At 39.2% G+C, this 57,671-nt stretch carries 34 protein-coding genes and 1 tRNA gene (2 of these 35 cut by a window edge); 23 read left to right on the top strand and 12 right to left on the bottom strand.

Features of this window, described 5'->3' with window-relative positions; genetic code table 11:
- The 7 genes from xpt to QK890_RS04230 form a co-directional block, all read right to left on the bottom strand.
- Positions 1–543: the 5' portion of a xanthine phosphoribosyltransferase gene (gene xpt / locus QK890_RS04260; protein WP_005776479.1), read on the bottom strand. 27 nt of this gene lie to the left of the window's left edge; only the first 543 of its 570 coding nucleotides appear in the window; it begins with the start codon at positions 541–543; its stop codon lies off the left edge, out of view.
- Between the two features lie 86 nt (positions 544–629).
- The gene (locus QK890_RS04255; protein ID WP_032539457.1) at positions 630–1,937 is read right to left on the bottom strand and encodes a phenylacetate--CoA ligase; all 1,308 of its coding nucleotides are present in this window, start codon (positions 1,935–1,937) and stop codon (positions 630–632) included.
- Between the two features lie 101 nt (positions 1,938–2,038).
- Complete coding sequence (locus QK890_RS04250; RefSeq protein ID WP_005776481.1) at positions 2,039–2,623, bottom strand: indolepyruvate oxidoreductase subunit beta; 585 nt, start codon at positions 2,621–2,623, stop codon at positions 2,039–2,041.
- 3 nt (positions 2,624–2,626) lie between these two features.
- Positions 2,627–4,219 (bottom strand): thiamine pyrophosphate-dependent enzyme, encoded by a 1,593-nt coding sequence (locus tag QK890_RS04245; RefSeq protein ID WP_032539456.1) that lies wholly within the window; start codon positions 4,217–4,219, stop codon positions 2,627–2,629.
- An 83-nt stretch (positions 4,220–4,302) separates the two neighbouring features.
- Positions 4,303–5,340, bottom strand: a complete 1,038-nt coding sequence (gene mltG / locus QK890_RS04240; RefSeq protein WP_032544005.1) for an endolytic transglycosylase MltG — start codon at positions 5,338–5,340, stop codon at positions 4,303–4,305.
- 160 nt (positions 5,341–5,500) lie between these two features.
- Positions 5,501–6,376 carry a DNA/RNA non-specific endonuclease gene (locus QK890_RS04235; RefSeq protein WP_005776486.1) on the bottom strand — a complete coding sequence of 292 codons (876 nt, stop codon included), beginning with the start codon at positions 6,374–6,376 and terminating at the stop codon, positions 5,501–5,503.
- A 152-nt stretch (positions 6,377–6,528) separates the two neighbouring features.
- Positions 6,529–6,601 (bottom strand) — tRNA-Thr (locus tag QK890_RS04230).
- 198 nt (positions 6,602–6,799) lie between these two features.
- Here QK890_RS04230 and QK890_RS04225 point away from each other — a divergent pair.
- From QK890_RS04225 to QK890_RS04205, 5 genes are all read left to right on the top strand, one after another.
- A complete protein-coding gene (locus QK890_RS04225; protein WP_005776487.1) occupies positions 6,800–8,704 on the top strand; it encodes a nucleoside-diphosphate sugar epimerase/dehydratase in 1,905 nt (634 codons plus the stop codon).
- Between the two features lie 114 nt (positions 8,705–8,818).
- Positions 8,819–11,368 (top strand): SLBB domain-containing protein, encoded by a 2,550-nt coding sequence (locus tag QK890_RS04220; RefSeq protein WP_005809019.1) that lies wholly within the window; start codon positions 8,819–8,821, stop codon positions 11,366–11,368.
- A gap of 5 nt (positions 11,369–11,373) precedes the next feature.
- A complete protein-coding gene (locus QK890_RS04215) occupies positions 11,374–12,486 on the top strand; it encodes a Wzz/FepE/Etk N-terminal domain-containing protein (RefSeq protein WP_032530691.1) in 1,113 nt (370 codons plus the stop codon).
- The gene (locus QK890_RS04210; RefSeq protein ID WP_032530692.1) at positions 12,462–12,995 is read left to right on the top strand and encodes a UpxY family transcription antiterminator; all 534 of its coding nucleotides are present in this window, start codon (positions 12,462–12,464) and stop codon (positions 12,993–12,995) included. The genes QK890_RS04215 and QK890_RS04210 overlap by 25 nt, the downstream gene beginning before the upstream one ends.
- Positions 12,992–13,456 (top strand): WbuC family cupin fold metalloprotein, encoded by a 465-nt coding sequence (locus tag QK890_RS04205; protein WP_005776491.1) that lies wholly within the window; start codon positions 12,992–12,994, stop codon positions 13,454–13,456. Before QK890_RS04210 ends, QK890_RS04205 begins: the two co-directional genes overlap by 4 nt.
- Here the strand turns inward: QK890_RS04205 and QK890_RS04200 are convergent.
- Positions 13,453–14,661, bottom strand: a complete 1,209-nt coding sequence (locus tag QK890_RS04200) for an ROK family transcriptional regulator (protein WP_367627213.1) — start codon at positions 14,659–14,661, stop codon at positions 13,453–13,455. The genes QK890_RS04205 and QK890_RS04200 overlap by 4 nt on opposite strands.
- Positions 14,662–14,959: 298 nt before the next feature.
- Between QK890_RS04200 and QK890_RS04195 the strand changes: the two genes are divergently transcribed.
- The 6 genes from QK890_RS04195 (at position 14,960) to QK890_RS04170 (ending at position 24,209) form a co-directional block, all read left to right on the top strand.
- Positions 14,960–15,877: a dihydrodipicolinate synthase family protein gene (locus QK890_RS04195; protein WP_005776494.1), complete on the top strand. Its 918-nt coding sequence runs from the start codon at positions 14,960–14,962 to the stop codon at positions 15,875–15,877.
- 23 nt (positions 15,878–15,900) lie between these two features.
- Positions 15,901–17,085, top strand: coding sequence for an AGE family epimerase/isomerase (locus tag QK890_RS04190; protein ID WP_005776495.1), 1,185 nt, complete (start codon positions 15,901–15,903; stop codon positions 17,083–17,085).
- Between the two features lie 15 nt (positions 17,086–17,100).
- Complete coding sequence (locus QK890_RS04185) at positions 17,101–18,339, top strand: MFS transporter (RefSeq protein ID WP_005776496.1); 1,239 nt, start codon at positions 17,101–17,103, stop codon at positions 18,337–18,339.
- 12 nt (positions 18,340–18,351) lie between these two features.
- Positions 18,352–18,798, top strand: coding sequence for a YhcH/YjgK/YiaL family protein (locus QK890_RS04180; protein WP_005776497.1), 447 nt, complete (start codon positions 18,352–18,354; stop codon positions 18,796–18,798).
- A 459-nt stretch (positions 18,799–19,257) separates the two neighbouring features.
- Entirely contained in the window at positions 19,258–22,545 is a 3,288-nt protein-coding gene (locus QK890_RS04175) for a TonB-dependent receptor (protein ID WP_032536314.1), read from the top strand.
- A 26-nt stretch (positions 22,546–22,571) separates the two neighbouring features.
- Positions 22,572–24,209 carry a RagB/SusD family nutrient uptake outer membrane protein gene (locus tag QK890_RS04170; RefSeq protein WP_186993827.1) on the top strand — a complete coding sequence of 546 codons (1,638 nt, stop codon included), beginning with the start codon at positions 22,572–22,574 and terminating at the stop codon, positions 24,207–24,209.
- Between the two features lie 355 nt (positions 24,210–24,564).
- On the opposite strand, the gene QK890_RS04165 is transcribed toward QK890_RS04170, so the two are convergent.
- A complete protein-coding gene (locus QK890_RS04165; RefSeq protein WP_186993828.1) occupies positions 24,565–25,815 on the bottom strand; it encodes an alpha/beta hydrolase family protein in 1,251 nt (416 codons plus the stop codon).
- 742 nt (positions 25,816–26,557) lie between these two features.
- Positions 26,558–27,880, bottom strand: coding sequence for an ATP-binding protein (locus QK890_RS04160; RefSeq protein WP_367627212.1), 1,323 nt, complete (start codon positions 27,878–27,880; stop codon positions 26,558–26,560).
- A 478-nt stretch (positions 27,881–28,358) separates the two neighbouring features.
- On the opposite strand from QK890_RS04160, the gene QK890_RS04155 reads away from it, so the two are divergent.
- Complete coding sequence (locus tag QK890_RS04155; RefSeq protein ID WP_367627211.1) at positions 28,359–31,682, top strand: SusC/RagA family TonB-linked outer membrane protein; 3,324 nt, start codon at positions 28,359–28,361, stop codon at positions 31,680–31,682.
- 17 nt (positions 31,683–31,699) lie between these two features.
- Positions 31,700–33,262, top strand: a complete 1,563-nt coding sequence (locus tag QK890_RS04150; RefSeq protein WP_122142355.1) for a RagB/SusD family nutrient uptake outer membrane protein — start codon at positions 31,700–31,702, stop codon at positions 33,260–33,262.
- A gap of 208 nt (positions 33,263–33,470) precedes the next feature.
- Here QK890_RS04150 and nanU read toward each other — a convergent pair whose 3' ends face one another.
- Positions 33,471–35,042 carry a SusD family outer membrane lipoprotein NanU gene (nanU, locus tag QK890_RS04145; RefSeq protein WP_122142354.1) on the bottom strand — a complete coding sequence of 524 codons (1,572 nt, stop codon included), beginning with the start codon at positions 35,040–35,042 and terminating at the stop codon, positions 33,471–33,473.
- Positions 35,043–35,070: 28 nt separating this feature from the next.
- The gene (locus tag QK890_RS04140) at positions 35,071–38,340 is read right to left on the bottom strand and encodes a SusC/RagA family TonB-linked outer membrane protein (protein WP_367627210.1); all 3,270 of its coding nucleotides are present in this window, start codon (positions 38,338–38,340) and stop codon (positions 35,071–35,073) included.
- Between the two features lie 750 nt (positions 38,341–39,090).
- Here QK890_RS04140 and QK890_RS04135 point away from each other — a divergent pair.
- From QK890_RS04135 to QK890_RS04090, 10 genes are all read left to right on the top strand, one after another.
- The gene (locus QK890_RS04135; RefSeq protein WP_032579703.1) at positions 39,091–42,261 is read left to right on the top strand and encodes a TonB-dependent receptor; all 3,171 of its coding nucleotides are present in this window, start codon (positions 39,091–39,093) and stop codon (positions 42,259–42,261) included.
- A gap of 11 nt (positions 42,262–42,272) precedes the next feature.
- Positions 42,273–44,288: a RagB/SusD family nutrient uptake outer membrane protein gene (locus tag QK890_RS04130; RefSeq protein ID WP_367627209.1), complete on the top strand. Its 2,016-nt coding sequence runs from the start codon at positions 42,273–42,275 to the stop codon at positions 44,286–44,288.
- 511 nt (positions 44,289–44,799) lie between these two features.
- Entirely contained in the window at positions 44,800–46,434 is a 1,635-nt protein-coding gene (locus QK890_RS04125) for a sialidase family protein (RefSeq protein WP_005776517.1), read from the top strand.
- Between the two features lie 32 nt (positions 46,435–46,466).
- Positions 46,467–48,479: a family 20 glycosylhydrolase gene (locus tag QK890_RS04120; RefSeq protein WP_005819541.1), complete on the top strand. Its 2,013-nt coding sequence runs from the start codon at positions 46,467–46,469 to the stop codon at positions 48,477–48,479.
- Positions 48,480–48,499: 20 nt separating this feature from the next.
- The gene (locus QK890_RS04115; protein WP_022012119.1) at positions 48,500–49,162 is read left to right on the top strand and encodes an SGNH/GDSL hydrolase family protein; all 663 of its coding nucleotides are present in this window, start codon (positions 48,500–48,502) and stop codon (positions 49,160–49,162) included.
- The gene (locus QK890_RS04110) at positions 49,159–51,231 is read left to right on the top strand and encodes a GDSL-type esterase/lipase family protein (protein WP_032539446.1); all 2,073 of its coding nucleotides are present in this window, start codon (positions 49,159–49,161) and stop codon (positions 51,229–51,231) included. Before QK890_RS04115 ends, QK890_RS04110 begins: the two co-directional genes overlap by 4 nt.
- 21 nt (positions 51,232–51,252) lie before the next feature.
- Entirely contained in the window at positions 51,253–53,823 is a 2,571-nt protein-coding gene (locus QK890_RS04105; RefSeq protein WP_367627208.1) for a glycoside hydrolase family 2 protein, read from the top strand.
- A gap of 19 nt (positions 53,824–53,842) precedes the next feature.
- Entirely contained in the window at positions 53,843–56,167 is a 2,325-nt protein-coding gene (locus tag QK890_RS04100; protein ID WP_044299624.1) for a family 20 glycosylhydrolase, read from the top strand.
- Between the two features lie 10 nt (positions 56,168–56,177).
- On the top strand, positions 56,178–57,392 hold the full coding sequence (locus QK890_RS04095; RefSeq protein WP_032536301.1) for a cyclically-permuted mutarotase family protein: 1,215 nt from the start codon (positions 56,178–56,180) through the stop codon (positions 57,390–57,392).
- 67 nt (positions 57,393–57,459) lie between these two features.
- On the top strand, positions 57,460–57,671 hold the 5' end (the start) of the coding sequence (locus QK890_RS04090; protein WP_044299626.1) for a family 20 glycosylhydrolase. It continues 1,861 nt past the right edge of the window; 212 of the gene's 2,073 nt are visible here — the first part of the coding sequence; the start codon lies at positions 57,460–57,462; its stop codon lies off the right edge, out of view.

Here is a 57,671-nt window from a genome sequence, read left to right as displayed (position 1 = left end):
GGATAAATCCTCAATAATGGCAAGAGACTCTACTCTTACTCCTCTTTCTTCAAGTGTTTTACGTCCGTTTTGAAATGCTTTCTCAATGATGAATCCCATTCCTACCAGATTGGCACCAGACTGTTTGATGAGGTCGATAACACCTAAAGCAGCGTTTCCATAGGCCAAGAAGTCATCGACAAATAATATATTGTCTTTTGGGGTAAGGAAGTCAGAGCTGATGACTACTTCATAATCACGGTCTTTAGTGAATGAATGTACTGTAGTGCTCAAGGCATTTTGTATGGTTCTTGGCGACTTTTTCTTGGCAAAAACGACGGGTAAGTCCATTAAATAGCCCGTCATGATGGCCGGAGCAATTCCGCTGGCTTCTATGGTCATGATCTTATTGACGTTTGTTCCGGCAAAAAGGCGCACAAACTCTACGCCAATTGACTTCATTAGTACCGGGTCCATCTGGTGGTTGATAAAACTATCTACTTTGAGAATTCCCCCTTCATAGCATTTTCCGTCTTGCAGGATTCTTTTTTTAAGTAATTGCATGATTATAATAATAAGTTAATGTGCCCAATATGCCAATGCGCCGATGTATTCGGATGGTACATCGGCATATTGGGTTCATTGGATGATTATTTATTGTTTCTCAGGTCCTTCACTCTGACAGCTTTGCCTTCACTTTGTGGTAGAGAGCCTTTCTTTACCAATTTGAGTTTGGGCGTGACAAGTATTTCGTCTTTTAGCTGGCGGGTAATGTCCTTACGTATCTTTTCAAGTTCAATGTAATTGTCTGTAGAAAGATCGCTCAATTCTACTTCTACAATCATTTCATCTTGGTTGTTAACAGTCTCAAGTGTGATAAGGTAATTGCTTCCCAATTCGGGGAATTGTACCAATATCTTTTCTACTTGCATGGGGAAGATGTTGACTCCTTTGATGATAAACATATCGTCACTACGGCCTTTGATGCGGTCAATTCGGATATGGGTACGTCCACAGGGACATTCTCCCGGTAAAATACGAGTGAGGTCACGTGTACGATAACGTATGAGCGGCATCATTTCCCGATCAAGGGTAGTGAGTACGAGTTCTCCGATTTTTCCTTCTGGGACAGGTTCTCCGGTTTCGGGATTAATGATTTCTACATAATAGCAATCTTCCCAAAAGTGCATGCCATTCTGCTCTGTACACTCAAACGCGACACCGGGGCCGTTCATTTCGGTCATTCCAAAACTATTGTATGCTTTAACACCTAACATGCGTTCTATTTTTTTTCGCTGTTCGTCTGTGTGTGGTTCTGCACCGATTACGAGAGTTTTGAGAGTGGTACTGCATGGATCGATCCCTTCTTCCTGAAAGACCTCAGCTAAGCGGATGGCATAACTGGGGATGGCGTGGAGGGCAGTTGTTTTAAAGTCGGTAATAAACTTGATCTGGCGTTTACTGTTACCGGCAGCGGCAGGTACAGTTAAAGCTCCCAGCCGTTCAGCTCCATATTGGAATCCGAGTCCTCCTGTGAACATACCGTAACCGGAACTGTTTTGAAAAACATCTGTATTACGTATGCCTACACAATATAAGCATCGTGCAACCAGATTGGCCCATGAATCTAAGTCATGCTGTGAATGGACAATAACCGTTGGTGTTCCTGTTGTTCCGCTTGAAGAGTGAATACGTACTCCGTCTTCTTTCATATTTCCGGCGACAAGTCCGAAAGGGTAATTGGCTCGCATATCTGCTTTTGTGGTAAAGGGCAGTTTACGGATGTCGTTCAGTGATTGGATACTTTCCGAAGTGATGCCATGCTCTCGAAATACTTTCTTGTAATAAGGGGCATTGGCTGCTATATTAATTGTTTTCTTGAGTCGCTCGAGTTGTAGTTCCTGCAGTTTTTTACGACTCATGGTCTCTATCTCTTCTTCCCAATATTTTGTATTCATGGCTTATAAATTATTTAAGTAGGGGGGATAATGTATCAAGGTGATAATGCAACGGTTGTCCCGATCACATTATCACCTTTTCTATATTCAATTGTTCCTGGTCATTTCATCGTTTTTTCTGCGATCTCTTTTCCGGCAGCCAAGGCTTTTAAATTGAGTTCGACTATTGTATCACCTTTTTTCTGGAATATTTCACGAATACTATCCTGTATCTTTTCATAATCGATGCCTAAGAATGGGATAGTGGCACCTAATAAAACAATATTGGCAACTCGTGTAGAGCCTATTTCTTTGGCTACTTTATCTACATTCAGAACAACCTTATGCGGCAGTTTATTGATTTCTGCCATAACATCTGCCTCAGCGGGATAATTGGGGATATTAACAAATGGAGTTTCGTTTGTTACCAACCAACCTTCATGGCTGAGGTAGGGGAGGTATCTAAGCCCTTCCATGGGTTCAAGGGAGATGATCAAATCACATTTACCTGAGGGAATCAGATCTGATGCAATGGGCTGGTCACTGATTCGGAGATTCGACTGTACATCTCCGCCACGCTGGCTCATGCCGTGCACTTCTGCCTGTTTCATGTACAGACCGTCTTTGAGGGCGGCCTTTCCGATTACTGTAGCGATGGACAGGATACCTTGTCCACCTACACCTGATAATATGATATCTTTTTTCATGGCTTATTTACTTCTTTTTTTACGTGCTAATGTTTGTATACACTCTCTGCGTGGGATGATAACGGATACTCCTCTATAATCTATTTCCTCACGGATGATCTGTTTCATCTCTTCATAGTTTTTCTTTAAAGGAACAACTATACGGATGTGAGCCGGATCTACGCCTAATCCGGCGCAAATAGCTTCAAGTCGGCCTGTGCCGGCAGAATCTTGTCCACCGGTCATTGCTGTCGTTTCATTATCGGATATGACAATGGTGACATTGGCATTCTCGTTGACACAGTCCAAAAGTCCGGTCATTCCGGAGTGAGTAAAAGTAGAGTCTCCGATTACAGCGACAGCCGGATGTAGCCCGCCATCGGATGCACCTTTAGCCATAGTGATAGATGCCCCCATGTCTACACAAGAATTGATTGCGTTAAATGGTGCATTTGCTCCCAGCGTATAACAACCAATGTCGCTGAATACTTTGTGAGTGGGATATTCTTCTTTCAATACTTGAGTTAATGTTATATACATATCTCTATGCCCGCAGCCTTCGCACAAAGCCGGAGGGCGCATTTCTACAAGATTCGGAACACTGAATTCAGAACGATTCTCTTTGCCGACAGCGCGTGCCACGGTGTCCGGATTTAATTCTCCGTCTTGTGACAATGTACCGTCGAGACGACCTTTTACTTTTAATCCTATGCCCAGATATCCCTTCAGTTGCTTTTCAACAAATGGTTGTCCATCCTCTAATACGAGGATTTCGTCACAATCATTGATTAATTGCATCAATTGCTTTTTGGGAAGTGGATACTGCCCAATTTTTAAAACGGGATATTCGCAACCGTCAGGATAATTTTCCATCAAGTAATTATAGCCGATTCCACAGGCTACGATTCCCATTTTTTTATTGGGACCATCTACGTATCTATTATAAGGTGATTCTTCGGATGCTTTGATAAATTCATCCTGACGTGTAAGTAATGCTTTATAACGCTTGCGTGCGTTGCCCGGTAGCAGGATAAACTGGCGTGGATCTTCACTGAATGAGATTTCGTTTTGTGCTTTTTGTGCTTTGTTTTCTACACCTGAACGAGAGTGAGCCAAACGTGTTACCATGCGCATTAGTATCGGTTCACCGGTTTTCTCGGAAAATTCGAAACCATTGTATACCATGTCATAAGCTTCTTGTTGGTTGCTCGGTTCGTACATGGGTATTAATGAGAAGTCGCCATAGAAACGGCTATCTTGTTCGTTCTGTGAAGAGTGCATACTGGGATCGTCTGCCGCAACTACAATCAGTCCCCCTTTTACGCCTGTGATGGCTGAATTGATAAAACAGTCAGCAGCTACGTTCATTCCCACATGTTTCATGCAGACTAATGCACGCTTGCCGACAAAAGACATACCCAAGGCAGCTTCCATAGCCGTTTTTTCATTGGCACACCAGCGGTTGTGTATGTTACGTTCGCTCGTGATAGGAGCCATCTGGATGTATTCGGTAATTTCAGTGGATGGAGTGCCGGGATAAGCGTAAACGCCTGAAAGTCCGGCATCCAGTGCTGCTTGTGCAATGGCTTCGTCGCCAAGTAAGAGTTGTTTGCTCATATCTTATTTTCTTTTGGTGTTAATCACGTATTTTGTTATAATATCGGGCAAAGATACGTTTTTAAGATCATTTTATCACGGGATTACTTAAAAATCTTTCTTTCATTCAGCGCTTTCCAGTATTTTCTTGCATTGACCATGTGGTCTGCATAGTTGGAAGCAAAATTATGAGTACCCGAAAAATCTTCTTTGGCACACATATAAATATAGTTATGTTTTACATAATTCAATACACTATCAAGCCCTTTGGGAGAAGGTATCCGGATAGGGCCCGGAGGAAGACCCGTATTCAGGTAAGTGTTATATGGAGACTGTATGCTTAAATGCTGGTTGGTAATTCTGCGCAGACTAAAATCTTGTAAGGCGAATTTGATTGTTGGATCAGCTTGCAGAGGCATACCTGTATGTAAACGGTTTATATATAATCCCGCAACCATCGGCTTTTCATCGTTGTTGTTAGTTTCTTCTTCTACAATGGAGGCTAATGTACAAACTTCTTCAGGTGTCATTCCGATTGTTTTAGCTTTTAAACGTCGGTCCTCGTTCCAGAATTTATTATGTTCTTTTTTCATCCGGGCGAAAAAGTCTTCTATGCTGATGTCCCAATATACTTGGTAGGTTTCAGGGATAAAAAGGCAAGGCATGGTAGCTTTCGTATATCCCATTTTCTCTTGGAAAGCGGGATCGTATAACGCTGTAGCAATTTCAGTGGAGTCAATCATTAACTGTTTTCCTATGCTGCAGGCTAATCTGTCCAGAGTTCGTACACTTCCGATGGTCAAATTGACAGGTGTTTGGTATCCTCTTGATAACCTACTATATAGGTGGTATGCATTATCACCCGGTTTGATAGCGTAACGTCCGGTGTGGATGTTTTTACTAAATTCACGGAAATGGGCCATCCATTTAAAACCATCAAAGTTATGAGGATTTCCTTGCTTTTTTATTTTGTTGAAAATAGAATCTGTAGTGTCATCACGATCTATATAAATATAAGTGGTTTTACTTGGATGAAATTGAGGATAGAACAAATAGTAATAAACTATTCCGGAACCAGCAATGCCAATGAAGAGAATAATAGCCAGTATGCTGAAAAATATATTTTTTCTTTTCTTATTCATATAGAATATTCACTATTTATAAAGTTGTGCCAAAGTTAAGAAGATTTCAAAGATGTTTGTTCTTGGATAATAAATGTTTTCTGTCTGTTTAGTTATTATTTACTTTTTAGGGGTATTTACTTTTTCATTTTTAGTTTTTGATATACGCTTTTGTTCCCGTTCATATTTTCCACAAAGCGATATTTGTTTGGCTCTCTAGTTTATTTTCTAAAGAATCGGGAAGAGGAGAAAAGAAATCTAAGCCGGTGAGTTGTTCAACGCTGTCAACTGAGACTGCATAATTTCGTAGTGGTTTTGTTGCAGGTTCGTTGTTGAAAACAAATCCAATAGCTTTGGGGGGAGAACCGTAAAGAGAAAGGATGACCTTGAAAAATCTTGTTGGTACGGTTACCTGGTTCTTGCCGATTGTATGGGATTCTTTATTCATTATCGGACCGCAGACAATGAAGATGGAACTGTCGGCTACTGCCCACTCACGTACTTTATCTTCCAAGTCTTTCCATTTTCGCCGGTTTAATTCGGGGTGTTGCGGGCATATATTGCTGAAATAGAAAGACTCTTTCATAGCTTCGTTACTCCACTTCATGTCGGCAGCGGGGGCCATATGCCCCTTGTCGAATCCGGAATGTGAATAATCAGAATTAGTTGCCATATTGCCTTTGATAGAAGGATCGGCGAGGAATTGATTGTTTCTTTGGGCATTTCCCTTTGTTTCTTGTCGGGTGAGTTCATAAGCTACCCAGTTTGGAATCTTTTGGATTGTATTATAAGATACAGTGTATCCCTTGTGACAAACCAGCTGTCCGTTTAGCGAGTGTTGAGAAATTGGAATCTCCAGATTCTCATAACGTAAACAGTTAGGTACAGCTTTCTCTTTTGATTCCTTTATTGTCTGAAAGAGGGTAGTCTGAATCTCCGGTATGCAAAGATAGATTCCATAAATTAAAGGTAAGATTGCAAATAGAGCTATTCCGAAAATACTCTTAAACGAATTTCTATGATATTTTTTAGACGACTTTTTTCGCTTGTTTTTCATGATATTGAAAATTTAAAGCTTGAAATTTCGAGTAATATGTGGGTACGTAGGCATTATTGTATTCCAATGATTATTGTTAGCAGCTATTGTATGGATAAAATTAAGGTGTAACAGGTATTTATATACAAGTTACACCTTTGGGATAATAAAAGAGCCGCTAGCCAGACTTGAACTGGCGACCTACGCGTTACGAATGCGTTGCTCTACCAACTGAGCTATAGCGGCGTTGCATTTTATCGTTTACGGCGTGCAAAATTACATCTTTATTTTTAAAAACAAAATGAATCTATACTTTTTTCGTGATATTTTCTCTGAAATGTTTATAAAATAAAAAGGTTGAGGATTAAATTAGAAAATAGTTGTAGATTCAAATATTAAAACTCATCTTTGCATATTTACTGATAAATCTACTTTTATATTACTATGAATATACGATTTTATTATAAGTATCTTTCATCACGAGTTGCTTCAAAATGGCTGATACTTGCTGTCGATGTTCTTTTAGTGATTTTTTCAATGTTTTTGGCGAGCCTTTTGCAAATAGGTTTGTCTGTGTTAGTTTTTGAATTCTCACTATGGGTGTGGACAACTCTATTCTGCGTAATATGTAATGTGTGTTTCTTTCATCTGAATCGTACTTATGTAGGAGTAATTCGCTATTCTTCCTTTATTGACATTTCTCGTATTTTTATTTCTTTAACTCTGGGCTATTTTGTTGTTTGTATCGGCAATTTGCTTTGGATAGGGTGGAGTGGAGGAGAAGTTCTGCCGATTAGTGTTATTCTTACAGCTTATATAGTTAATTTTTCCTTGATGGTTTGTTTGCGAATCTTGGTGAAAATGATACATGAGTTGATGACTTTTGATCGTAGGCACAGTATTCGCGTTTTTGTCTATGGTTCAAAAGGGTCTGGTATTAATATTGCCAAATCGCTACGGGTTAGTAGAAGTAATCATTTTAGATTGAAAGGGTTTATTTCTGATGATACGGGATTTATTGGGAAGCAAACAATGGGTTGCCGGGTATACGCGAATAATGAGTCTTTGTTTGATATATTAGAAGAAGAAAGAGTCGAGGCTATTATTGTTTCTTCCGAGAAAGTACATCGCCTTGAAACTTCCGGCATGATTGATCGGTTGATAGCTGAAGATATCCGTATTCTTACAGTACCTCCTATCAATGATCTTGGAAGGCAAGGCGTGCAAATAAAAGATATACAGATTGAAGATTTGTTACAACGGGATCCAATACATGTTGATATCCGGAAAATATCTTCACACATTGAAGGGAAGCGGATTATGATCACGGGAGCTGCTGGGTCTATAGGACGTGAGATGGTTAGGCAGATAGCGGGGCTGAACCCATATAAGTTGATTTTGGTTGACCAGGCGGAGTCTCCGTTACATAATGTGCAATTAGAATTACTGGATAATTGGCGGGATATTGATGCTAAAATGTTGGTGGCTGATGTAACTAATCGAACGAGGATGGAGTATATTTATAAGGAGTATCGGCCGCAATATGTTTTTCATGCTGCTGCTTATAAGCATGTGCCAATGATGGAGGATAATGTGTCTGAAGCGATACAGGTGAATGTATTGGGAACTTGCATTATGGCCGACTTGGCTGTGAAATATGGCGTAGATAAGTTTGTGATGGTTTCTACAGATAAAGCTGTTAATCCGACCAATGTTATGGGGTGCAGTAAAAGGCTTGCCGAGATCTATGTTCAGTCCCTTGCTCGTAAGTTATCTAAATATGCAAAAGATGGGGCACAAGTGAAGTTTATCACAACTCGTTTTGGAAATGTACTCGGATCAAATGGCTCTGTAATACCCAGATTTAAGCAGCAGATAGAAAAGGGTGGTCCGGTGACTGTGACACATCCTCAGGTTATACGTTATTTTATGACTATTCCAGAGGCTTGTCAGTTGGTATTGGAGGCTGGAAGCATGGGAAATGGAGGTGAAATCTATATTTTTGATATGGGTAATCCTGTGAAGATTGTTGATTTGGCGCGAAGAATGATTTATTTAAGTGGGCAGAAAAATATAAAAATAGAGTTTACCGGATTAAGACATGGTGAGAAGCTGTATGAAGAGTTGCTGAATGTAAAAGAGTCTACTTGTCCTACTTATCATGAAAAAATAATGATAGCAAAAGTTCGTGAATATGATTATGAGGAGATAAAGCAAGAAATTCAAAGGTTAATAGATTTGAGTTATACTTCCGACACCATGGGCATTGTTGCTTCTATGAAAAAGATCGTTCCAGAGTTTGTTAGTAAGAATTCTGAGTTTGAGATATTGGATAAAGCCTCTTTTTAATCTATTTTCGAAAACTTAGGAATGAAATAAATGTATATTATGAAAATAATATGTTACCTTTGTGCCCGGTTTATAATTTATTAGAGGAACACTAAAGATTAATCAGAATATCTTATGCGTAGATTTATTACACTATTCTTCTTGATTTTTACCTTATCCGGTGTAGCTGTAGCTCAGCAAATGTCCGATGATCAGGTCGTACAGTATGTAAAAGATGCTCAAAAGATGGGTAAAACTCAGAAGCAGATTACAACAGAGTTGATGAGAAGAGGCGTTACGAAGGAACAGGTCGAGCGTATTCAGGAAAAATATGAAAATGGAAATGGTAGTACAAGTACACAGAGTAACCAGAATACAACAAGGTCTCGTACACGTACTCAGCAAAATGATGAAAGTGACTATTCGAATCGTTCTCAGAAAAACCTGAAGGATCAGAAAAATCAAAAGAATCAGAAAAATATAAAAGGTCTCCGTCAATCGGCTAACCAGAAAAATAAACGGGGTATGGGCGATGATAATCAGGAAATGACTGATGAGGACATGATGTATGAAGAGGATTGGTCTGATGAATATATGATGAAACCGGAAGAGGATCCGACACAACAGATTTTTGGACATAATATCTTCACTAACGAGAATCTTACATTCGAGCCTAATGTAAATATTGCTACTCCTGTAAACTATCGCTTGGGTCCTGGAGACGAGGTGATTATAGATGTTTGGGGAGCTTCTCAGACAACAATAAGACAGACTATTTCGCCAGAGGGCAGTATTTTAGTTGATAATCTCGGTCCTATTTATTTAAGCGGGATGACTGTTCGTGAAGCTAATAATACGGTGCGTCGTGAATTTTCAAAAATCTATGCCGGCATTTCAGGTCCGAACCCTAACACCTCTGTCGATTTAACATTGGGGAATATACGTACTATCCAAATCAGTATTATGGGAGAAGTGGCTATACCGGGCACTTATGCGCTCTCGGCATTCTCTTCTGTATTCCATGCTTTGTATCGCGCTGGTGGCGTTAATAAGATCGGTAGTCTGCGTAGTATCAAAGTCGTGCGTAACGGTAAGAAAATAGCCGATTTGGATGTTTACGATTTTATAATGAAAGGTAAATTGAATGACGATGTCCGCTTGCAAGACGGTGATGTGGTTATTGTTGATCCTTATGAATCCTTAGTACAAATTACTGGCAAGGTAAAAAGACCAATGTTTTATGAAATGAAACCTTCCGAGACGATGGCTACTATTTTGAAATACTCAGGAGGATTCACTGGAGATGCTTATAAGAAAGCTATACGCCTGATTCGTAAAACGGGTCGTGAACATCAAGTATATAATGTGGACGAAATGGACTATTCGGTATTTAAACTGGATGATGGAGACGTTTTAGCTGTTGATTCGGTATTAGAACGTTTTGAGAATCGTGTAGAAGTCCGTGGAGCTGTTTATCGTGCCGGTATGTATCAAATTGATGGTACTGTAAATACTGTAAAACAGCTAATAAAGAAAGCTGAAGGGGTAAGAGGAGATGCTTTTTTGAATCGTGCCATTATCGATCGTGAAAACGACGACCTTACTCATGAAATGATTCAAATTGATCTGAAGGGATTGTTGAATGGCACAGTTGCTGATATTCCTCTTCAGAAGAATGATATACTTTATATTCCAAGTATTGAAGATTTGAAAGAAGAAGCGACACTTACTATTCATGGCGAGGTTGCCAATCCGGGTACTTACTTATACTCGTCGAATATGTCGGTTGAGGATCTTGTTTTGCAGGCCGGTGGATTATTAGAAGCTGCTTCAACAGCTCGTGTTGATGTGTCCCGTCGAATTAAAAATTCAAAAAGTACAGAATTGAGCAATGTGGTTGGTAAGACTTTCTCTTTTGAGTTGAAGGATGGTTTCCTTGTTGGAGGCGATCAGGATTTCCATTTGGAGCCTTTTGATGAGGTGTATATTCGTCGTAGTCCTGCTTATCATCAACAACAAAATGTTACGGTTGGCGGTGAAGTTTTATTTGGTGGTCGCTATGCGTTATCGAAAAAGAATGAACGCCTTAGTGACTTGATTGCCAAGGCCGGTGGGATTACTCAAGATGCTTATGTAAAAGGTGCGCGTTTGATTCGTAAAATGACTGAAGAGGAATTGCGGCGCAAGGAAGATGCGCTCCGCATGGCTAATAAAGGTGGGGCTGATTCTATCTCTGTCAAGACACTGGATGTTTCTGATACTTATTCTGTGGGTATAGAATTGGAAAAGGCTTTGGCTAATCCCGGATCGGACTTTGATATGGTGTTGCGTGAAGGTGATATTCTGTTCGTGCCGGAATATGTAAGTACAGTAAAAATCAATGGCGCTGTAATGTATCCTAATACAGTCTTGTATAAGAAGGGTGAAAGTTTGAAGTACTATATTAATCAGGCTGGTGGTTTTGCAAGTCTTGCGAAAAAGAAAAGAGCTTTTGTTGTCTATATGAATGGTACCGTTTCTCGTCTGCGTACAGGTAATTCCAAGGCAATAGAACCGGGATGTGAGATTATTGTACCAAGTAAGGATCCGAAGAAGAGAATGTCGGCAGCCGAAATTATAGGAATGGGTACTTCTGCGGCTTCATTAGCTACTATGATTGCAACTATGGTTAACCTTTTTAAGTAATGACTATGACTGAAGATAAGAATATAAATAAAACGACTCCACAACCTGAAGAACAAGAGATCGATTTGATAGAGTTGGCTCAGAAAGTTTGGGCTGGTCGGAAATTGGTATTTAAAGTTTGTGGGATTGCCCTGTTGGTAGGCCTTGTGGTAGCTTTTAGTATTCCCAAAGAATATTCTACTAGTGTGACGCTGGCGCCTGAGACTGGTAGTAAGTCATCTACAGGAGGTATGGGAGCATTAGCTGCTATGGCTGGTATCAATATTGGCAGTTCAAGTGGAGAAGATGCTCTTTCTCCCGAATTATATCCGGATATTGTCAGCTCTACGCCATTCTTGTTGGAAATGTTTGATGTAAAAGTGACTGACCAGAAAGGCAAAATTAATACGACTCTATATGAGTACTTGGATAAACATCAGCGATCTCCATGGTGGGGGGCGATTGCATCAGCTCCTTTTAAAGCATTAGGTTGGGTGGTTTCTTTGTTTAAAGATACACCGGAAGAACTTGGAGACGCAAAAATAAATCCTTTTTGTCTGACTCCGGATCAGGCCGGGATTGCAGATGCTTTGAGTCATCGTATATCTGTTTCAGTAGATAAGAAAACAGGAGTGACTACACTTTCTGTAACAATGCAGGATCCGTTAATTTCTGCAGCTTTAACAGATACAGTAATGCATTGCTTGCAAAATTATATAACTGATTATCGCACAAATAAAGCGCGTCATGATTTGGCTTTTACGGAGAAACTATTTGATGAAGCTCAGGGGAACTACTATGAGGCTCAGCAGAAATATGCTCACTTCATGGATGGCAACCAGAATATCATTATGCAGAGTTTTCGTACAGAGCAAGAGCGCTTGCAAAATGAGGTAAATTTGGCTTATGGAGTGTTCACTCAAGTGGCGCAACAATTGCAAGTAGCGAAAGCTAAAGTACAGGAAATTACTCCTGTTTATACTGTAGTACAACCTGCAACAGTCCCTTTGAGACCGGCTAAACCTAATAAAATCATGATTTTAATTGGTTTTGTATTCTTAGCGGGTGTTGGTAGTATAGGATGGATTCTCTTTGTTAAAGATTTATTGAACGGATGGAAGAAACAGCCAGAAAAATAAAAGAAAATGCTTCTTGTTGGTATGCTGTATATACGGCACCAAGAGCAGAGAAGAAAGTGAAGGAACAACTGGATAAGATAGGTATTGATAACTACCTGCCTCTTCAGCCAGTGATTCGTATGTGGAACAATCGTAAGAAAAAGATTTTTATTCCTGTTGTTCCGGGATGTCTATTTGTATATATCTCCTCTGAAGAGATTGCACAAATAACCAGTATTCATGGAGTAGCTTTTTTGCTGAAGGAAAAGGGACAATACGTTTCTATACCTGAGGTGCAGATGGAAACTTTCAGAACGATGATAGAACGTTCCCATGAATTGGTTGAGTTCGCGCCTACAGATTTTGTTCCAGGAGCTACTGTACAGGTGATTCGTGGACAGTTGCAGGGATTAGTGGCTGAATTAGTTGAATGTCAGGGAAACAATAAGTTGTTACTTCGGATTGAAGGGTTGGGATGTGCTTTGGCTACAGTATCTGCAGATTGTGTAGTATCAAAAGAAAAACAATGAAACTGATTACTGAAGAACTTCTTGATAGAGTAACTGATCAGGCTAAGGAGAATTCACGTCTTCGAATGAATTATAATTTCCATGAATCCATGGAAGCTGCTATTCATAGGATGTTGAATGCTTTAGAGCCTGGAACTTATTTGCCCCCTCATCGCCATAAAAACCCGGATAAGGAAGAAGTTTACTTGGTTTTACGAGGGAGCTTATTGGCTATTTTATTTGATGATGAGGGTAATGTAATGGAAAAGGTCAATCTGAATCCGACTCAAGGTCGTTATGGAATTGAGATTCCTCCTTGCGTATGGCATACTATTATTGTCTTGGAATCAGGAACGGTTATTTATGAAATTAAGCAGGGGCCTTTTGTACCTCTTACTCCGGAGAATCTGGCATCTTGGGCACCTCCAGTTGCTGACAAGGAGGCGGCCCGATTATTTATGGAGCGAATGCTTGAGTTTTAACACTCAAACATTCTGCTTCTTGCAAGCATGCAAGCTCCTACGATACCTGCCCTGTCTTTAAGTTTTGATGTTACGATTGCTGAGTCTTTGTTTACTAAATTAAGTGAATATTTGCGGACGGCGGTTTTTATAGGTTGGGTGATATAGTCACTTGTAAGTGAAATTGTTCCACCGATAATGACAAGTTCTGGATTGAAGAGATTGATAAGTCCGGCAATTTGTTTTCCTAGTTTCTGCCCAATTTCTTCCACTATCTCAATACACAAAAGGTCTTCTTTGTTTACAGAAGCAATGATTTCGTCCAGTGTTATAGGATTATTGACATCTCCTATACGGCTGGATAAAATAGAGTTTTCTCCGTTTTGTATACGTTCTAACAAGATACGGTGTAGTGCGGAACCAGAAGCTTCGGTCTCAAGACAGCCTTTTTTGCCACAATGACAAATGATTTCATTATCAAAAGTGCTGGTATGGCCAAACTCTCCGGAAAATCCTGATTTGCCCGTATAAATTTTGCCATCGATAATAATTCCAACACCTAATCCCCAACTGATATTTACGAAAATAATATCCTTTTCACCGTTTACGCATCCCTTTAGATATTCTCCATAGGTCATGGCGCGTGTATCATTGTCTATAGTGACCTTATATCCTAACTTTTCTGCCAAGACTTCTGATAATGGACGTTCCTCAAAGTTAAACTGGCTGAAACTATATCCGGACTCCGGGTTAACACGGCCTGAAACGTTTACATTGATATTCAGTATTTTCTCCTTGGCTATTGTCAGTTTCTTTATGAAATTTGAAATGAGTTTGCATAATTCATTCAATCCCTCTATTGAATTCTCAAATTTATAAGGGATATTCATTTTAAGTTCCATCATGTCGCCCTTGAAGTTTATCAAACCGATATTAATAGCAAATCTTTTAATATCAACTCCTATGAAATAACCGGATTCCGGGTTTAGGCCATATAAATTAGGATGGCGCCCTCCACTTGTTTCTAATTTACCGTAGTCGTTAATATAGCCTTCCTCACACATTTCACTAATAAATTTTGTAACTGTGGGGACGCTAAGATCCAACTCTTTAGACAGGTCAGTAATTGTTGAGCTGCCATTATATATATAATGTGTAATAATTTTCTTTTTGAGAAGAGCGCTTTTGGTTCCTAGTTCTATTTCTTTTAAAAGATGTTGTTTCATATAGATTAATTATTTTGGTAATATCTACAAAGATAGTTAATTTGTTTATTAATTCAGGTTTTTCAGGGTGAAAAGATGTTTCTCTATTGTTTTTAATTGATAATAATAGTGAATGAATTTTATTAAGCGGATATTTGAATCTTCTTTTTATTAATAAAATATTTTATTATATGTTGATTGTTTAATAAATATGCGTATATTTGTACCGATATGCTAAGGATATTACGAGTGTATTATGAAAAACTAGTTCCTAATCCATATTAAAATTCTATATCATTAATATAAAAACGAAATTATCATGGAAAAGATTATTGGATTGATCAATGCTCCTTTTACTCCGTTTTATGAAAATGGAGAAGTAAATTATGAACCCATTGAAGCATATGCTAAGATGTTAGTAAAGAACGGTCTGCAAGGTGTATTCATTAATGGATCTTCTGGTGAAGGATATATGTTAACCGATGAAGAACGTATGAAACTCGCCGAACGTTGGGTAGAAGTTTCACCGGAAGGATTTAAGGTAATTGTACATGTAGGTAGTTGCTGTGTAAAGTCAAGTCGTAAGCTTGCCGAACATGCTCAGAAAATCGGTGCATGGGGAATTGGCGCTATGGCTCCTCCTTTTCCGAAAGTGGGTCGTGTCGAAGAACTCGTGAAATACTGTGAAGAAATAGCCTGTGGCGCTCCAAATCTTCCATTCTATTATTATCATATTCCTGCATTTAATGGAGCATTCTTATCAATGGTTTCATTTCTGGAGGCAGTAGATGGACGTATTCCGAATTTTGCGGGAATTAAATATACTTTTGAGAGTATGTATGAATACAATCAGTGCCGCTTGTATAAAGGAGGTAAATTTGATATGCTGCATGGGCAAGATGAAACCATTCTTCCATGTCTGGCTATGGGTGGTGCTCAAGGCGGCATTGGAGGAACTACCAATTATAATGGTGTAAATCTGGTTGGTATTATAGAAGCATGGAAAGCCGGAGATCTTGATAAAGCGCGCGAATTACAGAATTTCTCTCAGGAAGTTATTAATGTAATCTGTCATTTCCGAGGAAATATTGTAGGTGGAAAGCGGATTATGAAATTGATAGGATTGGATTTAGGTAAGAATCGTACTCCTTTCCAGAATATGACAGATGATGAAGAAATACGTATGAAAGCTGAGTTAGAGGCTATTCATTTCTTTGATCGTTGCAATAAGTTTTAAGATAAACTAATACTGCAATTGCTATGAATACTACAGAATATCTACAGACATGGTCTGACTCTTATAAAAATGACATGATAAGCAATATCATGCCCTTTTGGATGAAATATGGTTGGGATCGCAAAAACGGAGGTGTTTATACCTGCGTAGACCGAGATGGCCAGCTGATGGATACAACCAAATCTGTTTGGTTCCAAGGGAGATTTGCTTTTACATGTTCATATGCATATAATCACATTGAACATAATTCAGAATGGCTGGAAGCTGCGAAAAGTACCCTTGATTTTATTGAAGCACATTGTTTCGATACAGATGGGCGTATGTTTTTTGAAGTGACTGAAACGGGTTTGCCTATTCGTAAACGTCGTTATGTTTTCTCTGAAACATTTGCTGCTATTGCGATGTCGGAATATGCTATCGCATCGGGCGATCATAATTACGCTGTTAAAGCCTTGAAACTGTTCAATGATATCCGGCGCTTTCTTTCTACTCCTGGAATTCTGGAACCGAAATATTGTGAACGCGTACAGATGAAAGGACACTCTATTATTATGATTCTTATTAATGTAGCTTCACGTATTCGTGCTGCTATTAATGATCCGGTTCTTGATCAACAAATAGAGGAATCTATAGCCATTTTGCGTAAAGACTTCATGCATCCGGAGTTTAAAGCTTTGCTTGAAACAGTAGGTCCCAATGGAGAATTTATTGATACAAATGCTACTCGTACCATTAATCCTGGGCATTGTATCGAGACTTCGTGGTTTATTCTTGAAGAAGCTAAGAGTCGTAATTGGGATAAAGAGATGGTCGATACAGCGCTTACGATTCTTGATTGGTCCTGGGAATGGGGTTGGGATAAGGAATTTGGAGGTATTATAAACTTCCGTGACTGTCGAAACCTGCCTTCGCAAGATTACGCACATGATATGAAGTTCTGGTGGCCACAGACAGAAGCCATTATTGCAACATTATATGCATATCAAGCTACTAAAGATGAGAAATATTTGGCTATGCATAAACAAATCAGTGATTGGACTTATGCCCATTTCCCTGATCCGGAATTTGGTGAATGGTACGGTTATCTTCATCGTGACGGAACAATTTCTCAGCCTGCAAAAGGAAATTTGTTTAAGGGACCATTCCACATCCCTAGAATGATGACGAAAGGCTATGCACTTTGTCAGGAATTGCTGTCAGAAAAATAATCTCTTATTTATATCATGAAAAACTCAAAAATTTATCCTTGGATAGTGGTTGCCCTCCTATGGGGGGTAGCCCTACTCAATTATATGGACCGACAAATGCTTAGCACGATGAAAGATGCTATGCAAGTAGATATTGTAGAACTTCAGTCGGCAACTAATTTTGGCCGTTTAATGGCCGTTTTCCTTTGGATTTATGGTCTTATGAGCCCAATTTCTGGTATGATTGCCGATAGACTGAATCGTAAATGGTTGATTGTTGGCAGTCTTTTTGTTTGGTCTTTTGTGACCTATTTAATGGGAGTTGCAGAAACATTTAATCAAGTCTTTTGGTTACGTGCATTGATGGGAGTGAGCGAAGCTCTTTATATTCCGGCCGGCCTTTCTTTAATTGCTGATTATCATGGTGAAAAATCACGTTCTTTGGCGGTTGGTATTCACATGACCGGACTTTATACCGGACAGGCTATTGGTGGCTTTGGCGCTACGGTTGCGGCTGCTTTCTCTTGGCATACTACTTTTCATTGGTTTGGTATTATTGGTATTGCATATGCCTTTGTTTTGGTATTATTTTTAAGAGATAAAAAAGAGCATGTTAAAGTAGAACGTCCGGAACCTTCATCCAAGAATGGCGAGAAAGCAGGTTTGTTTAAAGGCTTATCATTACTATTCAGTAATATAGCTTTCTGGGTTATATTGCTTTATTTTGCGGCTCCTAGTTTGCCGGGATGGGCTACTAAAAATTGGCTTCCAACTTTGTTTGCTGAAAACCTTGATATTCCAATGTCACAGGCAGGACCTATGTCGACTATAACAATTGCACTATCTTCATTTATTGGTGTAATTTTAGGTGGTACTCTTTCTGATAAATGGGTACAAAAAAATATTCGTGGGCGTGTATATACCGGTGCAATTGGTTTGGGATTGACGATTCCCTCTTTGTTATTATTGGGATTTGGGCATAGTTTTGTTGCTGTTGTTGGGGCTGGGTTGTTATTCGGTATCGGCTATGGTATTTTTGATGCTAATAATATGCCTATTCTTTGTCAGTTCGTTTCTTCTAAATATCGTGCAACAGCATATGGCATCATGAATATGACAGGAGTATTTGCAGGAGCATTTATCACAGATTTGCTGGGTAAGTGGACCGATGGTGGAAATTTAGGTTTAGGTTTTGCCATGTTGGCTATCATTGTATTTATAGCACTGGCAGTACAACTCTACTTCCTGCGTCCGAAAACAGATAATATGGAATAAAAATAAAAGGAAATGATTGTATCTAATTTACAGAACAGCCAAAGGGTAGAAGGACTTCACCCACTGTTTAAAACTCTGTTTGATTACGTAAAAACACATGATTTACTTCATGCCGAATTAGGACGAATTGAGATAGATGGTGATAACTTATTTATTAATAATGTGAATCCTGAGTGTGTTACACGCGATAAACAAGTTTTGGAGTTACATCGCGATTACATTGATGTACATATTTTGTTGGAAGGAACAGAGACTATAGGCTGGAAAGCTATTGAAGATCTAAAGAGTGAAATGAAACCTTATGCGGCAGAAGGGGATTGTGCTCTTTACTCTGATGTGCCTACTACATTCGTTGATTTGCTCCCGGGACAATTCATGATTGTATATCCGGAGGATCCCCATGCTCCCCTTATCGGACAAGGTAAGATTCGTAAACTTATAGCAAAAGTTAAATTGTAGTTTGGTAAACGCATAATAAAAAAAACGTCTGGATTGTTAATATTAATAATCCAGGCGTTTTTTATTATAGAGCTGTTATGTAAATTTCTATCATCATTGATTTGATAGATGTTTATTTTTTCTATGCAAATGGGAGAGGAGAGAGTTTCTTATTATAAGATTCTCTCTCCTCTATTTATATATTGCTTATAATCAGTGTTATTATGTTCTATATAAGGTAAATGTCTTTTTAGAGAGAATGACTATTATGATACTGTCTTTTAATAGACTAAATATATGCATTATGTATTTGTATCTAATTTATAAATGTGATTATAAATAATTGATTAATAGTAATATAATGTTTCTCCCTATTTTATGCTTTGAGAGTAATAATGTGCTGGGGTTCCGATAGAACTTAGCAAACAGTTTTAAAAACACATATAAACATCTTTATTATTAACTCAAAAAGCAATACTTATGAAGAAAACCATCTTCTTGATTTTGTGCTTGTTATGTTCCATCGGAGCCATAGCGCAAAAGAAATCAATCACAGGTGTGGTTACAGATGCTACCGGTGAAACAGTCATCGGAGCAAGTGTTGTCGAGGTCGGTACCACCAATGGTGTAATAACTAACCTTGACGGCAAGTTTACGTTAATGGTCGATCCCAATGGAAAGATCAAAGTATCTTATGTTGGTTATCAGCCTCAAGTAATCGACGTAAAAGGCAAAAATTCTTTTAATATTAAGTTGAAGGAAGACTCTGAAATGCTGGATGAAGTGGTTGTTACCGGTTATGGTGGTAAACAGCTACGTACGAAGGTTACGAACTCTATTTCAAAAGTAAAAGAAGAATCGTTAAAAGTCGGTTTATTCTCTAATCCTGCACAGGCATTATCTGGAGCTGTTGCAGGTTTGAAGGTAACACAAGCTTCAGGTAGTCCGGGAGCAACTCCAACAATTGTATTGCGTGGTGGTACCAATCTTGACGGAACAGGATCTCCGTTGGTTATGATTGATGGTCAGCTTCGAGATGGTTTGAATGATATTAATCCTGAGGATATTGAATCAATGGAAGTCTTAAAGGATGCAGGTGCTACCGCTTTGTATGGTGCACGTGCCAGTAATGGTGTTATATTGGTTACAACTAAAAATGGTAAAGCCGGTCATCGTGAAATAAACTTTAAAGCAAAATTAGGTCTTAACTATGTGAATAATCCATATGAATTCTTGGGAGGTGAGGATTATATCAACGTTTTGCGTACTACCTATGCTAAATCTGGCTATAAATGTTCTGATGGTGAATACGTGTCAATTGCTCCATTGGCTAATCTAACAGGTGCCTCGCCTTTTGGTACAGGGAATGTATTAGGTAAATCTGCTTGGAATATTATGGGAAAAACAGCAGATAATGCTTACTTGCTGCAGAAAGGCTGGAAGGAAATGGTTGATCCATTGGATCCTTCAAATATGATTATTTACAAAGATATTAATCCTGCCGATTATAATTTAAATAATCCTTCTTTCTCACAAGATTATAACATTAATATGTCAGGAGGAAATGATCGGGGAAATTATTATGCCGGTCTGGGGTATAACCGTCAGGAAGGTCTTCCAATCAGTACTTTCTATGAACGTTATAGTTTTGTATTAAATGCTAACTATAAAATAACAGATTGGCTGACAAGTACTTCCAATTTCAACTATAATCGAGCCAACTGGAAAAACATGCCGGGATCAAATGGAAGTGAAGGAAATTATTTTGGTCGTATCATGTCAACTCCTCCTACGGCTCGTTTTGAAGACGAAGATGGAAATCCGACTTTAGGTCCTAACGTTGCTGATGGAAATCAGGCTTTTCAACCTGAAAAATGGCAAAACTTTAATCAAACAGATAAATTTACCATGATTCAAGGATTTCAGATTGATATCATGAAGGGGTTGTTTATCAAAGGTACAGCAAACTGGTATTATTCAGAAGGCTTATATGAATCTTTCACTAAAGATTATATGGATAATATGTTGACTGAACACTACACTAAAACTCGCGAAAGTACCGCCAAGTTTGAACGTAACTTTGCGCAAACGTATAATGCAGTCCTGAACTTTACTCATACTTTTGCCAAAGATCATAATGTTAATTTAATGTTAGGTATGGAATATTATGATAACTACAAACGTGGATTTGAAGCAAAAGGAAGTGGTGCACCGACAGACGATTTCTCTGATCTGAGTTTAACAGATAAAGGAGAGGGAAAACGTACTATTAATTCCTGGCATGAACAATATCGTATTCTTTCATATTTCGGCCGTCTAAATTATGACTATAAGAGTAAATATCTTCTATCCGCAGTATTCCGTCAAGACGGTTATTCTTCTCTATTAGGTGATAACCGTTGGGGATTTTTCCCAGGTGTATCTGCCGGTTGGATTTTCGGTCAGGAGAATTTTATAAAAGATGCCATTCCGTTCTTGTCATTTGGTAAACTGCGTGCTAGTTATGGCGTTAATGGTAATGCTTCAGGCATTGGTGCCTACACTTTACAAGGTTCTTATAATACAGCAGTATATAATGGAAATACAGGTTTTCTAATTGGAACTTTACCTAATCCGGGATTGAGATGGGAAAAAACAAAAACAGCTGAAGTTGGTATGGATCTGAGTTTCTTTGAAAACCGTTTGAATGCAAACTTTACCTATTATAATCGTTTGACATCTGATAAGTATGCAGATTTCAGTTTACCATCAACAACCGGTTTTTCCTCTATCAAAAATAACAATGGAAAATTCCGAAACAGTGGTATTGAAATTGAACTATCTGGAAAAATTCTGAAAACAAAAGATTGGAGTTGGGAAGCATCCGCAAATATCTCATTTAATAAGAATAAAGTAGTTGCATTACCAGAAAACGGTCTGGAACTCAATCGTCAAGGTGGACAACAAATCTATACAGGAGAAAAGTTCACTAATGAAAAAGGTGAAATAGAGTATGCAAAAAAATGGGTTGGCGGCTATCAGGAAGGGAAAGAGCCGGGAGTAATGGTCGTTTATAAATCAGAAGGAATTTATCGTAGTTGGGATGAGATTCCCGGGGACTTGGTTATTACCTCCGGTAATTATTTTGGTAAAAAAATGTATGGTCCTGAAGCATGGAAAAAACTAACCAAAGAACAACAAAAAAGTGCTTTGCCTATTATGCCGGGTGACATGAAATGGAAAGATATTAATGAAGATGGAATCATTGACTCTTATGATCAAGTCGTAGCAGGTAATACAACTCCCCACTGGATCGGTGGCTTCAACACTACTTTACGCTGGAAAAATTTCCAACTTTATGGTCGTTTTGACTTTGCTTTGGACTATTGGATCTATGACCACACTTTACCTGAGATATTCTTAGCTTGTGCTCAAGGTACTTATAATACAACTAAAGAGGTATTCAATACTTGGTCAGAAGAGAATCCTAATGCAAAATATCCCCGTTATGCATATGCAGACGTCTTAACGAATGCTAATTATGCACGAAATTCAACTATGTTTGCTTACAAGGGAAACTATTTAGCTATCAGGGAAATTTCTTTGAGTTATTCACTTCCTAAAGCATGGGCAAACAAAGCATATTGCCAAAAAGTAGATGTGTCAATCACCGGTCAAAATCTGGGATATATAACTTCTGCCAATGTAGCAACACCTGAGGTTTCTAATGCGGGTTCAGGCTATGCATTGCCGAGAACTCTCTTATTTGGACTTAATGTAACATTTTAAGTAATTAATTACTAAATAGAATAAATATGAAAAGAATAAAATCTACAATATTATATAGCCTACTGGCAGCTTCTTCCGGAGTACTTTGTACTTCTTGTGCCGATAAATTAGATCTTTCCCCGATTGATTACTATGGGAGTGGTTCATATTGGAAAACAGAAGCACACGTAATAGGATATATGGATGGTATACATAAGCATTTACGTGATGCGGCCTTTCAGCATACTTTTATTTGGGGAGAAGCCCGTGGTGGTGCTTTAATAAGTTCCGGTACTAGTGCCGATGGCATGGGTATGTTATATGGTGACATAAAATTACAGAATTTTGACGAAGACCATACTGGAGGCATTAATAAATTTGGTGATATTTTTGGGCGGTTGACTAATATAAACCTCTTTATCGCCAGAGTAACGGATGCCACCTATATGGACGATACCAAAAAAGGATATTACCTTGGACAAGCTTATGGTTTAAGAGCCTTTTACTATTTCGATTTGTATCGCACTTATGGTGGTGTACCTTTACGTCTCTCTGCAGATGTAGTAGAAGGAGTTATTGACCCCAATAAACTATACATGGCGCGTGCTACTCCCAAAGAAGTCATGGATCAAATAAAAAAAGACTTGGATAAATCCATGGAGTATTTTGGTGATAATAACTCATTTGATCCAAATAATCGTGGAAATAAAAAGGGATATTGGTCCAAAGCCGCTACTGAGTGCTTGATGGGTGAGGTTTATCTTTGGATTTCCAAGGTATCTACTGGAGATGATTCTGCGAATGAATCGAATCTGGGAATAGCAAAAACACATTTGCAAAACGTCTTGAGCAATTATGGACTGAAAATGTTAGATGACTTTTCATCAGTATTCGATGCCAAAAATGGAAAAGGAAATTCTGAAATCATATTTGCAGTTAGATATGCAGAAGGTGAGGCCACTAATAACAATAATTTGTTCACCTATGCAATGGCTACTGGAAGTACTAAAGATAATTATTTAGCTAATGGTGAAAAATTTCTTGATGCATTGAATATTGCCAATACAGGTAGTCAGCAGTTGGAATATAAACATGAAATTTATAATAGTTTTGATGTAACAGATACGCGGCGTGAAGCTACATTTATTGCTTCGTATAATAAAAATGTTGAGACAAATGAGCTGACCTTAAGAGGAACGCATGTTCGTAAAAACATTGGTTATGTGAATGCTCAGGGAAGCCGTATCTATTGTGGTGATTATATTATTTATCGCTTGCCACTTGTCTATTTAATGCTTGCCGAAATTGAGAATATGCAAGGAGGAAATGTTGCTCAATATATTAATATTGTTCGTAAACGTGCTTATGGCACTAATTGGAATGAGGCAATATACGGATATAAAAACTCTGATTATACAACAAATGAATTAGCGATTCTTCATGAAAAAGATAAAGAGTTCATTCAAGAGGGACAGCGTTGGTGGGATATTCGTCGCATGACATTGACTAAAGGAGGAAAACATCTCGTTTTTTGTAAAGAGGGAAGCATTGGAACAGATACGCCTGCTTTAGACGAAACAACTGAGGCTCATAAAGTGCTTTGGCCGGTTGACAAAACCTTATTGGGTAATGATCCTTTGATTTATCAAACTCCGGGGTATGCTACTTATAAAAAACAAGAATAGGTATTATTAAATACGATTAATCTTAATTGCCAACATGCCGTGTACTTTGTTTAGTATACGGCATGTCTTTTGTCCGTCCATTAAGACGAGACAGAGCTCGATAACTATCTATCTGCATAAAGGTAGATTCCGTTTATCCGTCCTCTGATTTGAATAATGACAAACTGAAACAGGCGAAATATCCCACTTTGGTGGAGTATTACAGTAAATTGTATCATAGATAAAGAATCGCCATGTACCGAACAGTATACATGGTGATATGAGAGGGCGGATAACAAAATTCTTTTCTTCCTGTTTTTGTTTTCCGTCTCCTCAATTAAAATTGATTGTTTATTTAGGTTTCAATTACTACATTTCATCTTTCTTCCAATAATTCTCTCAACCATGGTACAACCAGTTCTGATTTAAAATAATGATTGGGACCATCTACATTTACCATTCGAAAATATTCATTACGATCCAGTCCTTCAGGTAAGTATTCTACATTTTTTCGTGTATTTGGATCTGCGAATTTCTTATAATGATATACTTTCACGTTATCGGGAGCGCCTGCTATAGCATACGCTTTTCTTACAAGATTCAAGTCTCTATCTAATCCCCCTTCAGTCAGTATGATAGGACGGGGTGCCAAAGCTGCTACAATGTCTGGAAAATTGAAATTTTTCCAAAAATCAGGTATTAAATGACGTATGGAATTAGGGAATGGACGGCGTCCGTTTTTATCAGGCATAGTTATCACTTCCGCCCGTTCTTGAGTTTGACATAAGAAATCATTGTAAACAAAAGCATAAATTGAAGTATCAAGCGTACCCAATACCATCATAGGTTCGGTTCCCAAAGAAAATCCACTTACTACAATGCGATCTTTACGAATATGATCCTGGGTCTTCATCCAGTTTAAAACCTGCATATCCAAATATGAAGCGTATCCCAAATAGCTCCATCCCAATTCTAAAAGATGGCGAGATACAACATCGTAATCATAATTAGAGCCCAAAGTATATCTCTCCAGGTCTGAGGCTTCTCCGGCAGCCGGGTTATCTACTGCTACCGCTATATATCCTTCTTTTACAAAGTTGAGGGCTTGGGTCAGTTTCGGATCTTTGTACCGGTCGTCCAATTGGGGAGTTATCCCCGGTTCACCTGCAAGTCCCTCCTTATTTCCTCCGGAACCGGGAATACATAAAATGGCAGGTACGGGTTTATTTATATTATCAGGTATTAAAACAAGAAAAGTAGAAACGCATTCAGGAAGCGGATAAAATTCCCATTTTTCTAATCGATAACCTTCCCGCTGTTCTCTTTTTATACAAACAGGAGCAGGAGAATTTTTTATTTGAGGAAATTTCATTATTTCTTCCATCGCATGGCGAAGTCCTTTTTGCCATTTTCGAAATTGTTTGGGAGAGAAGTCATCATGAAAAGCATAACATGGCTTAGTATTTCTGAGCATAGCGTGCACTACACCATAAGAGCTTAAAAATCGCCCGTCCTCACGTGCAGACGTGATTAAATTATGATCCTTAGGAGACCAGCCATCGGACTGAGCATATAGGCTGCCATTAAAAAACAGTGATATTCCAATTATTAAAAAAATATTTTTCATGTGATTTAAATTTTATAGATTTTACAAATATAGTTTTATTTTTTGATATGCTCCTTTTAATTGCTGAAATATACAATTGGACATATAGTAAGTGACAGTATAAGATATGATGCAAAAAGATAGTATTTTATTTGTTTGAGAATCCTGTAATATTATCTCCTATCCTACAAATAGAAGATAATATGAATAAATTGAGGAATAATATACTGTATTGGCAAAAGTAATGTATATAAATTCATTACTGCTACCGGAAGATATTAACTGGCTAAAATCAGAATGTTAACTTTGTGTTTTCAAGAAGTTAACTTCGTACAGATACGAAATTAATTTCTTGAAAACAAGTTGTTAGTTCTCTGTCAACAGACGGTCTAAATCACTGCTAAGAGTGTGAAAATAATCTTTTATATGTTCTATTTGGCAATGAAATTAAGAAAAAAGAAATATGTGACTATGTTCCTTTTTTGAAATATCTCTATGCAAAAGTAAATCGTAAGTCGGTAAAAATATGCTTTTTGATCGTAGAATCGTGATTTCACTTTTCCTTTGATTTGATAAAACGGTTCAGATTTTGTTTTTTCTATTCTGGTTCCTCTCATCCCTCTGATTAGCACGATGTAGAGACATCAAGAAATACAAAATGTCAGATCTGTACCAATATATCAAATTGATAAAAGGGGTATTCAAAAAACAGGCTGCTCCATAGCGAGATACTTTTATCATTTTACTAATGAACATTTATCTACTACATATCCTCTAATGATAAACAGACTGTATTTATTTGGTATTTAGCCAAAACTTTATTCTCTAAGTGCTCCACTTTCTTTTGGAAAAGTTCTGGCTTGAAATTCTTTTTTTGACGTTTGACTTCTGCTACAATTGCACTTTTGTTATCTAAATAAATAGCTACAATGTCAATTTCGTTTTGATTGCCTTTGGGCTCCCACCACGAACCAATAAGACGGAACTCATAACTTTCAGCATATTTTTGCTTAAAATACTGTTCCAGGATTTTTCCTGAATATGTCGGATAGTCAGCTTTTATTAATTTTCGTAAGCCAACGAAGTTTTTTATTTCAATGAGTGAACGATTTCTATCGAAATAATTAAACCAGAAATGAATAAAGTTATCGCATATTTCATATCTGACAGTTTGAGAACCCTCTTTAGAAAAGACAGGACGTTGGCGTACTACTATGTTATAGTCTTCAATTAATCGCTTTAGATAACCGCCCAGACTCTTTTCGCCAAGTAGTGCTTCTATTTCCGTCTGAGTATTATATCCGCCAGAGATGGCGCTCAGGATTGAGAAGTAAGTACCGTAATTCTTGCCGAATTCCTCTATTAATAGATTTTTTCCTTCATCTGTAAAGGGGGAGTTGTCTCTGACCATAAAATCGATCATTTCATCAACGGTTAACACTCTGTTATCACAAAATAATTCGACGTATTTAGGAACTCCACCAGAAAATGAGTATAATGCCAATAAATCATCATTTGTATATTGGGGATGATAGTCTTTCATGATCTTCTTTAATACATTCAGACTGAAAGCAGAAAGTTTTATAATGTTGTCAGCACGGCCAAAAAGCGGCTCCTTTTCACTATGAAAAATCTTTTCCATTAAAGAATAAATAGAGCCACTCACAACGAAATTCATGTGGGTTTTTTGTCTATACTGATCCCAGATATCTTGTATATCACTATAAATTGACTTATTGATATTGTAGAATTCTTGGAACTCATCTATAACCAAATTGAATGATTGTCTGGTAGCAGTTTCCATAATATACCGAAAGAGGGATTTGAAAGTCGATATTTCTTCTGGTACATAAATATCAAGTGCCTGGGAAACTAAGGTTATGAATTCCCGACATAGAGATGCCTCATTTTTTCTCCCCACAAACAAATAGATAGTAGAAGTTTTTTCAAAGGCTCTCATAATAAGACTTGTCTTACCTATCCTTCTTCTTCCGGTAACTACTGTCAGACGAGAGTTCTCTCCAAAAGATAATTCTTGTATCCTTTGTAATTCAGCTAATTCATTCTCTCTATTGTAAAACTTCATATTCTTTGTTTATTTAGTCCTTACTTTGTAACGGGCGTTACTGTAACCGCGGTTACAAAGATAACTCTATTTCTATTATTTCAAGTACAATGTTTCATAAGATTCCTCTGACGCTTTGTATAATAATGTTAATAGCTGATTGTGTTCTTTTCGATATGCCAATTTATATATGTCAACTATTTTGAACTAACGTCTTGTCTATTATGATATAAGTTAATTATGAAGATTATATTTATAATATAACCTTATTTGTTTGTCATTTATACCCCTATGCTACCGCTAATATTTATAAATAATGGGTCTATTTTTTTCTTTTTTATAATTATGTGAATTATTTAAATTGCTGTATGTTAGCTGTTTATTAAATGTGCTTATTGTTCCATTTCTCCACATTTGGGTTACCGTCCCGATAGAACTTAGTAAACAGTTTTAAAAACACATATAAACATCTTTATTATTAACTCAAAAAGCAATACTTATGAAGAAAACCATCTTCTTGATTTTGTGCTTGTTATGTTCCATTGGAGCCATGGCGCAAAAGAAATCAATCACAGGTGTGGTTACAGATGCTACCGGTGAAACAGTCATCGGAGCAAGTGTTGTCGAGGTCGGCACTACCAATGGTGTAATTACCGACATTGACGGCAAGTTTACATTAATGGTCGATCCCAACGGAAAGATCAAAGTCTCTTATGTTGGTTATCAGCCTCAAACGATCGATGTAAAGGGCAGAAATTCTTTTAATATTAAGTTGAAGGAAGATTCTGAAATGTTGGATGAAGTGGTTGTAACAGGTTATGGCGGTAAACAATTGCGTTCTAAAGTGACTAACTCCATAGCCAAAGTAAAAGAGGAAACTTTAAAACAAGGTATGTTTACTAATCCGGCTCAAGCTCTTTCCGGTGCTGTAGCAGGTTTGTCAGTAAGTCAGACTTCGGGTAATCCGGGTAGTGCTCCAACTTTAGTACTCCGTGGTGGTACGAACTTTGATGGTTCCGGTTCTCCACTGATCTTAATTGACGGTCAGGTACGCTCTTCGCTGAGTGATATTAATCCGGATGATATTGAATCAATGGAGGTGTTGAAAGATGCCGGTGCAACTGCTATTTACGGTGCACGTGCTAATGATGGTGTAGTACTTGTAACAACAAAACGTGGTAAGGCGGGTAGAGCAGAGGTAAATCTAAAAGCAAAGTTTGGCTTGAACTACTTCAAGGATTCTTATAACTTTATGAATGCCGGTGATTACCTTTATTGGATGCGTACAGGTTATATGAATGCTTACGTTGGAGATATGAAACACCCGGACGGAGCTAATGTGAAAGGATGGTCTTCTCTAAGCGGATTGACTACTGCAACTCCTTATGGAACAGGTAATTTATATTTTGACAAGGATGGTGTAACGCCATTAGACGGAAATAAAACAAGTTCTGCTATTTGGAGTCCGATGATCTATTCAGATAATCTATCTTTTCTGCTCAATCAAGGATGGCAGACTATGATTGACCCAGTATATGGAGATAAAATTATTTATAAAAATACAGACATTGCCGATTTTAATATAAACACACCTTCATTCTCTCAGGATTATAACTTAAGCGTAAGCGGTGGTAATGATAAAGGAAGTTATTATGCCGGCTTGGGCTACAATAAGAGTGAGGGTACAGCAGTAGGTAACTGGTATCAACGAATTACTTTTACTTTTAATGCTGATTATAAACTTAAGGAATGGTTAACTTCTAATTCAAGTTTCAATTTTGCAGATGCGACCTGGAACGGACTTCCTGCATCGCAAACAGCTGAGGCTAACTATTTCTCACGCTGTCTTTCATTACCTCCTACTTTCCGTGGTTATAATGCAGATGGAGATATGCTATTAGGACCGAACTCCGGTGATGGTAACCAACAATACAATTTTAAGCAATTCGTTCGTGATAATAATACGGATAAGTTTACGATGAATCAATCTTTCACAATTGATTTCATGAAAGGTCTCTCATTGAAATTAGGAGCCATCTGGTATTATTCCGAAGAAAAAACAGAAGCTTTTAATAAAGACTATTTGAGCTCTCCGGGTAACTTGATTACATCTCACGCCACCTCTGCTTCATATAGCCGTACTTTAGACCAAACATATAATGCCGTATTGAACTATAATTATCAGATCAATAAGGACAACTTCTTGGATGCAATGGTTGGTTTTGAATACTATGATTCATACAGCAAAGGATTCAGTGCTTCTGGTTCCGGAGCTCCCACCGATGATTTTATGGATTTGGAATACACCTCAAAAGAGGAAGGAATGCGTTCTATAGACTCTTCACACTCTCGTCAACGTATTATGTCATTCTTTGGACGTGTCAACTATGACTACCAATCTAAGTATCTGCTTTCTTTGGTTTTAAGACGTGACGGATATTCAAAACTCGCTAAAGAAAACCGTTGGGGAGTATTTCCGGGCGTATCAGCGGGTTGGGTGTTCAGCAAAGAAGAATTTATGGAAAACACAGCATCTATTCTTTCATTCGGTAAATTACGTGCCAGCTTTGGTTTAAATGGTAATGTAAACAAGAACTTTGTTGGAAACTATACAGTTCAGGGAGCTTATGGCAGTAATCGCTATAATGGTTCAACCGGTTTCTTGTTAAGCAGCATTCCTAACCCATATCTGATGTGGGAAAAATCGAGAACTTTTGAAGTCGGTTTAGATATGGGCTTTTTGGAAAATCGCATCAATGCTAACTTGACATATTACAACCGTTTGACTAGTGATAAATATGCTAATATCACAGTACCGTCTACTTCAGGTGTAAGTTCTGTTACTTCAAACAATGGTGAGTTCCAGAATCAAGGATTTGAATTTGAATTAGGATTCCGGATCATTGATTCCAAAGACTGGAAGTGGAACTTGAACTGGAATGGTGCTTTGAACAAAAACAAGGTTGTTTCTTTGCCGGACAATGGACTTGAAAGAAATCGTCAAAGTGCTTATCAGGTTTATACTGGAAACGGAGATGAAAAAATGTGGGTTGGTGGATATCAGGAAGGTCAACGTCCGGGCGATCTATACATGTTTGTGGCAGAAGGACTTTATAAATCTCAAGACGAAATCCCGACTAACTTGATTGACTTGACAACAGGTAATAACGGTTCAAGTGGCCGTCCTCTTTATGGTGGAACAGAAGGTTACAATAAATTAACAGATTCTCAAAAAGCCAATGCCCTTCCGATTCAGCCGGGTGACGTGAAATGGAAAGATGTAAATGGTGATGGAGTTATTGATAATTATGACATGGTGAAAATTGGGAATACTGTTCCTAAATGGACAGGAGGTATCAATACTACTGTAAGCTGGAAGGACCTTACCTTGTCTGCACGTTTCGACTATGCATTGGGATTCACCGCAGTGGACTGGAAAACAATGTGGATCATGGCATGTGCTCAAGGTACTTATAATACCATTGAGGAGACCAAAAATACATGGACCCCAGAAAATCCGAATGCTAAATATCCAACTTATGTATGGGCCGATCAATTGGGTAAACGTAATTATTGCCGTAGCTCATCCATGTTTGCCTATAATGGAAACTACTTGGCATTGCGTGAACTCTCACTATCCTATAAATTACCATCTGTATGGGCGCAGAAGGCTAAATTGAGCAATGTGGAACTTTCTATTACAGGTCAGAACTTAGGCTATTTGACAGAAGCAAAACACCTATTCTCACCGGAAAAAGCAGATAATAATGGAGGATATCCATTACCTCGTACAGTGATTTTTGGTATTAATGTTTCTTTCTAAATATAAAAAGACAAATTATGAAAAAGATAATATATATCATTTCCTTATTTGTGTCGTCTGTGCTTTACACTTCATGCGATGCATTGGATCTCGCTCCGGAAGACTATTTCGGAAGCGGCAACTACTGGAATAATAAAGCCCAGGTGGAAGGGTTTATGAATGGCATGCACTCTCAATTGAGAGGTAACTATAATATGTTTTATTGTTTGGGAGAATTGCGCGGTGGTACACAGCGCGTTGGTAGTTCTTCACAAAACACCAGTTTGGACTATGCCATATTGCGTACCAATACTTTAAGCCAGGATAATCCGGGATTCAGCAACTGGTTTGGATTATATAGCCCGATTATGCAAGTTAATCATTTCATTCAAAAAGTTGAGAATGAATGTGATTTTTTAAGTGAGGCAGACAGAAAAGCCTATTTAGGACAAGCATATGGTTTAAGAGCTCTTTATTATTTTATGCTTTATAAAACTTACGGCGGGGTACCTATTGTTACAACAGTCGAGTTGCTGGATGGCAAAGTGACTGCGGATAAATTTTATGTCGAACGTGCTACACCCGAGGCCACTATGGCCTTCATAAAAGAGGATATCGGTAAATCTGAAAACTATTTTGGTACAGAAGAAGTGACCAATAAGTATGATAAGACAATGTGGTCTAAAGCTGCCACTCTGATGTTGAAAGCAGAAATCTATATGTGGGCTGCTAAAGTTTCTATAAATGGCTATACAGCTTCTGGAAGATCGGATTTAGAAACTGCCAAAACAGCTCTGAATGGAGTGATAGGCAAATTTCAGCTATTAAACAAATTCAGCGATGTATTTAGTACAGCTAACCGTAATAATGCAGAAGTTATTTTCACCTTACATTTTGCTGATGGCGAAGCTACAAACTGGGGAGGCATGTTCCTCTATCAAGAGGCAGTATTCATTGGACAGGTATATGACCGTGATGATAATAAGATTGAAACGGATACATTAAATTTGAAGGGTACCGGAGGTGTGTTCCGCCATGAATATACTGAAGATTTCTGGAAAAGCTATAGCGATAAAGACACTCGTCGTGATGCAACATTCTTAGAATATTATACCCAAAAGAATAAAGAAGGCTTTGGTTGTGTTATGCTTAAGGCTATTGGTTCTATCAACTCGAACAACAATCGTATTTATGATACCGATGTGATTGTTTACCGTTATGCCGATGCTTTATTGATGATGGCTGAAATAGAAAATGGTTTAGGAAATCCTTGTGCAGGTTATATTAATGAAGTGCGTGAACGTGCATATGGCTCCAATTATGAGGCTAATAAATATACGGAAGGAAATTATGCAGAGAATGAATTGGCCATCCTCCAGGAACGTGATAAAGAGTTTGTTTGGGAAGGTAAGCGATGGTTTGATGTAGTACGTATGCATGATGCTAATGGCAAATCTCTTGCTTTCTCTGCTACTGCAAATTATCCTTCGGATAAACCTCTTTTGGACCCAAGTGAGGAATACAAGTTGTTATGGCCTATTGATGTTGACATTATGAGTGTCAATCCGTTGCTGAAACAGACACCTGGATATGAAAAATAAAACTTAATCAATAGGTTTTAAATACGATTATTTATTGAATGTAGAAGCTGTCTCGGTTATTATTGAGACAGCTTCTCTTTTTTCATTGTCATATACACATTACTCCTTATTCGCCAATCATAGAGCCGATTTTTTATATATGCAGATGGAGGAGAACAAAATAAAAGCGGGGAATGTCCAATCAGACATTCCCCGTTATATTAACTAATCAATTTTCATATCCCGGAGTCTGTTTTAACGCCGGATTGTCTGTCAATACACTTTCATTAATCGGCCATAATAGGCGGGTGGCAACGGCAGAAGTGCGCTTTGTCACATAGTCTGCACCCAATAATCTTAAATCATACCAGCGTTTCCCTTCAAACATAAATTCACGCATGCGCTCTTTCAAAATGGCTTCCAAAGGATCTTCATCACCGGACATGTATTTATTATCCGTATAGAAGTCTCCTTTATCATTCGGATAAGATAGCGTAGCTTTGTTTAACTCAAAGAACTCTTTTCCATAAGCACGTTCACGAACTTGATTGATCTCAGCTGCCGGATCTTCTCCCAACAGCGCTTTTGCTTCAGCAAGTAATAACAGGCAGTCTGCATATCGATAAATGGGGTAATCATTCAAAAAACTGCGCTGTGAAGCTCCGTCCAACAGGACTCCCTGATACTTATTGCAGAAAGGAGCAATATATTTAATTGTGCCATCTTCTTGCTTTTGGTAAACAGCTGTCATGGAAGCGTCCTTACGGGTATCTCCATCACGGAATGCCTTATTATACAAATCGTATCTTATCTGCAGACGAATCAAACCGTTAAGTTGTCCTTCAGGCAAATCTTTAAATGAAATTCCTTCTTTATTACAGTAAGTTGCAGTCATGTATGCCTGCTGTGGTACTAAGTTTTGTCTAAATCTATCGTCCCACATGTTATACTCATCTTTTGCATTACGTATAGAGAAAATAATTTCGGCATTATCTTTATTATTGTAAGCAAATACTTTTGAGAAATCATCCTGCAAGCTGACATTTACATTACTGATAATTGATTGTAAAGCTGTTTTGGCTGTAGTATAATCTGTTGTGCCGCCACCCATTTGACGCCCACTCCATAAATAAACTTCACCTTTCAGCATTTGTGTTGCGGCCATTGACCAGTAATATCTGCCGAATTTGAAAGAGTAATCACTGCCGAATGCCTTTTCAGAAGCAATGATATCTTCTTTGATTTGTTTCATCACATCTTCTGCAGGAGAGGCTGCTTTTGAGAGGTTGCTTAAGTCTAAAGAGGCTCCATTCGTATAATCCAGATAGAGAATAACATCTCCCCAAGAACGCAATAAATGAAAATAAAGATATGCCCGCATACCATAAGCTTCACCTAAATAATAGTTTTTAGTAGCTTCGGGAAGTACAGTCGTTTCTTTGGTTTTAGCGATCATCAAATTGATCTGATTGATCACTTTGTACATTCCTGCAAAGTTGGTTATTCCTGTGTTCTCCTTATTTATCGTATTGAAAGGCAAGCGTTCCATACCTTGAGTGGCTTCTCCTCCAAAGGGAACGTCTCCATAAATGTCCGCACGAGGCTCACCTAATAAGAAAAAATTAAAACTACATTCTCTAAGTAATGCATGCAAACCTACATTAAAGGTACTGAACTGAGCTTCAGTCTTCCAGTAATTACTATCCGCAATAGAACTGGTAGGTTCAATATCCAGTGCATCACATCTTGAAAACAGCAGGAGAGAAAGCCCTGCTAACATATATGTAAATATTTTCTTCATAATGCTATTTGTATTAATCATATATAATTTAGAATGTCACTGACAAACCGAATAAAACTGTTCTCGGAGTTGGATAACGTCCGTTATCTATTCCACGACCATAAGTTGTATCTACAGCCGGTTCAGGAGAAACACCCGTGTATCCGGTGATATAGAATAAGTTCTGCCCTGTTACATAGACTGATGCATCTGTCATACCAACTTTACTGATCCATGCTTTAGGCAGATTATAATTTAATGTCAATTCACGCAAAGCCAGATAATCACCCTTTTCATAGAAGCGTGAACTGTTATTATCAATAGCTGTATTACCGTTATTTGAACGTGTAATATTTTTCTTGCTTAACTGGTCTGCGTAATAGAATGCAGGTAAATCTGTATCAGTATTGGTCTCACTCCATGTCTTTTTTACTTCTTTAATAATATTGAATGAACCTTGATACTGTCCCAAAGAACGTGCTGCGAGATCATTATAAATGGTATGTCCTAAAGCGTAATCGAAACGAGCATATAAAGAGAGGTTTTTATAACCCAATGTAGTAGAGAATCCACCAGTAATTTTTGGAAATATATTTCCTACTACTTGACGGTCATATCCATTGATTACACCATCGCCATTGATATCTTCCCAACAAACATCACCCGGTTCGATCGGTTGCCATCCTTCTTTTCCGGCATATTGGGCTGCAAGTCCGGGACCATATAAGTTGGCTACCTCGTCGATGCGGTTATTGGCATACTTTTTCACGTCATCCCAATCTTTGAATATATGATTTTGTTTGTAAGCAACCAATTCTCCCAGTTTACCACCTTCCTGACGGCCGGCAATCCATTTTGTTTCAGGAGTTCCATCGGCTTTTTTGCGTCCGGTTGCCACTTCATAGCCACCTACACGGTTATTTTCATTGCCGTTATAAGGTAATTTCACAATTTTGTTTGCTACAGAAGACAGATTGGCTGTAACATCCCATGTCAATCCTTTAGGGTTATTCAGAATGTTGGCTCTTACTTCCATTTCGAAACCATAGTTACGCAGAGTTCCCATATTAGTCATGATCTCTGTAAAGCCTGTATATCCCGGAAGTGCTTGTTTAGTTAACAAGTCTTTAGTAGTACGGTTGTAGTAGTCAAGAATGAAACTTAACCGATTGTTTAAGAATCCGATGTCCAGACCAGCTTCAAATGACTGACTTTGTTCCCAGCGTAATCCGGTGTTTACCAAGCCTGAGTTGTAGAATGCGGTTGAACCTCCGTATGTCTTTGCACCTACTTGAGAGTAAGCACCATATACATCGAAATTTCCGATACCATTTACATTTCCATTTACACCATAGCTAAGACGAGGTTTCAAGTTAGAAATAACTTCTGAGACTTTAGAATCCTTCCAGAAATTCTCTTCCATGATATTCCAACCCACAGATACACCAGGGAAAAATCCCCAACGGTTATCTTTCAGTTTTGAAATACCATCATAACGAGCAACAAATGAAATTAAATATCTCATGTCATAGTTATAATTGATACGGCCAAACCCTGATAGAATACGGTATGCTGTTTTAGTTGTAGAAGTATAAGTCCTTGTAGAACCAGCATTCAAGGTAGGAATATCGTCAGTTGGAGAGTTTTGGGTTTTGGCCTCAAAATCGAACTGATCATAGGTGAAGTATTCAGTTCCTACCATTGCTTCCAGATTGTGTTTTTCAGCAAAAGTATCTGTGTATGTCAGTGTTCCGTTCAACTGAATTTGATTGTATTTCTGAACATAAGCCTCAGCCTGACGTGTATTATCAGGAGTTGCAGAAGATTGAGCTTGATAAGATTTATTAAACTTCTCTCTCTGCCAGTCATAACGATAAAGTGAAGCATTTCCATTTAACACTAATTTTTTAGGTAAAATGTCAAGGGCAAATCCAACACTGTAGGTTGATTTATTAGTGCTGTTCTCGCTCGTCAACTTATCTCTGTAATAATCGGGATTACCGTCTCCTGTACCGAAACCGGAGGCCGGAGTTCCATCTTCATTCCAAGGATTCCATGTCGGACGTTGAGAACGTGTACGGTAGAAAAATTCATATTGGCCGATCCAAAGTTCCGGTTGAGTTGACCAAGAGTAAGTCGCATTAGCCTTTACTGTCAGGAAAGGAAATACTTTATAAGAACCGTTCAATGCACCATTGAAGCGCTCGTAACCAGTACCTCTAATCTGACCATCTTCTTTATAGTAGCCTAAACTTGCAGAAAAAGTCCCTTTATCATTACCACCTGTAATGTTCACATAATGATCTTGAGTTAAAGCACTGTTGTTAAACACCACATCGTCCAATTCACCAGAGTAGTCTTTATACAAGATCGTTTTTCCATCATAAAATGGATCTGCCATAGAAGACCAACCTTCATTTTTCAGATTAGCATTTTCGTCTGTCAAATAGCGGATATCAAATAAGTTATTTCCAATACCATATCCCATTTGTGTATCGACATTGGTACGTCCGGTTCTTTTGTAGCCTATACGGTTATAATAAATATAATCGTGTGCATCGCAAAAATCATAGCCTTTACGAGCGAAGTTCACACCCATTTTAAATTTGTAATTAACAGATGCTTTTCCTTCTTTTCCACTTTTAGTCTCAACCAAAATAACACCACCATTGGCACGTGCACCATAAATAGCTGTTGAAGCGGCATCTTTCAAAACCTGAATAGATTCAATATCAGAGGGATTAATATCACTCATGCTATTGCGAACAATACCATCGACTACAATAAGAGCTTTGCTGTTGTCGCCTGTAATAGTAGCACCTCCACGCAATGTAATATCCGGTTCACTACCAGGTTGCCCCGTTTTGTTAACAACACGAAGACCTGTAACAGAGCCTTGTAAAGACTGTCCTGCATTACTGAAAGCCGCATTTTTAAGTACAGAATTATCAAGCTTTGAAATAGCAGTAGTTAAAGTTGCACGTTTTTGTGAGCCACCGTATCCTGTAATCACCACTTCATCTAATACCTCTGTATCTTCTTTCAGTACTACATTGTAAGTGTTTGCAGCGCTAACAGTAATTGTTTGAGGTTTGTAACCAATATAGCTAACTGTGAATTTAGCGCCAGTAGCTATCGTTAATGAGAACTTGCCGTCAAGGTTAGTGATTGTACCATTGGTTGTACCTACCTCAACGACACTTGCACCGATGACAGATTCACCGGTACCATCTGTAACCACACCTGTGATGGATTTTGTTTGAGCTATAGCTCCTATAGAGCATAATAAGCACAAAATCAAGAAGATGGTTTTCTTCATAAGTATTGCTTTTTAGTTAATAATAAAGATAATTATAATTGCTTTTACTAAGTTCTATCGGTACTTGGTATTTTTACTACCTAAATAATAAATGAAAAAGGTTAAATTTATTATTTCTTTTCATTTATATACTATCAAACCGTTGCAAATATATATATTATATTAAAAACTCACAAGCATATTTTAAATATATTTTTTATATAGACGAAATAATATTGAAAAACTAAGATAATCCACTTGGGGATTTCACAAAAGATTGTTTATGGGGTATCCTCTCTCATATAATATTGATTTCTTATATTATATATATAGCGATTCACCTTAGAATAGGTATATGTAATATATTATTGTTTTAAAATACTATTGGATTGACTTGAAAAGGGCGAAAGGATATATTCAAAAACCTTATTATATGTTATAAGGTGTTTCTTTGTGTTGAAATATAGATAACTCTTTTTGGCTTATTGAAAAGTAGATTTTAGAGGAATTGGGACGAGAAAAAAATATTTAGTGCTTCACTACTTTTCACCATTATTAATTCATGAGTGTTTTTTTACTAAAAATACCCTGTTATTTTGATTCACTATTAAGACGTAATAGTTTGTATTATAAATAATTATGTTTTTATCTGATTCTGGGATTACTATTTAAAAGGATAAGTACCGATAGGACTGTACTCATTTTCAGGTATTTATATTTATGGAGTTTAGAAGAGATAATTTTCCTTTTTTATTAACTAAAAATCAATTTATGAAAAAAGTCCTTTTTATTTTGTTGGGCTGTTTGCTATCGTTTAATGTGATGGCACAGGTAAAGGCGATTTCGGGACTGGTAACAGATGTTACCGGGGAGCCCGTTATTGGGGCAAGTGTTGTAGAAGTGGGAACCACTAATGGAGTAATTACTGATTTAAACGGTAAGTTCTCGTTAAAGGTGGCACCTAATTCACAATTCTTGGTGAGCTATATTGGCTACAAGCAACAAACAATTAAAGTTGGCTCTGAAAGCACTTATAATATTGTGCTGAAAGAGGATGCGGAGGTTTTGGATGAAGTTGTTGTAGTCGGTTATGGTTCGCAAAAGAAGGTGAACGTTACAGGGGCTGTAGGTATGGTTAGTGCCGAGGCGTTGGAAGCGCGTCCGGTGGCAAATGCTTCACAAGCATTGCAGGGTGTTGTTCCCGGCTTGAACCTTACTGTTGGTAATAACGGTGGCGCCCTTGATGGAACGTTAAACATGAATATTCGTGGAGCCGGAACGATTGGTGATGGATCGGGTTCTTCTCCATTGGTTTTGATTGATGGCATTGAGGGGGATCTGAATACTGTCAATCCTAACGATATCGAATCTGTTTCGGTATTAAAGGATGCTGCATCGGCTTCTATTTATGGGGCAAGAGCTTCGTTCGGTGTAATTCTTGTAACAACGAAGAGTGGAAAGAGTGGTAAGACCAATGTGTCATATAGCGGTAGCGCACGTTTTTCTGATGCTATTGGTATTCCGGACATTATGGATTCTTACACTTTTGCTCAGTACTTCAATCGTGCTTCTGCCAATAAGGGTGGCGGTGATATTTTTGCCCCTGCTGTAATGGAACGTATCAAAGCTTATCAAGAAGGAACGCTGAAAGCTACTACAGTTGATAATGGAGCAGGTATTTGGCAAAAATGGGCTAACGCGAATGGAAACACGGATTGGTTTGAAGAATTTTATGATCATTGGGCGCCATCTCAGGAACATAACCTTAGTATTAATGGTGGTACGGACAAAACTCAATACTTGATTAGTGGAAGTTTTCTGGATCAGAAAGGTTTAATGCGTCATGGATCAGATAAGTTTCAACGCTACACATTGAATGGTAAAATCACAACGGCTGTCACTGATTGGTTCAAGGTGACGTATTCTACTAAATGGACCCGTGAGGATTTTGAACGTCCTACTTACTTGACAGGAAGCTTTTTCCATAACTTAGCTCGTAAATGGCCTGTGCATCCGGCTTATGATCCTAATGGATTCCCTATGGACGAAGGTGAAGTGGAACAGATGGAAAATGGAGGAAAGCAGAATAGCCAGAAAGATTTTTATACGAATCAGTTGCAACTGGTTTTCGAGCCTATTAAAAACTGGAAAATCAATCTTGACGGTAGTGTACGTACCACTACTCAATATCAGCATTGGGAAGTATTACCTGTTTATGCCTACAATGTGGATGGAGATCCCTATTATACAGTGTGGGATATGGGATATGGTTCTTATGCAGCAGGTTCTTCTCGCGTGAATGAATATAGTTGGAAGGAAAATTATTATACCACAAATATTTATTCGGACTATTTCAAGCAGTTCGATAACGGACATTATTTTAAAGTGATGGCCGGTTTTAATGCGGAGTTATATAAAACCAGAAACATCACGGCTGAGAAAAACACATTGATTACCCCGGGGGTACCTACTATTAATACGGCAACCGATGATCCGCAGGCTTATGGTGGTTATGCTGACAACTCAGTAGCCGGTTTCTTTGCGCGTGTTAACTGGAGTTATAAAGATCGTTATATGTTTGAGGCTAATGGCCGATATGATGGTTCTTCCCGCTTCGTAGGAAAAGAACGTTGGGGATTCTTCCCATCATTCTCTGCCGGTTGGAATATTGCTCGCGAACCATTCATGGAGAGCTTTGCTGAAAAAATTAATATGGGAAGTTTAAAGTTGAGAGCTTCTTGGGGGCAGCTGGGTAATACGAATACCAATGATGCATGGTATCCATTTTATCAAACGATGCCTGTAGGGTCTAATTACGGTTGGCTAGTAAATGGCGAACGTCCTAACTATGCTACAAATCCGGGTATTGTCAGCTCTAAGAAAACTTGGGAGACAGTAGAGACTTGGGATGTCGGTTTGGATTGGTCTTTCTTCAATAACCGTTTATCCGGTTCATTCGACTATTTTGTACGTTATACTTATGATATGATCGGCCCGGCTCCCGAACTTTCAAGTTTGTTGGGAACTTCAGTTCCGAAGATAAACAACTCGGACATGAAATCGTATGGTTTTGAGTTGGAGGTAAATTGGAGAGATCGGATCGGTGAAGTTTCTTATGGAGCTAAACTTGTACTTTCTGATGACCAACAGAAGATTCTGCGCTATCCGAATGACTCGTATGACGTAGGTTCGTATTATAAAGGTAGACATTTGAATGATATTTGGGGATTGACAACAATCGGTATTGCTAAATCACAGGAAGAGATGGATGCTCATTTGGCAAAAGTCGATCAATCTTCTATCGGAACCAATTGGGGTGCCGGTGATATTATGTATGCCGATTTGGATGGTGACGGAAAAATCAGTAACGGAACCAATAAATTAGGAGATACGGGCGATTATCGTATTATCGGTAATTCGACTCCTCGTTTTAAATATGGTATTACACTGGATGCTGCATGGAAAGGATTCGATTTCAGCATTTTTATGCAGGGGATTGGAAAACGTGACCTGTGGCTGGATGGATGTTATTTCTGGGGAGCCAACGGGCAAGGAAATGAGTGGCAGTCTACCGGCTTTGCCGAACATTGGGATTTCTTCCGTCCGGAGGGTGACCCGTTAGGTGCTAATTTGAATTCATATTATCCGCGCGTCAACTTTAGTGGGGGGCGTAATACCCAAACCCAAACACGCTATTTACAGAATGGAGCATATTTGCGTTTGAAGAATGTCCAGTTGGGTTATACATTGCCTCGGGTATGGACAGAGAAAGCCGGAATATCTTCTGTACGTGTATATGTTTCGGGTGATAACCTGGCAACTATAACCAGTCTTTCTAAGATTTTCGATCCGGAAGCTACCGGAAGTTTGGCCGGAACAGGATCCGGTAAGTTGTATCCTTTGCAAAGAGTGATATCTGTTGGTGTTAACGTTAATTTTTAAATTGAAGTATTATGAAGCTTAAAATAAAAAATCTGTTTGTACAAGCATGTTTTGTTGCGGGAGGGGTAATGGCGCTCACGTCCTGTAATGACTTTCTTGATAGAGAACCTCTTTCTTCTGTCACACCGGAAGTCTACTTTCAAACGGTGGATCACTTTGCCGCTTATTCCATAGCGAGGTATCAAAACTATTTTCCTTCGCATGGTGGTTATGGAGCAGGTATAGCGAATAACGATGGTGGAACGGATAATATGGTGGCCGGAGGGCGTAGTAGTCGCTATGTAAAAGGGCTTTGGAAAGTTCCTTCCAGTGATGGTAACTGGAGTTTCAGCAATATCCGTTATTGCAACTACTTCTTTGAGAATGCTGTGCCTAAATATGAAGCGGGTGAGGTTGCCGGAGCAGATGCCGATATTCGTCATTATATTGGCGAAATGCATCTGATGCGTGCTCTTGTGTACTATAATTTATTGCGTACTTACGGTGACTTTCCGATCGTAACAGAGGTTTTGCCCGATGACAAAACGGTGCTGATGGAAAAAGGTGTCCGCCAACCTCGTAATCTGGTTGCCCGCTTTATCCTGAAAGATTTGGATGATGCTGCCAATATGATGTACAGTAAGGGATTTAAAAATAATACCCGTTTGAATCGTGAGACAGCTTTGCTGATTAAATCCCGGGTGGCACTGTATGAAGCCTCTTTTGAAAGATACCACAAGGGTACAGGGCGTGTACCGGGAGATGATAACTGGCCAGGAAAGAAAGTACATTCTAATTTCTCATTGGATGTAGAAGCTGAGGTTGACTTCTTCTTGACAGAAGCCATGAAAGCAGCGGAAGAAGTTGCAGATAAAATAACTTTGACCCCTAATACAAAGGTTGAAGATCCTGCTAGTCCTTCTATTACATCCGGATGGAATCCTTATTTTGAAATGTATGCCAATGTTGATTTAAGCGGCTATGACGAAGTGTTGTTCTGGCGTCAGTATGCAAAAACCGGTAGTTTCTCTATCATGCATGGCACCCCGGCATGGATTGCGTCCGGTTCTAATCATGGCTTGTTGAAAAGCTATGTTGAAAGCTTCTTGATGCAGGATGGTCTGCCTTGGTATGCGGCCAGTAGCGCAGCACCTTATAAGGGGGATGCTACATTGGATGATGTGAAGGCTAATCGCGATAACCGTCTTCAGTTGTTTATGTTTGGTGAAAGCAATTTTGTACCAGTATATTCGACCGAGGAACCGGGCACTGTGAAAATGTTTGCTCCGCATCCTGTATCTAACCGTGAAGAGATGAGAGACCAGACAGGATATCGTATTCGTAAATATGCCAGCTTTGATATGGCACAGAATGTATGGGGAAAAGCTGAGTCGACTACCGGATGTATTATTTATCGTGGCGTAGAGGCTTATCTGAATTATTTGGAAGCTTATTATATGAAGAATGGTAACGTTACAGGTAAAGCAGCTCAATATTGGAGAGCCGTTCGTGAACGTGCAGGCGTAGATCCTGATTTTACAAAAACAATCAATGCGACTGATTTGAATCAGGAAACAGATTGGGGTAAGTATTCAGGTGCCCAGGTTGTAGATGCTACCTTATTAAATATACGTCGTGAGCGTCGTTGTGAATTTATTGGTGAAGGTATGCGTTGGGATGATTTGGTTCGTTGGCGTTCGATGGATCACTTGCTGACGAAAAACTATATGCCTGAAGGATGTAATTTCTGGGATGAAATGTATAAGTCGGCTAACAAAGATGAGAATGGTGCTGAGATTACATTTAAAGATTCCGGTGAAGAAGGTTCCAATATCTCTTCACGTACCTTTAAGTATTTGCGTCCTTATGCCATTTTGAAAGCCAATAATGACGTATACGACGGTTATACCTGGCAGAAAGCTCATTATCTCAACCCTGTGCCGGTTCGCGAGATGGAATTGCTGTCTCCGGATGAAAAAGTAGAAACGTCTGTATTATACCAGAATCCTTATTGGCCAACTAAGATTGGAGAGGTTGCTGAAGAATAATTCGGTTTTCAATAGATTATTTAAATAAAGTAGAGGAGAGGGGTGTTATTGAAGATAACGTCTCTCTCTTTTTTATTCTGACTTCAGATATGCTCATCACAAAGTTAAAACTCAGAATCCGAAAGATTCAGAGTAAAGTATATCTTGATCTTTAGAGAAATGTTTTCTTCGTACAAGCCAAGTTCATCCTGGTAGCCAGGATGAAGTTTAATTACCATTTTAGATACGTTTGTTTTCGGTCCTTTAGCACTTTGAATAGAGGAATTTGTCGTTTTATAATTGATTTCTTAGTCTCTTTCTATCCTTTTGGGAGTATCTGTATTCTGTGAAAAAACAGACGAAGGAAATTTAGACAGGCTTTTATGGCAAATAGAATTAAAAACAATCCCTTAGCTTGCGTGCTATTTATTAATTGGCTGGTATATAATAAAATATTTAATTAATATAGCTGTTGTATAATAAAAAATACTATCTTTGCTCCCGATAACATAAATATTAATTAGTCGATACCATGAAAAAAGCTGTAATTCTATTTTCGCTTTTCTGTTTTCTGTGTGCTATACCGGTAGTTCGAGCCGCAGATACAATTTTTGTTCGTGAGACCCGTATTCCTATTTTGATAGAGAGACAAGATAATGTCTTGTTCTATCTTCGTTTGGATGCTAAAGAGAGCCAGACTCTTAATGATGTAGTGTTGAATTTTGGTAAAGGAGTGGATCTGTCTGAAATTCAGTCTATAAAACTTTATTATGGTGGTACAGAAGCATTGCAGGACAGAGATAAGAAACGTTTTGCTCCTGTGGGATACATCTCCAGTAACACTCCGGGAAAAACGCTTGCCGCCAATCCTTCTTATTCAATAAAAAAATCGGAGGTGAGTAATCCTGGCAATCAAGTTGTTTTGAAAGGGAACCAAAAACTGTTTCCGGGAATTAACTATTTCTGGATTAGTCTGCAAATGAAGCCGGGTACATCCCTTACCAGTAAGGTGACTGCCGATATTGCTTCGGTCACTCTGGATGGTAAGAAGGCTCTGTTGGATGTTGTTTCGCAAGAAGGAATTGAACACCGCATGGGGGTAGGAGTACGTCATGCCGGAGATGATAATTCTGCCGCATTCCGTATCCCGGGATTGGTGACTACTAATAAAGGTACACTGCTGGGAGTTTATGATGTACGGTATAATAGTAGCGTGGACTTGCAAGAGCATGTTGATGTTGGTTTAAGCCGCAGTACAGATGGTGGAAAAACCTGGGAGAAAATGCGTTTGCCTTTGGCATTTGGGGAGTTCGGTGGTCTGCCTGCCGGTCAGAATGGAGTAGGAGACCCTTCTATCCTTGTTGATACAAAAACAAATAATGTTTGGGTGGTTGCTGCCTGGACACATGGTATGGGTAACCAACGTGCATGGTGGAGTTCACATCCGGGTATGGATATGAATCATACTGCGCAACTTGTTCTTGCCAAAAGTACGGATGACGGTAAAACGTGGTCTGCACCTATTAATATCACAGAACAGGTAAAAGATCCGTCTTGGTATTTTCTGTTGCAAGGTCCGGGTCGGGGCATCACTATGAGTGACGGTACTTTGGTATTCCCTACTCAGTTTATTGATTCGACACGTGTACCCAATGCAGGTATCATGTATAGCAAAGATGGTGGTAAAAACTGGAAAATGCACAATTATGCACGCACGAATACTACAGAGGCTCAGGTTGCCGAGGTCGAGCCCGGAGTATTGATGTTGAATATGCGTGATAATCGTGGTGGAAGTCGTGCTGTGGCTATTACAAAAGACTTGGGTAAAACATGGACAGAACATGAATCTTCTCGCAAGGCATTGCCGGAATCGGTTTGCATGGCTAGTTTGATAAGCGTGAAAGCCAAAGATAATGTTTTGGGCAAGGATTTATTGATATTCTCTAATCCTAATACGACGAAAGGACGTTATAATACTACTATTAAAATCAGTCTGGATGGTGGTGTGACTTGGTCACCCGAACACCAACTTTTATTGGATGAAGGCAATAACTGGGGTTATTCTTGTCTTACTATGATTGATAAAGAAACGGTTGGTATTCTTTATGAAAGCAGTGTGGCACATATGACATTCCAGGCAGTGAAGTTGAAAGACATTATTAAATGAGAAATTTTCCCCCATAAACTAAATAAACACCGATGAGAAATAAACAAATTTTCTTAATCAGTTTCATTATTTACTTATGCACAATTTCTACGGTCCGGGCAGGTGAATATCACCTGCTTCCGGAGCCGCAAAAGTTCACTCCTTTAAGTTCCAGCTTTGTACTGGGCAGAACAAAGCTTTCTACTCCGGTGCTTCGGCAAGAGTGGGAAGCTTTTGTTGTCGATAGGGGTGGAGTCATTGATGACAAAGCTCGTGCAAGTATTGAAGTGAAACTGGTACCTTCATTAGAAGAGGTACCTTTGAACGCAGACGAAGCTTATCGCCTGGTGGTAAATAATGGTAAAGTTACGGTTGAGGCTGTGACGGAGCATGGTGTGTATTGGGCTATGCAAACTTTGGCCCAGTTACAGGATGTGCGAAAGAAAAAGGCAACATTCAACGGTTGTTCAATTGTTGACTGGCCTGCTTTCCGAATACGTGGCTTTATGCAGGATGTAGGGCGTACGTATATGTCGATTGAAGAATTGAAACGTGAAATTGCTGTTCTTTCACGTTTTAAAATTAATGTCTTTCATTGGCACCTGACTGAAAATCAATCGTGGAGGCTGGAAAGTAAAATTTTTCCGATGCTGAATGACAGTGTGAATACGACTCGTATGCCGGGTAAATACTATACATTGGAAGAAGCGAAAGATTTAGTCGCTTTTTGTAAAGCGCATAATATACTTTTAATCCCGGAATTTGATATGCCGGGGCATAGTGAGGCTTTTGTCCGTACATTCCGTCATGATATGCAGAGCCCGGAAGGAATGAAAATTCTTAAATTGCTGGTAGATGAAGTTTGCGAGACTTTTGATGTACCTTATCTTCATATTGGTACGGATGAAGTTCGGTTTACCAATCTAAAGTTCGTTCCGGAAATGGTCGAATATGTCCGTGCCAAAGGAAAGAAAGTAATTTCGTGGAATCCGGGATGGCATTATAAACCTGGCGAAATTGATATGACGCATTTGTGGAGTTATCGTGGAAAAGCCCAAAAAGGTATTCCCGCAATTGATTCTAAGTTTCATTATCTCAATCATTTTGATACTTTTGGCGATATCATTGCATTGTATAACAGCCGTATTTATAATGTTGAGCAAGGAAGTGACGATATTGCAGGGACAATTCTTGCCATCTGGAATGACCGTTACGTAGCTAACGAACGCAATATTATACTTGAGAATAATTTCTATCCTAATATGCTGGCTATTGCTGAACGTGCATGGAAAGGCGGAGGTACAGAATATTTTGATAAGAATGGTACTATCTTACCTTCTGAAGACTCTCCGGAGTTTAAAGAATTTGCTGATTTTGAGAATCGTATGCTTTGGCATAAAGAGCATACATTTAAGGGATATCCGTTCGCCTATGTAAAACAGACGAATGTAAAATGGAATATTACTGATGCATTTCCTAATGGTGGAGATTTGAATAAAGTCTTTCCTCCGGAACAGGAATTGAAGGATTCTTATTTATATGAAGGAAAAGAGTATGGGGTACACCCTGCCATTGGTGCGGGTATCTATCTTCGTCATGTATGGGGGAAAATGGTACCTACTTTCTATAAAGATCCGCAAGAGAATCATACGGCTTATGCCTATACATGGGTTTACTCTCCGAAAGATCAGGAAGTAGGGCTATGGGCTGAATTTCAGAATTATGGTCGTTCGGAAATGGACTTGGCTCCGTTACAAGGTAAATGGGACTATAAAGGCAGCCGTATCTGGATCAATAATGAAGAAATACAGCCGCCTGTATGGACAGCTACTCATAGTACAAAGAGTAATGAAATAGCGTTGGGAAATGAAAATTGTGTGGCACGTCCGCCTATCGCCGTACATCTGAATAAAGGCTGGAATAAAGTTTTCCTGAAATTGCCGGTTGGCAAATTCAATATGCCCGAGGTGCGGTTGGTGAAGTGGATGTTTACTACAGTTTTTGTAACTCCTGACGGAGAAAATGCAGTGGACGGACTTATCTATTCGCCCGACAAAACGAAGTGATCGAGAAAAAATAAAAACGAATGAAGAAAATTTTATTAATGATGTTGTTGCTCGCCTCAATGGCGGGCAACGCACAGGAACGCAAATATTCTACGTTCTATTATCAACGTGCAACTCTGTTTGAGGAGCTGCCTGTGACTTCAAAAGATATCATTTTTCTGGGTAATAGTATTACTAACGGGGGAGAATGGAGTGAATTATTGAATAATAAGCATGTCAAAAACCGGGGAATCAGTGGTGATATCTGTATGGGTGTTTATGATCGGCTGGATGCGATTTTAAAAGGAAAACCCGCTAAAATATTCTTGTTGATCGGTATAAATGATGTAAGCCGGGGCACCTCTGCGGATACAATTGTTCATCGTATTGGTATGATTACTCAAAAAATTAAACAAGAATCTCCAAAAACAAAGCTATATTTGCAAAGTGTACTTCCGGTAACCGATCATTATAAGATGTTTGGCGGACATACGTCACGTTGGCAAGAGGTGAAAAAGATTAATGAAGGGCTGCTTCGGCTGGCTGACAGAGAACACGTGACCTATATTGATCTCTATTCTCATTTTGTTGATGAGAAGACCGGCAAGATGAATATTGAGTATACAAATGATGGTTTACACTTACTGGGTAAAGGCTACCTTAAATGGGTGGATATTGTTAAACCTTATATAAACAAGAAATGAAAAAGATACTATTCTTATCTCTATTTTTGATGATTTGCGCAGTTTTGTCCGCACAGAAGCGGATAAAAGTTGCTTGCGTGGGGAATAGTATTACGTATGGGTATACTCTTCCAAATCCGGCAACGGATTCTTATCCTTCACAGTTGCAGCAACTTTTGGGCGATACTTATGAAGTTGGAAATTTCGGAAAATCAGGGGCTACTTTATTAAATAAAGGACACCGCCCTTACATGCAGCAGGAAGAATTTAAAAAAGCGCTTGCCTTTGCCGGTGATATTGTTGTTATTCACTTGGGAATCAATGATACGGATCCTCGTGACTGGCCGAACTATCGTGATCATTTCGTGAAAGATTATCTGGCATTGATTGATTCTTTCCGTGTTGTTAATCCTAAATGTCATATTATTATTGCCCGACTGACACCGATTGCCGATCGTCATCCTCGTTTTGAGTCGGGTACCCGTGATTGGCATGGAGAAATTCAGCAAAGTATCGAGACAATAGCTAAATATGCCGGGGTTCAGTTGATAGATTTCCATGCGCCGCTTTATCCGTATCCGTATCTTCTTCCGGATGCTGTACATCCTAATGTAGAGGGTGCCGGCATTCTTGCGAAAACGGTATATTCTGCGATTACGGGAGATTTCGGTGGATTACACTTATCTGAACTGTATACTGACAATATGGTGCTTCAACATGGGCAGCCTCTGACTATCCGTGGCAAAGCAAACGCAGGAGAAAAAGTGACTGTAGCAATAGCTAAACAGAAACAGTCTGTGAAAACTGCTTCCAATGGTGATTGGGCGATCACTCTCCAGCCTTTGAAGGCTGGAGGCCCATATACTTTGACTGTTTCTGCGGGAAAGCAGAAACAAGCTTTCAATAATGTATTAGCCGGAGAGGTATGGCTTTGTTCCGGACAATCGAACATGGAGTTCTATCTTGGTTGGAGTAAAACTGCTAAAAGGGATATTCCGCAAGCCGCCAATGATCAGATTCGTTTGTTCGATATGAAGGCGCGCTGGCGTACAGATGCTGTTGAATGGGATGAGTCCGTATTGGATTCATTAAATCATCTGCAATATTATAAAGATACCGAATGGACAGTTTGTTCGCCTGCTACTGCCGGTTCTTTCTCTGCGGTAGCTTACTATTTTGGTAAAATGCTGCAGGACAGTCTAAAGGTACCTGTCGGATTGATTTGTAACGCAATCGGCGGTTCGCCTACCGAAGCATGGGTAGACCGTAATACATTGGAATATAAATTTCCGGCTATATTACGTAACTGGACTCAAAATGACTTTATCCAAGACTGGGTACGCGGTCGTGCCGCTCTTAATGTGAAAAAGGCGGATAGCAAACAGCAACGTCATCCTTATGAACCTTGTTACCTGTATGAGGCCGGTATCCGTCCTTTAGAACAATATCCTATTAAAGGTATTATTTGGTATCAGGGTGAATCGAATGCACATAATCGTGAGGCACACGAGAAATTGTTTAAACTATTGGTTGAAAGTTGGCGTAAAAACTGGGAAAATAAAGATTTGCCATTTTATTATGTGCAGTTGTCAAGCATCAATCGTCCGTCATGGCCATGGTTCCGTGATAGCCAGCGCAGAATGATGTATGAGATTCCTAATACAGGTATGGCAGTATCGAGTGACCTGGGTGATTCGCTTGATGTACACCCCAAACACAAACAGCCTGTTGGGGAGCGTTTGGCACATTGGGCTTTGAATCAGACTTATGGAAAGAAGAATGTAACGCCTTCGGGGCCGATGTTCCGCAATGTAGAGTTCCGTGATGGTGCTGCTTACGTGTCATTTGATTGTGCTGAAGGTATGCATTCATCGGATGGGAAACCGTTACGGACATTCGAAGTGGCTGAAACAGAGGATGTTTATTATCCGGCTACAGCCGAAGTTGTAGGAAATCAAATAAAAGTATATAGTAAAGAAGTGAAGAATCCTCTTCGTGTACGTTACGGCTGGCAGCCTTTCACCCGGGCCAATCTGGTCAATGGTGATGGTTTACCGGCATCTACGTTCCGTACGGACTGGGGAAGATAAACTTGAAAAAGAGAGCAGTTTATGATGAAAAAATTATTGTATGGACTTGTATGTTGTTGCGGTTTAGCTTATGGGCAAAACAGGGACACTTCGGATGTGTTAATGTTGAATGACGATTGGTCATTCTCACAGGTGGGGACAGAAAAATGGCTACCAGCTACTGTCCCGGGCACTGTTCATCAGGATTTGATTCATCATAAATTGCTACCCGATCCGTTCTATGGTACCAATGAAAAGAAGATTCAGTGGGTGGAAAATGAGGATTGGGAATATAAAACCAGTTTTGTCGTTACAGAAGAGCAGTTGAAGAGAGATGCCGCCCAGCTTTCCTTTGAGGGACTGGATACTTATGCGGATGTTTATTTGAATGGTTCTCTGATTCTGAAATCAGATAATATGTTTGTGGGCTATGTAGTTCCCGTAAAACAAGTATTACGTAAAGGGGAGAATCTGCTGCATGTTTATTTTCATTCTCCGATAAAACAAACCCTTCCACAGTGGTCCTCCAATGGATTTAATTATCCGGCAGATAATGATCACCACGAAAAACGTCTTAGTGTATTTACCAGGAAAGCTCCTTATAGTTATGGATGGGATTGGGGAATCCGTATGGTTACAAGCGGTATCTGGCGTCCTGTTACTCTTCGTTTTTATGATGTTGCTACTATTGCAGATTTTCATGTGAAGCAGCTTAGTCTGACAGATCAGGTTGCAAAACTCTCTAATGAATTGGAAATTAATAGTATTTCTGAGAAAGAAAAGCCTGCTGAGGTCTTGATCTCTTATTCATTGGAAGGAGGAGAGGAAGTGATGGTAAAGGAAAATGTAACATTAAAACCGGGTTTTAATCAAGTCCAAATTCCATTGGATATTCAGAACCCCGTGCGTTGGATGCCCAATGGGTGGGGGAAACCTCATTTATATGATTTCTCAGTGCAGGTGGTGTGTGATAGCAAAACGGTCGCCGCACGGCAGCATCGAATCGGCCTTCGTACGATACGCGTAGTGAACGAAAAAGACAAAGATGGAGAATCTTTTTATTTTGAGGTGAATGGCATCCCGATGTTCGCAAAAGGAGCAAACTATATTCCTGATGATGCGTTGCTCCCCAATATAACTACCGAACGTTATAGGACTCTGTTTCAAGATATGAAAGAGGCTAATATGAATATGGTTCGTATATGGGGTGGGGGAACTTATGAAGACGATCGTTTCTATGATCTGGCAGATGAAAATGGTATTCTTGTCTGGCAGGATTTTATGTTTGCATGTACTTCCTATCCAAGTGATCCTACTTTCTTGAAGCGAGTGGAAGAGGAGGCGGAATATAATATCAAACGTCTGCGAAACCACGCTTCACTCGCCATGTGGTGTGGGAATAATGAAATTCTGGAAGGATTAAAATACTGGGGATGGCAAAAGAATTATACTCCGGAAGTATATGAAAACATGTTCCGGGGATATGATAAGTTATTCCGGGGATTGCTGCCTGCAAAGGTGAAAGAACTTGATGAAGGGCGTTTCTACAAACATACTTCTCCCTATTTCGCAAATTGGGGACGTCCGGAGTCCTGGGGCACGGGCGATAGTCATAACTGGGGTGTGTGGTATGGCAAAAAGCCTTTTGAGTCATTAGATACCGATTTGCCTCGTTTCATGAGCGAATTCGGTTTCCAGTCGTTCCCTGAAATGAAGACGATTGCTACTTTTGCGTCTACGAAAGATTATCAGATTGAATCGGAGGTAATGAACGGACACCAGAAAAGCAGTATCGGTAACGATTTGATACGAACTTATATGGAGCGTGATTATGTTGTTCCTGAGAAGTTTGAAGACTTTGTATATATCGGACTTGTACTTCAGGGGCATGGTATGCGCCATGGCATGGAAGCACATCGTCGCAACCGGCCTTATTGTATGGGGACATTATACTGGCAGCTTAATGATAGTTGGCCTGTCGTTTCCTGGTCAAGTATAGACTATTATGGCAATTGGAAGGCATTGCACTATCAGGCAAAGCGAGCTTTTGCACCACTGCTGGTCAATGCGATACAAGAAGGTGATAGTTTGAGTGTTTATCTGATATCTGATTTGTTGGAGAAACAGAGTCAACTTACACTTGAAATGAAAGTGATTGACTTTAATGGCAAGACATTAGATAAGGAAGTTGTCAGGGCAGTCGAGGTTCCGGCGAATGTTTCTTCTTGTGTCTTTCGTAAACCGTTGAGTGAGTGGGTGACATCGGAACATCGTAAAAACAGTTTCTTACTACTTGCTTTGAAAGATAAAACCGGTAAGAAAATAGCTGAAGAGGTTTATTTCTTTAATAAGACTAAGGATTTGGAGTTGCCCCAAACAAATGTTTCTATGAAAGTAAAGCAATCCGATGGTAAGTGTGAAGTGACCTTATCGTCTTCTAAGCTGGCTAAAGATGTATTTATCCAGATTCCTGTTCAGGGCGCCCGTTTCAGTGATAATTTCTTTGATCTGTTGCCGGGGGAAAACAAGAAGATAACGATTACGTCTCCGGATATTAAGAAAGGAGAACAGCAAAATATTACAGTGAAACATGTACGAGATACCTATAACTAACACCTATTAAATAATTTGTATGAGAAATCTTTTTAAAATTGCCGGTTTACTGGCGCTCACGGGATTTATTTCTTCGTGTAACGACAAAGAGACTACAGCTAATTACCAGGTAATTCCTTTACCTCAGGAAATTACTACTGCTCAAAGCCAACCATTTACATTGAATGGTAGTGTGAAAATCATCTATCCGGAAGGAAATGAGAAGATGCAACGTAATGCCCAATTTCTGGCGAATTATCTGAAGAAAGCTACAGGTAAGGATTATGCAGTTGAAGCTGGAACTGAAGGTAAAGGTGCTATTCTGCTTAAATTGGGTATGGAATCAGAGAACCCTGAAGCTTATCAGTTGAGTGTGAATGCAGATGGTGTAACCATTGCTGCTCCCACTGAAGCCGGTGTATTCTATGGTATCCAGACGTTACGCAAGTCTATTCCGGTTGCCATTGGTACAACTCCTTCATTGCCGGCTGTAGAAATCAACGACCATCCTCGTTTCAGCTATCGTGGTGCCCATTTTGATGTGGGACGTCATTTCTTCACAGTAGATGAAGTAAAGACATATATCGATATGATGGCTTTGCATAACATGAACCGTTTGCATTGGCATTTGACAGAGGACCAGGGTTGGAGACTTGAGATCAAGAAATATCCTAAGTTGACAGAAATCGGTTCAAAGAGATCGGAAACTGTAATCGGACGTAATTCAGGAGAATATGATGGAAAACCTTATGGTGGTTTCTATACTCAGGAAGAAGCAAAAGAAATCGTAGCTTATGCTGCCGATCGTTATATCACTGTTATTCCGGAAATTGACCTTCCGGGACATATGCAGGGAGCATTGGCTGCTTATCCCCATTTGGGATGTACCGGTGGTCCGTATGAAGTTTGGAAGATATGGGGAGTATCCGATCAGGTATTGTGTGCAGGTAACGACAGCGTACTGACCTTTATCGATGATGTACTGACAGAAGTTATGGATATCTTCCCATCTGAATATATTCATGTTGGTGGTGATGAATGTCCGAAGAGTGAATGGGCGAAATGTCCGAAGTGTCAGGCTCGTATCAAAGCTTTGGGAATCAAGAGTGATGCTAAGCATTCAAAAGAAGAGTATTTGCAGAGTTTTGTTATCAACCATGCAGAAAAATTCCTGAACGAGCACGGACGTCAGATTATCGGCTGGGATGAAATTTTGGAAGGTGGACTCGCTCCGAATGCAACCGTGATGTCATGGCGTGGTGAAGGTGGCGGTATCGAGGCTGCCAAGCAGAAACATGATGTTATCATGACTCCGAACACTTATCTATACTTTGACTACTATCAGACCAAAGATACTGAGAATGAACCTTTGGCTATTGGTGGTTATTTACCTTTGGAGAGAGTGTATAGTTATGAGCCAATGCCCTCTTCATTGACTCCGGAAGAGCAAAAATATATTATTGGTGTACAAGCTAATCTTTGGACGGAATACATTCCTACTTTCTCTCAGGCTCAGTATATGGTGTTGCCGCGTTGGGCTGCTTTAGCAGAGGTGCAATGGTCTAATCCTGAAAAGAAGAATTATGAAAACTTCCTGACCCGTTTGCCACAATTGATTAATATATATGAAGCTGAAGGATATAATTATGCCAAACATGTATTTGATGTGAAATCCGAGTTTGTTGCTAATTCGGCTACAGGAGCAGTAGATGTAGTGATGACTACTATTGACGGTGCTCCCATCCATTATACATTAGATGGAACTGAGCCTACGGCAGCTTCTCCCGTATGTGACAGTATTCTTACGATTAAGGAAAGTTGTACTTTAAAGGCGGTTGCTGTTCGTCCTACCGGAAACAGCAAAATGCTGACTGAAAAGATTGCTTTCAGTAAATCTACTTCAAAGCCTATTAAAGCTAATCAGCCTGTAAACAAGCAATATGAATTTGGTGGTGTTTCTACATTAGTAGACGGACTGAAAGGAAATGGTAACTACAAAACCGGCCGTTGGATCGCATTCTATAAGAATGATATGGATGTAACAATTGACTTGCAGCAACCTACCGAAATTTCAAGTGTAGCTATCACTACTTGTGTTGAAAAGGGGGACTGGGTATTCGATGCACGTTCTTTCTCAATTGAGGTTTCAGATGATGATAAGACTTTTACTAAAGTTGCTTCTGAAGCATATCCCGAGATGAAAGAGACCGACCGTAATGGGCTTTATGAGCACAAATTGACTTTCGATCCGGTAAAAACCCGTTATGTGAAAGTGGTTGCAACGTCGGAACACTCCATTCCGGCATGGCATGGTGGTAAAGGTAATCCGGGCTTCTTATTTGTAGATGAAATTACGTTGAATTGAAAAAATAGAAATGACAGAAACTAAAACGATTCGTTTTCTTTCTATCATTGGATGTTTACTTGCCGGGATGGTTGCTTCGTGCAGCTCCCGGCAAGTTGCGCCTAATGAAGAAGGGATTAGCGTGCAGAAAATGACCGGATTCCCCGAAGGAGAACCCGGTTTTTCTTTGGGTGTATCGGCATGTTATGCCGGCATCTATCAGGGAGAGTTATTGATTGCCGGCGGATGTAATTTTCCGGAAACGCCGGCAGCCGAAGGAGGAAAGAAGAAATTCTACCAAGGTATTTATGCCGCTGACGCTTCTGCAGACTCAGTTTTCATATGGAGAAAAGTCGGTCAGCTGCCTGTTGCTGCTGCTTATGGAGTTTCGGTTTCGACTCCTCAAGGGGTAGTTTGTGTGGGTGGATCGAACGAAAATGGATCCTTATCTGCTGTTTACCGCCTTTCTTTGACTGACGATAAACAGACTGTGATTGTAGATACACTACCTTCTTTACCTTGTACAATGGATAATATGAGCGGTTCAGTAGTGGATTATACACTTTTCGTAGCCGGAGGCAATGTGGATGGTAAACCTTCGAATGCACTTTATTGCCTCAGTCTGAGTAGCCCGGAGACCGGATGGCAGAGGCTTCCCGATTTTCCGGGTTCTCCCCGTGTACAACCGGTATGTGTAGGACAACGTAAAGAGGGGGAAACCCTTCTATATTTATGGGGAGGTTTTGCCGGTGCATCCGATGGACGGTCTGCAAGCCTTTCTACTGACGGATATTGCTATTCTCCATCTTTGCAACAATGGCAGTCGGTATCTGTTCCGGTTGGCAATGATTCTGTGCCTGTCGCTTTGGGTGGTGGAGCCGGTATAGCACTGACGGACAGTTTGATACTTTGTACCGGTGGAGTCAACAAAGATATTTTCTTTTCTGCTCTTCAGCGCGAGGAAATGATGAAGACAGCCGTGGCCAATGGCAAGCAAACTGTTGTAGACAGTCTGAAGTTGGAAGCAAAAAAGTATATGTTGCATCCGGCAGGATGGTATCGTTTTAATGACCGGATTTTGATTTATAATACACGTCGGGATAAGTGGGAAGAGGCTGTTCGGGGTGAAGATGTTGCCCGTGCCGGTGCTGCATTGACAGGGCAGGGACAGACCTTCTTTAATATCAATGGTGAGCTGAAGCCGGGAATCCGTACCCCGGAAATAGTTAAGATAATGATTGACTGATTGCAGATAATCTGACATTTTACTTATATTTGTACATTGAAAACAAAAAACTAAAACCAATCATATCATGATAAAACCTACAATGAAAATTTGTACTTTCTTGCTTGCAGCCGGTTTGATGATAGCAACAGCTGGTGTGAAAGCGCAGTCTGTCATTCCTATTCCTCTCCGGATGGAGCAAGGTAGCGGTACTTTTCTATTTACCGGTGACACTAAGCTGTATACCAACCTGAAAGGTGAAGAGAAGAAAATGTTGATGGATTATCTGGAGACATTACC

Source organism: Bacteroides sp. NGMCC 1.200775 (assembly GCF_040798045.1).
Classification (GTDB): Bacteria; Bacteroidota; Bacteroidia; order Bacteroidales; family Bacteroidaceae; genus Bacteroides; species Bacteroides hominis.
The sequence above is the reverse complement of the archived record's forward strand: the minus strand, read 5'-3'. Positions and strand labels throughout refer to the sequence as shown.

What these genes read in the sequence shown, in the direction of transcription:
- QK890_RS04255 (WP_032539457.1), bottom strand. Translation starts at nt 1,937, where the DNA reads ATGAATACAAAATATTGGGAAGAAGAGATAGAGACCATGAGTCGTAAA.
- QK890_RS04250 (WP_005776481.1), bottom strand. Translation starts at nt 2,623, where the DNA reads ATGAAAAAAGATATCATATTATCAGGTGTAGGTGGACAAGGTATCCTG.
- QK890_RS04245 (WP_032539456.1), bottom strand. Translation starts at nt 4,219, where the DNA reads ATGAGCAAACAACTCTTACTTGGCGACGAAGCCATTGCACAAGCAGCA.
- mltG (WP_032544005.1), bottom strand. Translation starts at nt 5,340, where the DNA reads ATGAATAAGAAAAGAAAAAATATATTTTTCAGCATACTGGCTATTATT.
- QK890_RS04235 (WP_005776486.1), bottom strand. Translation starts at nt 6,376, where the DNA reads ATGAAAAACAAGCGAAAAAAGTCGTCTAAAAAATATCATAGAAATTCG.
- QK890_RS04225 (WP_005776487.1), top strand. Translation starts at nt 6,800, where the DNA reads ATGAATATACGATTTTATTATAAGTATCTTTCATCACGAGTTGCTTCA.
- QK890_RS04220 (WP_005809019.1), top strand. Translation starts at nt 8,819, where the DNA reads ATGCGTAGATTTATTACACTATTCTTCTTGATTTTTACCTTATCCGGT.
- QK890_RS04215 (WP_032530691.1), top strand. Translation starts at nt 11,374, where the DNA reads ATGACTGAAGATAAGAATATAAATAAAACGACTCCACAACCTGAAGAA.
- QK890_RS04210 (WP_032530692.1), top strand. Translation starts at nt 12,462, where the DNA reads ATGGAAGAAACAGCCAGAAAAATAAAAGAAAATGCTTCTTGTTGGTAT.
- QK890_RS04205 (WP_005776491.1), top strand. Translation starts at nt 12,992, where the DNA reads ATGAAACTGATTACTGAAGAACTTCTTGATAGAGTAACTGATCAGGCT.
- QK890_RS04200 (WP_367627213.1), bottom strand. Translation starts at nt 14,661, where the DNA reads ATGAAACAACATCTTTTAAAAGAAATAGAACTAGGAACCAAAAGCGCT.
- QK890_RS04195 (WP_005776494.1), top strand. Translation starts at nt 14,960, where the DNA reads ATGGAAAAGATTATTGGATTGATCAATGCTCCTTTTACTCCGTTTTAT.
- QK890_RS04190 (WP_005776495.1), top strand. Translation starts at nt 15,901, where the DNA reads ATGAATACTACAGAATATCTACAGACATGGTCTGACTCTTATAAAAAT.
- QK890_RS04185 (WP_005776496.1), top strand. Translation starts at nt 17,101, where the DNA reads ATGAAAAACTCAAAAATTTATCCTTGGATAGTGGTTGCCCTCCTATGG.
- QK890_RS04180 (WP_005776497.1), top strand. Translation starts at nt 18,352, where the DNA reads ATGATTGTATCTAATTTACAGAACAGCCAAAGGGTAGAAGGACTTCAC.
- QK890_RS04175 (WP_032536314.1), top strand. Translation starts at nt 19,258, where the DNA reads ATGAAGAAAACCATCTTCTTGATTTTGTGCTTGTTATGTTCCATCGGA.
- QK890_RS04170 (WP_186993827.1), top strand. Translation starts at nt 22,572, where the DNA reads ATGAAAAGAATAAAATCTACAATATTATATAGCCTACTGGCAGCTTCT.
- QK890_RS04165 (WP_186993828.1), bottom strand. Translation starts at nt 25,815, where the DNA reads ATGAAAAATATTTTTTTAATAATTGGAATATCACTGTTTTTTAATGGC.
- QK890_RS04160 (WP_367627212.1), bottom strand. Translation starts at nt 27,880, where the DNA reads ATGAAGTTTTACAATAGAGAGAATGAATTAGCTGAATTACAAAGGATA.
- QK890_RS04155 (WP_367627211.1), top strand. Translation starts at nt 28,359, where the DNA reads ATGAAGAAAACCATCTTCTTGATTTTGTGCTTGTTATGTTCCATTGGA.
- QK890_RS04150 (WP_122142355.1), top strand. Translation starts at nt 31,700, where the DNA reads ATGAAAAAGATAATATATATCATTTCCTTATTTGTGTCGTCTGTGCTT.
- nanU (WP_122142354.1), bottom strand. Translation starts at nt 35,042, where the DNA reads ATGAAGAAAATATTTACATATATGTTAGCAGGGCTTTCTCTCCTGCTG.
- QK890_RS04140 (WP_367627210.1), bottom strand. Translation starts at nt 38,340, where the DNA reads ATGAAGAAAACCATCTTCTTGATTTTGTGCTTATTATGCTCTATAGGA.
- QK890_RS04135 (WP_032579703.1), top strand. Translation starts at nt 39,091, where the DNA reads ATGAAAAAAGTCCTTTTTATTTTGTTGGGCTGTTTGCTATCGTTTAAT.
- QK890_RS04130 (WP_367627209.1), top strand. Translation starts at nt 42,273, where the DNA reads ATGAAGCTTAAAATAAAAAATCTGTTTGTACAAGCATGTTTTGTTGCG.
- QK890_RS04125 (WP_005776517.1), top strand. Translation starts at nt 44,800, where the DNA reads ATGAAAAAAGCTGTAATTCTATTTTCGCTTTTCTGTTTTCTGTGTGCT.
- QK890_RS04120 (WP_005819541.1), top strand. Translation starts at nt 46,467, where the DNA reads ATGAGAAATAAACAAATTTTCTTAATCAGTTTCATTATTTACTTATGC.
- QK890_RS04115 (WP_022012119.1), top strand. Translation starts at nt 48,500, where the DNA reads ATGAAGAAAATTTTATTAATGATGTTGTTGCTCGCCTCAATGGCGGGC.
- QK890_RS04110 (WP_032539446.1), top strand. Translation starts at nt 49,159, where the DNA reads ATGAAAAAGATACTATTCTTATCTCTATTTTTGATGATTTGCGCAGTT.
- QK890_RS04105 (WP_367627208.1), top strand. Translation starts at nt 51,253, where the DNA reads ATGATGAAAAAATTATTGTATGGACTTGTATGTTGTTGCGGTTTAGCT.
- QK890_RS04100 (WP_044299624.1), top strand. Translation starts at nt 53,843, where the DNA reads ATGAGAAATCTTTTTAAAATTGCCGGTTTACTGGCGCTCACGGGATTT.
- QK890_RS04095 (WP_032536301.1), top strand. Translation starts at nt 56,178, where the DNA reads ATGACAGAAACTAAAACGATTCGTTTTCTTTCTATCATTGGATGTTTA.